At 59.8% G+C, this 57671-nt stretch carries 48 protein-coding genes, 2 tRNA genes and 3 rRNA genes (2 of these 53 cut by a window edge); 16 read left to right on the plus strand and 37 right to left on the minus strand.

What is annotated here, in order from left to right; translation table 11 throughout:
- The 9 genes from BLT89_RS12575 to BLT89_RS12615 all read right to left on the minus strand — a co-directional run.
- Positions 1-917: the 5' portion of a flavohemoglobin expression-modulating QEGLA motif protein gene (locus BLT89_RS12575; RefSeq protein ID WP_090195921.1), read on the minus strand. The gene continues 379 nt to the left of window position 1, outside the view; only the first 917 of its 1296 coding nucleotides appear in the window; it begins with the start codon at positions 915-917; the stop codon falls past the left edge of the window.
- Positions 918-924: 7 nt separating this feature from the next.
- On the minus strand, positions 925-1476 hold the full coding sequence (locus BLT89_RS12580; RefSeq protein ID WP_090195924.1) for a hypothetical protein: 552 nt from the start codon (positions 1474-1476) through the stop codon (positions 925-927).
- A gap of 43 nt (positions 1477-1519) precedes the next feature.
- Entirely contained in the window at positions 1520-2233 is a 714-nt protein-coding gene (locus tag BLT89_RS12585) for a TetR/AcrR family transcriptional regulator (protein WP_090195926.1), read from the minus strand.
- 72 nt (positions 2234-2305) lie between these two features.
- On the minus strand, positions 2306-2746 hold the full coding sequence (panD, locus tag BLT89_RS12590) for an aspartate 1-decarboxylase (protein ID WP_408003046.1): 441 nt from the start codon (positions 2744-2746) through the stop codon (positions 2306-2308).
- Positions 2747-2788: 42 nt separating this feature from the next.
- Positions 2789-4291: a lysine--tRNA ligase gene (lysS, locus tag BLT89_RS12595; protein ID WP_090195932.1), complete on the minus strand. Its 1503-nt coding sequence runs from the start codon at positions 4289-4291 to the stop codon at positions 2789-2791.
- Between the two features lie 123 nt (positions 4292-4414).
- Positions 4415-5510, minus strand: a protein-coding gene (prfB, locus tag BLT89_RS12600; protein WP_157718866.1) for a peptide chain release factor 2 whose coding sequence is annotated in 2 segments (ribosomal slippage) — positions 4415-5437 and positions 5439-5510 — 1095 coding nt in all. Because the reading frame shifts where the segments join, the coding sequence is not laid out codon by codon here.
- Positions 5511-5661: 151 nt separating this feature from the next.
- Positions 5662-6069 (minus strand): hypothetical protein, encoded by a 408-nt coding sequence (locus BLT89_RS12605; protein ID WP_157718867.1) that lies wholly within the window; start codon positions 6067-6069, stop codon positions 5662-5664.
- Positions 6070-6235: 166 nt separating this feature from the next.
- Positions 6236-7948: a single-stranded-DNA-specific exonuclease RecJ gene (gene recJ, locus BLT89_RS12610; RefSeq protein WP_090195937.1), complete on the minus strand. Its 1713-nt coding sequence runs from the start codon at positions 7946-7948 to the stop codon at positions 6236-6238.
- A gap of 119 nt (positions 7949-8067) precedes the next feature.
- Entirely contained in the window at positions 8068-8610 is a 543-nt protein-coding gene (locus BLT89_RS12615; protein WP_090195941.1) for a YaeQ family protein, read from the minus strand.
- A 96-nt stretch (positions 8611-8706) separates the two neighbouring features.
- Here BLT89_RS12615 and BLT89_RS12620 point away from each other — a divergent pair, with 96 nt between their 5' ends.
- Entirely contained in the window at positions 8707-9906 is a 1200-nt protein-coding gene (locus tag BLT89_RS12620; RefSeq protein ID WP_090195944.1) for a CaiB/BaiF CoA transferase family protein, read from the plus strand.
- A 155-nt stretch (positions 9907-10061) separates the two neighbouring features.
- Here the strand turns inward: BLT89_RS12620 and BLT89_RS12625 are convergent, their stop codons facing one another.
- The 3 genes from BLT89_RS12625 to BLT89_RS12635 form a co-directional block, all read right to left on the minus strand.
- Positions 10062-11876 (minus strand): DUF1302 domain-containing protein, encoded by a 1815-nt coding sequence (locus BLT89_RS12625; protein ID WP_090195947.1) that lies wholly within the window; start codon positions 11874-11876, stop codon positions 10062-10064.
- Between the two features lie 9 nt (positions 11877-11885).
- Entirely contained in the window at positions 11886-13235 is a 1350-nt protein-coding gene (locus BLT89_RS12630) for a DUF1329 domain-containing protein (RefSeq protein WP_197673509.1), read from the minus strand.
- Positions 13236-13505: 270 nt separating this feature from the next.
- A complete protein-coding gene (locus tag BLT89_RS12635) occupies positions 13506-14768 on the minus strand; it encodes a serine hydrolase domain-containing protein (RefSeq protein WP_231975016.1) in 1263 nt (420 codons plus the stop codon).
- Between the two features lie 259 nt (positions 14769-15027).
- Between BLT89_RS12635 and BLT89_RS12640 the strand changes: the two genes are divergently transcribed.
- Genes BLT89_RS12640 through BLT89_RS12650 form a run of 3 tightly spaced genes read left to right on the plus strand, consistent with a single transcriptional unit; the run spans position 15028 to position 16565 of the window.
- Positions 15028-15471 carry a thiol-disulfide oxidoreductase DCC family protein gene (locus BLT89_RS12640; protein WP_090195953.1) on the plus strand — a complete coding sequence of 148 codons (444 nt, stop codon included), beginning with the start codon at positions 15028-15030 and terminating at the stop codon, positions 15469-15471.
- Positions 15468-15995 carry a chalcone isomerase family protein gene (locus tag BLT89_RS12645; protein WP_090195956.1) on the plus strand — a complete coding sequence of 176 codons (528 nt, stop codon included), beginning with the start codon at positions 15468-15470 and terminating at the stop codon, positions 15993-15995. Before BLT89_RS12640 ends, BLT89_RS12645 begins: the two co-directional genes overlap by 4 nt.
- A 45-nt stretch (positions 15996-16040) precedes the next feature.
- The gene (locus tag BLT89_RS12650) at positions 16041-16565 is read left to right on the plus strand and encodes a DUF3833 domain-containing protein (protein ID WP_090195958.1); all 525 of its coding nucleotides are present in this window, start codon (positions 16041-16043) and stop codon (positions 16563-16565) included.
- A gap of 19 nt (positions 16566-16584) precedes the next feature.
- On the opposite strand, the gene BLT89_RS12655 is transcribed toward BLT89_RS12650, so the two are convergent.
- The 4 genes from BLT89_RS12655 to BLT89_RS12670 all read right to left on the minus strand — a co-directional run bounded on the left by BLT89_RS12655 (position 16585) and on the right by BLT89_RS12670 (position 20795).
- Positions 16585-17946 (minus strand): alpha/beta fold hydrolase, encoded by a 1362-nt coding sequence (locus BLT89_RS12655; protein WP_090195961.1) that lies wholly within the window; start codon positions 17944-17946, stop codon positions 16585-16587.
- A gap of 68 nt (positions 17947-18014) precedes the next feature.
- Positions 18015-18467 carry a ribosomal protein S18-alanine N-acetyltransferase gene (gene rimI, locus BLT89_RS12660; protein WP_090195964.1) on the minus strand — a complete coding sequence of 151 codons (453 nt, stop codon included), beginning with the start codon at positions 18465-18467 and terminating at the stop codon, positions 18015-18017.
- The gene (locus tag BLT89_RS12665) at positions 18460-19248 is read right to left on the minus strand and encodes an energy transducer TonB (RefSeq protein ID WP_090195967.1); all 789 of its coding nucleotides are present in this window, start codon (positions 19246-19248) and stop codon (positions 18460-18462) included. Before BLT89_RS12665 ends, rimI begins: the two co-directional genes overlap by 8 nt.
- On the minus strand, positions 19245-20795 hold the full coding sequence (locus BLT89_RS12670) for a 2-isopropylmalate synthase (protein ID WP_090195970.1): 1551 nt from the start codon (positions 20793-20795) through the stop codon (positions 19245-19247). The genes BLT89_RS12665 and BLT89_RS12670 overlap by 4 nt, the downstream gene beginning before the upstream one ends.
- Before the next feature lie 203 nt (positions 20796-20998).
- Here BLT89_RS12670 and mksB point away from each other — a divergent pair, with 203 nt between their 5' ends.
- The 3 genes from mksB (at position 20999) to mksF (ending at position 25774) form a co-directional block, all read left to right on the plus strand.
- Positions 20999-22234: an Mks condensin complex protein MksB gene (gene mksB, locus BLT89_RS12675; protein ID WP_090198999.1), complete on the plus strand. Its 1236-nt coding sequence runs from the start codon at positions 20999-21001 to the stop codon at positions 22232-22234.
- Between the two features lie 76 nt (positions 22235-22310).
- A complete protein-coding gene (gene mksE / locus BLT89_RS12680; RefSeq protein WP_090199001.1) occupies positions 22311-22958 on the plus strand; it encodes an Mks condensin complex protein MksE in 648 nt (215 codons plus the stop codon).
- Positions 22955-25774: an Mks condensin complex protein MksF gene (gene mksF / locus BLT89_RS12685; protein WP_090195976.1), complete on the plus strand. Its 2820-nt coding sequence runs from the start codon at positions 22955-22957 to the stop codon at positions 25772-25774. Before mksE ends, mksF begins: the two co-directional genes overlap by 4 nt.
- A 53-nt stretch (positions 25775-25827) precedes the next feature.
- Here the strand turns inward: mksF and BLT89_RS12690 are convergent, their stop codons facing one another.
- From BLT89_RS12690 to BLT89_RS12740, 11 genes are all read right to left on the minus strand, one after another.
- Positions 25828-26454 (minus strand): paraquat-inducible protein A, encoded by a 627-nt coding sequence (locus BLT89_RS12690; RefSeq protein WP_090195978.1) that lies wholly within the window; start codon positions 26452-26454, stop codon positions 25828-25830.
- Positions 26441-27106, minus strand: coding sequence for a paraquat-inducible protein A (locus BLT89_RS12695; RefSeq protein ID WP_090195981.1), 666 nt, complete (start codon positions 27104-27106; stop codon positions 26441-26443). Before BLT89_RS12695 ends, BLT89_RS12690 begins: the two co-directional genes overlap by 14 nt.
- Before the next feature lie 118 nt (positions 27107-27224).
- Positions 27225-27340, minus strand: a 5S ribosomal RNA gene (gene rrf, locus BLT89_RS12700).
- Positions 27341-27485: 145 nt separating this feature from the next.
- Positions 27486-30378: ribosomal RNA gene (locus tag BLT89_RS12705) — 23S ribosomal RNA — on the minus strand.
- A gap of 250 nt (positions 30379-30628) precedes the next feature.
- Positions 30629-30704, minus strand: a tRNA-Ala gene (locus tag BLT89_RS12710).
- 30 nt (positions 30705-30734) lie between these two features.
- Positions 30735-30811 (minus strand) — tRNA-Ile (locus tag BLT89_RS12715).
- Positions 30812-30906: 95 nt separating this feature from the next.
- Positions 30907-32443, minus strand: a 16S ribosomal RNA gene (locus BLT89_RS12720).
- Together the 16S, 23S and 5S rRNA genes with 2 tRNA genes alongside form the textbook arrangement of a ribosomal RNA operon.
- Before the next feature lie 437 nt (positions 32444-32880).
- A complete protein-coding gene (gene pssA / locus BLT89_RS12725) occupies positions 32881-33720 on the minus strand; it encodes a CDP-diacylglycerol--serine O-phosphatidyltransferase (RefSeq protein ID WP_090195983.1) in 840 nt (279 codons plus the stop codon).
- A gap of 154 nt (positions 33721-33874) precedes the next feature.
- The gene (gene ilvC, locus BLT89_RS12730) at positions 33875-34891 is read right to left on the minus strand and encodes a ketol-acid reductoisomerase (RefSeq protein WP_090195985.1); all 1017 of its coding nucleotides are present in this window, start codon (positions 34889-34891) and stop codon (positions 33875-33877) included.
- A 41-nt stretch (positions 34892-34932) separates the two neighbouring features.
- Positions 34933-35424, minus strand: a complete 492-nt coding sequence (gene ilvN / locus BLT89_RS12735) for an acetolactate synthase small subunit (protein ID WP_090195988.1) — start codon at positions 35422-35424, stop codon at positions 34933-34935.
- 2 nt (positions 35425-35426) lie between these two features.
- Positions 35427-37151, minus strand: coding sequence for an acetolactate synthase 3 large subunit (locus BLT89_RS12740; protein WP_090195991.1), 1725 nt, complete (start codon positions 37149-37151; stop codon positions 35427-35429).
- 502 nt (positions 37152-37653) lie between these two features.
- Here BLT89_RS12740 and BLT89_RS12745 point away from each other — a divergent pair.
- Both BLT89_RS12745 and BLT89_RS12750 read left to right on the plus strand, forming a co-directional pair.
- Positions 37654-39558, plus strand: a complete 1905-nt coding sequence (locus tag BLT89_RS12745; RefSeq protein ID WP_090195995.1) for a pyrroloquinoline quinone-dependent dehydrogenase — start codon at positions 37654-37656, stop codon at positions 39556-39558.
- 188 nt (positions 39559-39746) lie between these two features.
- Positions 39747-40196: a DUF4124 domain-containing protein gene (locus tag BLT89_RS12750; RefSeq protein ID WP_090195998.1), complete on the plus strand. Its 450-nt coding sequence runs from the start codon at positions 39747-39749 to the stop codon at positions 40194-40196.
- A gap of 12 nt (positions 40197-40208) precedes the next feature.
- Here BLT89_RS12750 and BLT89_RS12755 read toward each other — a convergent pair whose 3' ends face one another.
- The 3 genes from BLT89_RS12755 to mrcB are packed head-to-tail and all read right to left on the minus strand — an operon-like array spanning position 40209 to position 43587.
- Entirely contained in the window at positions 40209-40541 is a 333-nt protein-coding gene (locus BLT89_RS12755) for a YqcC family protein (protein WP_090196000.1), read from the minus strand.
- Positions 40541-41233, minus strand: a complete 693-nt coding sequence (locus tag BLT89_RS12760; protein WP_090196002.1) for a tetratricopeptide repeat protein — start codon at positions 41231-41233, stop codon at positions 40541-40543. Before BLT89_RS12760 ends, BLT89_RS12755 begins: the two co-directional genes overlap by 1 nt.
- 17 nt (positions 41234-41250) lie before the next feature.
- On the minus strand, positions 41251-43587 hold the full coding sequence (gene mrcB, locus BLT89_RS12765; protein ID WP_090196005.1) for a penicillin-binding protein 1B: 2337 nt from the start codon (positions 43585-43587) through the stop codon (positions 41251-41253).
- A gap of 115 nt (positions 43588-43702) precedes the next feature.
- Between mrcB and BLT89_RS12770 the strand changes: the two genes are divergently transcribed.
- From BLT89_RS12770 to BLT89_RS12785, 4 genes are all read left to right on the plus strand, one after another.
- Complete coding sequence (locus tag BLT89_RS12770) at positions 43703-45265, plus strand: bifunctional aminoglycoside phosphotransferase/ATP-binding protein (RefSeq protein WP_090196008.1); 1563 nt, start codon at positions 43703-43705, stop codon at positions 45263-45265.
- Between the two features lie 191 nt (positions 45266-45456).
- The gene (locus BLT89_RS12775) at positions 45457-46209 is read left to right on the plus strand and encodes a class I SAM-dependent methyltransferase (RefSeq protein WP_090196010.1); all 753 of its coding nucleotides are present in this window, start codon (positions 45457-45459) and stop codon (positions 46207-46209) included.
- Positions 46210-46244: 35 nt separating this feature from the next.
- Positions 46245-46520: a TfoX/Sxy family protein gene (locus BLT89_RS12780; protein ID WP_090196013.1), complete on the plus strand. Its 276-nt coding sequence runs from the start codon at positions 46245-46247 to the stop codon at positions 46518-46520.
- Positions 46521-46624: 104 nt separating this feature from the next.
- On the plus strand, positions 46625-47425 hold the full coding sequence (locus tag BLT89_RS12785; RefSeq protein ID WP_090196015.1) for a Crp/Fnr family transcriptional regulator: 801 nt from the start codon (positions 46625-46627) through the stop codon (positions 47423-47425).
- A 45-nt stretch (positions 47426-47470) separates the two neighbouring features.
- On the opposite strand, the gene BLT89_RS12790 is transcribed toward BLT89_RS12785, so the two are convergent.
- Genes BLT89_RS12790 through BLT89_RS18005 form a run of 6 tightly spaced genes read right to left on the minus strand, consistent with a single transcriptional unit; the run spans position 47471 to position 52988 of the window.
- The gene (locus BLT89_RS12790) at positions 47471-48361 is read right to left on the minus strand and encodes a ChaN family lipoprotein (RefSeq protein ID WP_090196018.1); all 891 of its coding nucleotides are present in this window, start codon (positions 48359-48361) and stop codon (positions 47471-47473) included.
- A 10-nt stretch (positions 48362-48371) separates the two neighbouring features.
- Complete coding sequence (locus BLT89_RS12795; RefSeq protein ID WP_090196021.1) at positions 48372-49139, minus strand: heme ABC transporter ATP-binding protein; 768 nt, start codon at positions 49137-49139, stop codon at positions 48372-48374.
- Positions 49139-50122, minus strand: coding sequence for a FecCD family ABC transporter permease (locus BLT89_RS12800; RefSeq protein ID WP_172829171.1), 984 nt, complete (start codon positions 50120-50122; stop codon positions 49139-49141). Before BLT89_RS12800 ends, BLT89_RS12795 begins: the two co-directional genes overlap by 1 nt.
- A gap of 50 nt (positions 50123-50172) precedes the next feature.
- The gene (locus tag BLT89_RS12805; protein WP_090199004.1) at positions 50173-51087 is read right to left on the minus strand and encodes a heme/hemin ABC transporter substrate-binding protein; all 915 of its coding nucleotides are present in this window, start codon (positions 51085-51087) and stop codon (positions 50173-50175) included.
- 10 nt (positions 51088-51097) lie between these two features.
- The gene (locus tag BLT89_RS12810; protein ID WP_090196026.1) at positions 51098-52168 is read right to left on the minus strand and encodes a hemin-degrading factor; all 1071 of its coding nucleotides are present in this window, start codon (positions 52166-52168) and stop codon (positions 51098-51100) included.
- A 16-nt stretch (positions 52169-52184) separates the two neighbouring features.
- Complete coding sequence (locus BLT89_RS18005; protein WP_157718868.1) at positions 52185-52988, minus strand: energy transducer TonB; 804 nt, start codon at positions 52986-52988, stop codon at positions 52185-52187.
- Positions 52989-53224: 236 nt separating this feature from the next.
- Here BLT89_RS18005 and BLT89_RS12820 point away from each other — a divergent pair, with 236 nt between their 5' ends.
- Both BLT89_RS12820 and BLT89_RS12825 read left to right on the plus strand, forming a co-directional pair.
- Positions 53225-55453, plus strand: a complete 2229-nt coding sequence (locus BLT89_RS12820) for a TonB-dependent hemoglobin/transferrin/lactoferrin family receptor (RefSeq protein ID WP_090196031.1) — start codon at positions 53225-53227, stop codon at positions 55451-55453.
- Between the two features lie 55 nt (positions 55454-55508).
- Positions 55509-55832 (plus strand): Rieske (2Fe-2S) protein, encoded by a 324-nt coding sequence (locus BLT89_RS12825; RefSeq protein ID WP_090196034.1) that lies wholly within the window; start codon positions 55509-55511, stop codon positions 55830-55832.
- A gap of 96 nt (positions 55833-55928) precedes the next feature.
- Here the strand turns inward: BLT89_RS12825 and BLT89_RS12830 are convergent, their stop codons facing one another.
- A complete protein-coding gene (locus tag BLT89_RS12830; protein ID WP_090196037.1) occupies positions 55929-56810 on the minus strand; it encodes an acyl-CoA dehydrogenase middle domain-containing protein in 882 nt (293 codons plus the stop codon).
- 380 nt (positions 56811-57190) lie between these two features.
- Between BLT89_RS12830 and BLT89_RS12835 the strand changes: the two genes are divergently transcribed.
- A protein-coding gene (locus BLT89_RS12835) for a SulP family inorganic anion transporter (RefSeq protein WP_090196039.1) crosses the window boundary here: on the plus strand, positions 57191-57671 show its 5' end (the start). It continues 1040 nt past the right edge of the window; 481 of the gene's 1521 nt are visible here — the first part of the coding sequence; it begins with the start codon at positions 57191-57193; the stop codon falls past the right edge of the window.

A 57671-nucleotide genomic window follows, 5' to 3' on the forward strand; every position in this document is an offset into this window, starting at 1 on the left:
AAATCGCTGACCTGGATGAAGTCGGCGCCCTCTTCGGCCATATGGATGGCGCGGGTGCGGTTGGTCAGCTTGCGCAGGCGGGTCGGATAGGAGGCAAAGGCGATCACCTCCATGAGGATCGCCAGGCCTTCCTGGGTCACGGTCGAGGATGGCGGGCCCTTGGCCAGAAAGGTGCAGATCGGCTGATTCAGGCCATTCAGCGTGGTGGCCACATGCACCATGCCCTCATGCACTTCCAGCGCCTTGACGTCGCGTGCGTTGAACATCGCATCGCTGCGGATCTTGATGTAATCGGCACCGGCTGCGGCATCGGCCAGAATGCCATCGGACTCGAACACGCGGATGGTCGTCTCATCCTCGCCAAACACCTTGTTCAGGCGCCCCTGCAACAGCTTTACGGCATCCTTGGCAGTCAGATCCTTGACTTCGTCCTGCAGGTCGCCGCGATTGTCGATGTTGTTCAGGTAGTCGGAAAACATCAGCCCGAGGTCGGCCAGGGTCGGGTCACCGGCATGGAAGGCATCCGAGGCGGCGCCGTACAGATCCTGGGAAATCAGGCCGAAATCTTCGGTACCGCGCGCTTCAAGCATGCGCACCACCATGCGGTATTCCTTGCACATGCGGCGCATGATCTGCCCGACCGGATTGAACTGGCCGAGTTGCCGGGTGATATCGCGCTCGATGTTCTGGAATTCGAGTTTTTTCTGGCCCGCATCAAAGGGCAGCGGCCGCGTCTCGTAGTAGGCACGATCCACCTTGGGCAATGCCTTGCCTTTGGCCTTGAGGAACGCTTTGCCGATATCGTCATCCCACTTGATGGCATCCAGCACGCGAATCGGTGTCTGCGCCTGCACGATGCGATCCGACAGGGCGCGGATGGTCTGCGGGTATTCGTCCTGCGGGTTAAGCGTAGTCATGCGGTTCTCACTGGTTGCTGCGCTGGAAACGCCCAGCTTCGACGAATGCATCGGAATTGGCCGGATCATTGAGGAACGCCAGCACCTGGGCTGTAGTGGCGGTGATCAGCGCACTCTCCTCACCGGCCACCTCGACAACCTGGCCCGGCAAGCGGCCGGCCTTTACCTGCTCAACGAACAACTCGTCATCCAGGCTGTACAGGATCAGTTCGTTTCTGCTGGAAATCTCGAAGCCGCCCAGCGCAAAGTTGGCGCCGAAGCGCTTGGGCAACGGCATGGAAAAATACCAGCGATGGCCACTGCGGTTGATGCTGAAGGTATATTCCTCGGCGCCTTCCAGATTGTCCGGGCTACCCGTCATCAAGCGCGCGTTGAAACTGCTGGCACTGGCACGGCTGATATCGAGAAACATCTGCTCACCCCACTCGTTGGTGCGCGACCATTCCCCGAGCAGCGCCATGGGCGGTTGTTCATTGGCCGGCAGCGGCTCGCGAAACACCACCAGGCAGCCGCCAAGCAGAAGAAAAGACAGGACCATCATCACGCGCAATGCTTTCACTTCCAGCTCCTTGCTGCTGCCTATGACTGACCGGCGCTGACTTCTACAAACCGGTCACCAGGTAAAGATAGCGTCTGAGAATGCCGCGCGTCTCGTCGACATCAATATTCTCCAGCCCGGCCAGCAAGCCCTGATATTCCATGCGCAGAATGATCGAGGTAAACAGCTGCGCGTCTTCTTCGGGTTGGCGGGAGCCGAGCACCTCGAAAAAGTGTGCGACACCGGTGGAAAGGATTCGCTGGTGGGCCTTGGCCAGCTCGCGCAAGGCCGGGTTGTTCAGGGCTTCCAGGCGCAACGCCTGCTCGGCCAGCAAGCTGTCGCGGTTGCCCACCAGCTGGTTGCGCACATGCAACAGGGAGCGCTCGACAATCTGTTCGACAATCGCCTGTCGCGTTTGCCTGTCGCCCTGCAGACCGGCAGCCATGCGTTGCAGGTCAGCCTCGGACTCGGCCCACATGCGTGCCAGCGAGGCAGCACCGCGCTCGACAAACTGGGCAAAGGTGTCGGTTATCAGGTCGTTGATGTCTTTGAAGTAGTAGGTGGTGGCCGATAATGGCACCCCGGCCTCCGCAGCAACCGCGCGATGACGCACGGCACGCACACCATCGCGCACGATAAGGCGCATGGCGGCATCGAGTATGGCTTGACGGCGCTGCTCGCTGCCCTTGCGGCTGGCCTTGCGGCCCTGGTACTGGACGCTTTCGACCAGCGCGCTGGCGGCTCCGGAAGCTCCTTCTGCAACAGGTCTATTGCTCAAAGCGGCTGAATCCTCTCGTACGCATTTCAGGCCTTGCGGCCTGTTCCAGCAAGAATATCCATCCTGTCCTGTCTACTGCCAGACAACTTGATCCAGTTCAGCCTGGCCTGCCTGCTCGCTGCGGCTGTCGGCAATCCGGTTGTGTTCATCCACAAATACCACCAGCGGCTGCCAGACACGGGCCTGTTCATCGCTCATCCAGCTGAAAGTGGCAATGATCACCAGATCGCCGGTACTGGCCTTGTGTGCAGCCGCCCCGTTGATGCAGATCACCCCGGAGCCCGGCTGGCCGCGCAGGGCGTAGGTACTGAAACGCTCGCCATTGGTCACGTTCCAGATTTCAACTTCCTGATTGGGCAGGATGTCGGCGGCCTCAAGCAGGTCTGCGTCAATTGTCACACTGCCTTCGTAATGCAGATCTGCGCCGGTGACGGTAGCGCGGTGAATCTTGCTGCGGAACATGCTGCGATACATCGATTTCTTCTCCAGACGGCCGGGGCCGGTCACAAGCACAGGTGGATTCCCCGGATCCGCCGGGGCGGGCTGACGAAACCTTCAGACTTCCGGACGCATGTGCGGAAACAGGATCACATCGCGGATTGACGGCGAATTGGTCAGCAGCATCACCAGCCGGTCGATACCGATACCTTCACCGGCGGTGGGCGGCATGCCGTACTCCAGCGCGCGGACGAAATCGGCATCGTAGTGCATGGCCTCGTCGTCGCCGGCGTCCTTGTCCGCCACCTGGGCCATAAAGCGCTCGGCCTGATCTTCCGCGTCATTCAGCTCGGAATAGGCGTTGGCGATCTCGCGGCCGCCGATGAACAGCTCGAAACGGTCAGTGACACTCGGGTTCTGGTCATTGCGCCGCGCCAGTGGCGACACCTCGAACGGATACTGGGTGATGAAGTGCGGCTGCTCCAGCTTGTGCTCGACCAGCTCTTCGAAAATCATCACCTGCAATTTGCCCAGCCCTTCAAAACCGAGCACCTTGGCCCCGGCCTGTTTGGCGATGGCACGCGCCTTGTCGATGTCGTTGAGGTCGTCTGCGCTCAGCTCGGGGTTGTACTTGAGGATCGAGTCGAACACCGACAGCCGCACGAACGGCTCGCCGAAATGGAACAGCTTGTCGCCGTAAGGCACGTCGGTAGTACCGAGCACCAGCTGCGCCAGTTCGCGGAACAGCTCTTCGGTGAGGTCCATGTTGTCTTCGTAGTCGGCATAGGCCTGGTAAAACTCGAGCATGGTGAACTCGGGGTTGTGCCGGGTCGACACGCCTTCGTTGCGGAAGTTGCGGTTGATCTCGAAGACCTTCTCGAAGCCGCCCACCACCAGACGCTTGAGGTACAGCTCGGGGGCGATGCGCAGGTACATCGGCAGATCCAGCGCATTGTGGTGGGTCTCGAACGGCGTGGCTGCGGCACCGCCGGGAATCGCCTGCAGCATCGGCGTTTCCACTTCAAGGAAGTCGCGCTGCATGAGGAACTGGCGGATATGCGCAATCACCTGGGAACGCACGCGGAAGGTCTCGCGCACTTCCTCGTTGACGATCAGGTCGACATAGCGCTGGCGGTAACGCTGCTCGGTATCGGTCAGGCCATGGTGCTTGTCCGGCAGCGGACGCAGGGCCTTGGTCAGCAGGCGCACATTGCTCATATCCACATACAGGTCACCCTTGCCGGAACGCGCCAGCGTACCTTCGGCAGCGATGATGTCGCCCAGGTCAAAGTGCTTGATGGCTTCCAGCGTGGCGGCCGGCAGGCTCTTGCGATTGACATACAGCTGGATGCGTCCGCTCATGTCCTGCAGCACCATGAACGCACCACGGTTGAGCATGATGCGCCCGGCGACCTTGACCGGAGTCGCTGCGGCTTCCAGTTCTTCCTTGCTCTTGCCGTCACAGGCTTGCTGCAGGTCGGCGCAGTAGCTGTCGCGGCGGAAGTCATTGGGGAAGGCATTGCCCTGCTCACGCACGGCAGCCAGCTTTTCCTTGCGCTGGGCAATCAGCTTGTTTTCTTCCTGCTGCAGCTCGTGGTGGTCGAGTTGTTGGTCGCTCATGTTCTTCATTCCATCTCTGTTTATCCCCTCCCCCCGCCGGGGAGAGAGTTAGGGTGAGGGGGACAAATTGCGGACTTGACGCCCTCTCCCCAGCCCTCTCCCCAGGGGGAGAGGGAGTCAAAGTTACAGTCCTTGTTTGAGGCTGGCCTCGAGGTATTCGTCTATATCGCCATCCAGTACCTTGTCGCAGTCACTGCGTTCGATATTGGTACGCAGATCCTTGATCCGCGAGGCATCCAGCACGTAAGAACGGATCTGGTGGCCCCAGCCGATATCCGACTTGCTGTCTTCCAGCTCTTGCGAGGCGGCGTTGCGCTTCTGCACTTCCTGCTCGTACAGACGCGCACGCAACATCTTCATCGCGGTGTCCTTGTTGGCGTGCTGGGAACGCTCGTTCTGACAGCAGACCACGGTATTGCTCGGCACGTGGGTAATCCGCACCGCGGAATCGGTGGTGTTGACGTGCTGGCCACCGGCGCCGGAGGAGCGGTAGGTATCGATGCGCAGATCGGACGGGTTGATCTCGATCTCGATGTTGTCATCGATTTCCGGCGAGACGAACACCGCGGTAAACGAGGTGTGCCGACGGTTGCCGGAGTCGAACGGGCTCTTGCGCACCAGCCGGTGCACGCCGATCTCGGTGCGCAGCCAGCCAAAGGCGTACTCGCCCTTGATATGCACGGTGGCGCCCTTGATTCCGGCTACTTCACCGGCGGACAGCTCCATGATGGTGGCTTCGAAGCCGCGCTTGTCGGCCCAGCGCAGGTACATGCGCAGCAGCATGTTGGCCCAGTCCTGGGCCTCGGTGCCGCCGGAGCCGGCCTGGATATCCAGATAGGCGTTGTTCGGATCCATCTCGTTGCTGAACATGCGACGGAATTCGAGCTTTTCGAGAATGCCGGTCAGCCGTTCCAGTTCGCTGGAGATATCGGCGACAGCGCCCTCGTCATCCTCTTCGACCGCCATTTCCAGCAACTCGCCGGAGTCGGTCAGGCCTGCGGCCATGTCATCCAGGGTTTCAACGATTTGCGCCAGCTGGGCGCGTTCACGCCCCAGATTCTGCGCATATTCCGGGTCGTTCCAGACGTTGGGGTCTTCGAGCTCGCGGTTTACTTCGACCAGCCGATCATGCTTTTGATCGTAGTCAAAGATACCCCCGAATAGTCTGGGTCCGCTCGGACAGGTCCTTGATAAGGTTCAGAATCGGGTTGATTTCCATGGCTGGCAGCACTCACGGGTAATAGCGGCGGAGAAAGCCCGCGAGTATACCCGAGTCAACCGCCGCCGGCAGCTGTCCGGGCAGCGGCAACTGCCTGGTGCCGTTTTGTCACCCTTGCTGGCGCGGGACTATTGGCCGTCCACAGCTCAAATTAATTGATCTCTGCACAAAAAATCTGCATCGAGCGGTCCGCCGGGGTGGTGCTCAGCACCAGCGCATAACCGCCGGCACGCAATTGCTCGAGGGTCGCCGGTATGCTTTTCGAAAGGCGCCAGCCACCATCCACGCGCAGGGTTTGAGTGGTCTGGTTGAGCGCATAGGCCGGTTGTTTTCCCAGCGCCGAGCAACTGCCGGGATAGATGTAGGTCAGCAGGTTCAACGGCCGGCTCACTCCCATCGGTACGCCACCGATAAACATGCTCAGATCGGTTTGCTCGCCCCGGGTCACCAAAGCTGCCTGCCCGAGGTTGCCGGCGTTCTCACGGGTTGGCTGCAAGGACAGTTGCAGCACATTCTGCCCGTCCTCTCCGGCACTGCCGGCACAACCTGCCAGCAGCATGACCAGCCCGCTCAATAGCGCCCTACCGCTTCGGCTGCTCCGGTATTGATCCGTCCCTTCTTGCATACGCCATAGCCTCCTGAAGCCCTGAGTCCTTACCGGGTAAAACTTAGCACTTGCAAGGAAAATCCGGGCAAATTGTATGCAGACACTTTGCCAGCCCTGCTCAGGCCGCTGCAATATGGCTGATCAGCAACTGCACACTTTCGCGGCCGCGAAACTCGTTCACATCCAGCTTGTAGGCCAGTTCAACCTGCTTCACATTCGGGTTCGGCCAAAGCTCGCGGTCGATATTGAAGGCAATGGCATCGAGGGTTTGTGTAGCGCATTCGGTGCGCAGCAGCAGCTTCAGGTGCTTCTCGCCGACCAGGCGCTGCTGGATGATTTCGAAGCGGCCCTCGAACAGCGGCTCGGGAAAGTGCTGCCCCCAGGGACCGGCCTGACGCAGCGCCTGAGCCAGCGCCAGATTGAACTCCCCGGCCGCCAGCTGGCCATCGGACAACAGCCGGCCGGTCAGGTCCTCGGCGCACAGCTGACGGCTTACTTCGGCGGCAAAGGCTGCAGCAAAGGCCGTAAAGTTTTCCTGCGGCAGCGACAGGCCTGCCGCCATCGCATGCCCGCCAAACTTGCTGATCAGCCCCGGATTGGCCGCCGCCACCGCATCCAGCGCATCGCGGATATGCAGCCCCTCCACCGAGCGCGCCGAACCCTTGAGCAAACCGCCACCGGCGTCGGCAAAGGCGATCGCCGGACGGTGATAGCGTTCCTTCAGGCGCGCCGCCAGGATGCCGATCACGCCCTGATGCCAGTCCGGTTCAAACAGGCACAGGCCGAACGGCAGATCATCCAGCGCCAGGTCCTGGAGCCTGGCCAGCGCCTCGCGCTGCATGCCCTGCTCGATGGCCTTGCGGTCCTGATTCAGCTGATCGAGCTGACTGGCCATATCGCGCGCCAGCACCGGGTCTTCGCAGATCAGGCATTCGATGCCCAGACTCATGTCGTCCAGCCGTCCGGCGGCATTCAGCCGCGGGCCGAGGATAAAGCCCAGATCGGTCGAACTGATCCGCTGCGCCTCGCGGCCGGCCACTTCCAGCACCGCCTTGAGCCCGGCGCGGGCACGCCCGGCACGAATCCGCGCCAGCCCCTGATGCACCAGAATGCGATTGTTGGCATCCAGCGGCACCACATCGGCCACCGTGCCCAGCGCCACCAGATCGAGCAGCTCGGCCAGATTCGGCTCCGGCCGCTGCGCAGTGAACCAACCCAGTTCGCGCAGCCGCGCGCGCAGTGCCAGCAGTACATAGAAGATCACCCCGACACCGGCCAGCGCCTTGCTCGGAAAGGTGCAACCCGGCTGGTTCGGATTGACGATGGCCGCCGCTGCCGGCAATTCGGCGCCGGGCAGGTGGTGATCGGTGACCAGCACCGGCAATCCGGCCGCATTGGCCGCTGCCACGCCGTCGACGCTGGAGATGCCGTTGTCCACGGTAATCAGCAAATCCGGCTGGCGTTGCAAGGCCACCGCGACGATTTCCGGGGTCAGGCCGTAGCCGTATTCAAAGCGGTTAGGCACCAGGTAATCCACATGGGCCGCACCGAGCATGCGCAAACCGAGCAGGCCAACGGAGCTGGCAGTAGCACCATCGGCATCGAAATCACCGACAATCAGGATGCGTTGCTGCTGCTCCATGGCGACAACCAGCAGATCCACTGCAGCGGCAATCCCCTTGAGCTGCTGATAGGGCAGCAGCCGCGCCAGGCCTTTATCCAGCTCCGTTGCCGACTGCACACCACGCGCGGCATACAGCCGGGTCAGCAGCGGCGGCAGATCGCCGAGGTCAGGCAAGTTAGTGGGTAGCGGGCGGGCTTCGATGCGCATTACGACGAGTATCCTTATTCGTTGAAACAACGATGCAGGGTGGGCGTAGGTTGGCTTCAGCCCACCGCGGCATTGTTCAATGGTGGGCTGAAGCCCAGCCTACAGCAGCCGGTTAACACTCAATCGCGACTGCCGGCCAGCCACTGCATGGGGATTTCATGCTGGCCGCGCTCGTCGGTGACGAACAGTTCGCCGTCACTGATCATCACGCTCCAGTTCAGCGCCCGTGGTAAATCAGTGGACAGCTCGTCCAGCGCAACCTGATCAAAGGCCAGCACATTGAGGTTTTTCAGGCTGCGCACGCCATCCAGCACCCGCGTCTGCCATACGCGCAGATTGCCGTAGGCGAGCAGGGTGAATTTCTCCGTGCGCCGCGAGCACCATGTCATGCGCTCGGCATCCGGCTGGCCGACCTCGATCCAGTGCAGTACGCGCCCGTCCAGACTCTTTTCCCACAGCGCCGGCTCATCGACATCCGACAACCCGCGGCCAAAGGCCAGCTGCTCGTTATAGAACAGCGCGTAAGCCAGCAGACGCACGGCCAGGCGCTCCTCGGTTTCCGACGGGTGCCGGGCCACGGTGAAGCGCAGGTTTTCATAGACGCTGCGGTCCATATCCGTGAGGTTGAGCTCGATTTTGTAGGTGGTCGATGGCTGGGCCATGGGGACTTCTTGATCGCGGGAATGGAGCGCAAGTCTACCCGATAGGGGTGGCACAGGTTAGAGTCACGGCCATCGACCGATGGATGGACCACCCCGATGAACCTGCCCGACAAACCCCTCGCCGGACTCAAAGTGATTGAACTTGGCACCCTGATTGCCGGCCCGTTTGCCGCGCGCATCTGCGCCGAATTCGGTGCCCAGGTGATCAAGGTCGAATCGCCGGATGGCGGCGATCCGTTGCGCAAGTGGCGCAAGCTGTACGAGGGCACCTCGCTGTGGTGGTTCGTGCAGGCGCGCAACAAGCAGTCGATCACCCTCAACCTCAAGCACGCAGAGGGTCTTGAGGTGCTGAAAATGCTGCTGGCGGAAGCCGACATCCTGATCGAGAACTTCCGCCCCGGCGTGCTGGAAAAACTCGGCCTGGGCTGGGACGTGCTGCACGCGCTGAACCCGAAGCTGGTGATGGTACGTCTGTCCGGCTTCGGCCAGAGCGGGCCGATGCAGGATCAGCCAGGCTTTGGTGCGGTGGGCGAATCGATGGGCGGACTGCGTTACATCACCGGTTTTGAGGACCGTCCACCGGTGCGCACCGGCATCTCGATCGGCGATTCGATTGCCGCGCTATGGGGCGTGATCGGCGCGCTGATGGCGCTGCGCCATCGCGAGGTCAACGGTGGCCAGGGTCAGGTGGTCGATGTGGCGCTGTATGAGGCGGTGTTTGCCATGATGGAGTCGATGGTGCCGGAGTTCGATGTATTCGGTTTTATTCGCGAGCGCAGCGGCAACATCATGCCCGGCATCACCCCCTCCTCCATCCATACCTGCGCCGACGGCAAGCACATCCAGATCGGCGCCAATGGCGATGCGATCTTCCAGCGCTTTATGCGTGCCATTGATCGCTCTGACTTGGCCGATGACCCGAGCCTGACCGATAACGCCGGCCGCGACCGGCGCCGTGATGAACTCTACGGCGTGATTGAACGCTGGGTGGCCAACCTGCCGCTGGCGCAAGTCGAGGCAATCCTGAAGCAGGCAGAGGTGCCGGCCAGCCGGATTTACAGCGCCGAAGACATGTTCAAGGACCCGCAATTCCTTGCCCGCGAGATGTTCCTGCAAGCCAGATTACCCGACGGCAAGCCGTTCAGGATGCCCGGCATAGTGCCCAAGCTGTCGGACACGCCGGGCGCGGTTGAGTGGACCGGTCCGGCGCTGGGCGAGCACAACCAGCAGGTATTAAGCGCGCTTGGATACAGTCCCGAGCAGATTGCCAAAATGAAAAGCAGCGGCGCCATTTAAGCCCGCAGCCGCATAAACAACGCAGTCGTCAGCTCCAACTGCGGACTATGTGACTGCTACGTATTGGCAATAACTCGTAGGGTGGGCTTCAGCCCACCGCTACCCGGCCTGCGGGCTGTGAGTTGGTGGACTGAAGCCCACCCTGCAAAGCAGGGTCAGAACGACAAACCAGCAGCAATCAGATAGGCATCCCGGTCCCGTATCCCGTCGTAATCCGTATCAGCCCTGAACCAGGTCCGCCCGACATCAAGGAAAAACCGGCGCTGGAAAATCGTGCGCAAGGTCGCGCCAAACACCTGCCGACCTTCGACCTGAGTGGCATCCACCGAATATCCCTCGACATCATGACTCCAGGCAAAGCGCGGCTGGAATTCCAGTCCATAGCCCGGTAGCGGCTGGGTAAAGGTGAATAGCGCACGGTAGCCCCAGGAAAATTCAGTGGCAAAACCATCGGTCTTGCAGCCATTGGCATTCACCGTGACCTGTTCGCACACACCATTGGGACCGGTTGCCGCACCCCAATGGCTATTGCGGCCGATGCGCTCCTCATCGGTACCGGGCAGATCCGCCCACTGCCAGGCGGTTTCAACGACCAATGTCGCTTCATTCATGTTGATATCCCGGGAGATATCCATGTTGGCACCGAGCAACAGCTGGGTCCGATCCACCAGCAGGCCGTCCAGCACCGCACCCGGAGGTAGCTCGCGCATTCTCTCGGCATAGATACCCTTGTCCTGCAGGGCAAGCGCACCGGCCAGCATCTCGGGGATATTGCGCTGCACCTCAAGCCCTTCCACGTAGTTGATTTCGGCACTGAAGGCTGTCTCCCCCTCACCGGTGGCGGCAGAAATGCCGTACATCTTGATGTCCTCCTGATATTCCAGCGGAATATAGAAACCGAATGGAGGCAAGCAAGGTAAGCCCGATACCGGGGGAGCACAATTGCGCATGGTGGCAACCGGAATGGTCGCATCGTAATTGACGAAGTAGAGGCCGAATTCGGTATCCAGTGGCTCAACGAAATAGCGACTGGACAGCCCATACTGGCCGGAGCCATCCGGCTTGTTCTGATTGCTCAGCGTCGCCACAGTCGCATTCCGCAGAGCCGGAGTATTCAACTGCTCATAATCTGTGTAGTTGAGTGCCGAGGTGCCCAACAGACAGCTGCTATCGAGCATCAGATCGGTGCTGACAAATGAACCGCATGGTGGAAAACGTGAAGATTCCCAGTCGAGGGCATAAAAAGCCTCAAGGCTGACGCCGTTGTCGGTAATCAGGTTGGTGTAGATGCGGTTTACCGGCACCAGGGCGTCATCCTGACGCAATCCGGCACGGCCCAGTGCAGAAAAATTGAGCGGATTGAAACCGTTGATGCCGATAAACAGCAGGCTCTCGCCCCAGTTGATTGACTGCTTGCCCAGGCGCGCACTCAGGCGATTTTCACCAATATCCCAGTTACCGTAGACGTACATATCCAGCAGTTCATAACCGGAAAACTGGTTGTAATCATAGAAGTCACTGTCGTCCATCTTGGCGTTTGGCTGATAGTTATTGGGGATATGGCCATGCGGAACATTCTTGTTCTCCCCGGCATAGTCATACCAGGAACGCATCTTGCCGTAGACCCCGTACTTGTCCTGGTAGCGCAGCTCCAGATCGGTGGTATAGACCAGCGGGGCGCTGACCAGGTCACCTTTCTGATAGTTCAGGTTACCGTCATCGCCGGTAGATACGGCGCCGTGGGCGCCCGGGTATTCGGGTGCGTTATTGAAACCGACCAGTTGCTTGTCGGCATCGCGGGCACGAAAGGCTGCCGCTACCACCAGACTGTTGTTCCATACGCCGACGATGTCGTCGTTCACCACAAACGGCAACGCCTGAACCTGTATTGCCTGCAGGACAGCAGTCAGCCCGGCAAGCAGCATTGCCAGATTCAGGCGGACGCGGGAGGAGGTCTTGTTGTTATGCATGCTTGCTCCCTAGCGCGTGCCGAGACGGCGCAAATTGACCGGCAGGAAGTCATTGATCTCGCCGATCCGGCCCCACTCGCGCGGACGCTTGCTTTCGTTGTCCAGGTCGCTGGCCAGGTAGGCGTGCGCCTTCAGATCGTAATGCACCATGGCCCGGTACCAGGGCACTTGTACATCGTAGAACTGCATCGCAGGGTGATCACCAAAGCGCCAAAGTTGCCCGTCGCTGTCGTAATCAAGCTCCATCGATACCTGCCAGGTATCTTCATCCAGATAGAAAATCCGCCGCGGGTAACGATGGTGTTCGCCCGGGCGCAAAGTCGCCTCGATCACCCACACCCGGTGCAACTCGTAACGCAGCAAATCCGGATTGAGGTGGCCGGGCTTGAGGATATCGGTGTACTTGAGACTCTTCGAACTGAGCTTGTAGCTGTTGTAGGGAATGTACATTTCGCGCTTGCCCAGCAGCTTCCAGTCGTACAGATCCGGCGCCCCGTTCCAGCCATCGTACTGATCGGAAGTACGCAAGCCCTGGGTACGCCTGTCGATATTGTCGTAAGCCAGACTCGGCTCACGCACGACGCGGCGCACCACTGTCTTGTAACTCCAGGTCTGGCGACTTTTCGCCACCGGGTTGATCGGTTCCCAGACCAGCGTCAATTGCCCTTCGATACTCGCCGGAGACAGGTAAAGAGCATAGAAGTTGGCCAGCCGGTTGGGCCGCGACTCCTTCATATAGCCCTTCTGGTCAAAGGCAATCGCATCGATCACCCGCACAGTGAAATAGCGCCCCTTGCGGTCAACCGGAAACCAGCTGTACTCACGTATCACTGAACCGCCCTTCCAGCGCAGAACGTGATTCCACATCATCTGCAGCGGGTCCCGGGTAATCGGGAAAGGTACCGAGGTCTTGCCCACGTCCAGCAGACTGTAGCCTTCGGTACGCGCAATGGGCGCCTGGATCTTTATCTCCTCTACCACCTTGGCGGGCCAACTGGCACTGCGCCGGGTCGGGTAGACATTCATCAGGTAGGTTTCCGGAAACTCCTTGAACAGCGCGCGATGGCCATCCGTCAGCTGCTCGGCATACTGATCGGCATTCTCTGCAGTGATGGTGAACAGCACCGGGTCGGCAGCATAGGGATCGACATAACCGACCTTTTCATCCATCGGCTGCGCTGGCAGCCCGCCGGTCCAGGCCGGGATGCTGCCATCGGCATTGCCGGCACGCTCGGCACCCACCGGCGTCAGATCACCATCCAGCCGGGCAACCTGGTCGGCACTCAACCCGGCCAGCGACAACGAGGAATAAAGGAATGTGCAACCCAGCAGGACAGCCAGCATCGAAGGATGGTTCATGGGAGGTATTCCCTGGAGGGCAACCGAGGTGCCGCAGAAGGTGCGCTGAAATAAGTCGTCACATTAATGTAGTTGATTACACATTTTAAGCAACGCGGATTCCGGACCTTTCACCTGTCCGGCCACCCTGTGCGGACAAAGAAATGCACGCAAAGCCGCGCCCGGCAACAACTGCTGACCGCCGATCGACGTCAGCTTGAATACGGACCGCTGCGGGCAAAAAACCCGCAATTTACTGGCCGTACCGGGCAAGCAGGACACCAGCGCCCTTCAGGGAGTATCCATCAGCAACTTGGCCACAGCCGCATAGGCTGGCAGCGAAGTCGGATCGATAACCGCGTTGGCCGCCACCGGGAAGGAGGCGAAGCGCGCAATCACCATCTCGGCCCTGGGATCGACGTAAATGGTTTGTCCATGAATGCCGCGCGCAGCAAACACCCCGTGCGCGTTGTGCGATACCCACCACATGTCGCGGTAGCTCCAGTTCGGCAGGGTCTGGTAACCGGCCTTGGCGAAGTCCGCCTGACTGGCGCCCTTGCGGATATCCGCCACTACAGCTTCGGGAATGATCTGCTGACCATTGAAGCGGCCGTTCAGACGCATGGTCTCGCCAAAGCGCGCCATGTCACGCAGGCCGGCGTTGAAACCACCACCGGCAAATCCGGTGCCGACTTCGTCGAGTATCAGATAAGCACTCTGCTCGGCCCCCAGCTTGTTCCAGATGCGCGTCTGCAGCAGTTCGGCAACCGACTGGCCGGTGGCCCGCTGTACGATCCAGGCCAGCACATCACTGTTCACCGTCTTGTAGGCGAACGCCTGGCCATGCTGGCCTTCGGGCTGGACCTTTTGCAGAAAGGCATACAGCGAAGTGGCGCCGTCATAGCCCTGCGGGCGCGGCAGAATATGCCCCGAGCGGGCGTACTCCCAGATTTCCGCCTTGGGGTCGGCATAGTTCTCCGAATAGCGGATGCCTGTAGTCATATCCAGGATCTGGCGCACCGTGGCATTGCCGAAACCGCTGTCTTTCAGCTCCGGCACGTAGTGGCTGACACTGGCCTGGGGATCGAGCACTCCCTCGTCCACCAGCATCGCCCCGAGCGTGCCGACAAACGACTTGGTCACCGACATCGCCATGTGTTGTCCCTGCGCATCCAGCGCACCGAAGTAGCGCTCATACACCAGCTTGCCGCGGTGCAGGATGACAATGCCATCGGTGTAGTTGGCCGCCAGTGACTGCTCCCAGGTCATCGGCTGATCACTACCAAGCGGCAGGAAAGTCAGGCTGTCGATGTCCTTGCGCTCGGCTCTGAGCAAGGGCGCTACCGGCCCCTCGCCTCGCGCCACATTCGCCGTCGGCAATATTTCCCGCGCATGGGAAAAGGCCCAGCGCAATTGCGGGAACTGCAGGTAGTTACTGAAGTTCACCACTTTGTCGGGTGCCGGTGGAAAGCCCTGCATCAGGCCCAGCACAACCGGATCACTGGCATGGGCATCCGGGAATGCGGGTAGCGCCATGGCAGTCGGAGCGGACATTGCAAGCAGGCAGGCAGTGAGCAGAACAGATTTTTTGCTGGTCGGATTCGCCATAAGGTGTGATTTCCCGATCGGATGAAGTCTCAAGCAGACACTTAAGCACATGGCACCGACCTGCGCAGGCAATCACTTCAGCCATTGGCTGGTACCGGCATTCGCGATGGCATCCGACAAGGATCGAAACAGTTGTTCAGGGATAAACACCTTGCAATATCATTACTAGACTATATTCTTGTACATGTCTTGTATAGGTATTCAAATGAACAGTGTCGAACTTCCGGTAACCCTTTTTGTAGATGGTTCCTGCCCCCTTTGCGCCAGGGAAGTCCGCCTGCTCAAACGACACGCGCCTCCTGAACGCCTGCAACTAATTGACATCAGCGCTGCCGGTTTCACCCCCGAGCAACAAGGCCCCGACCTGTACCAACTGCAAAATTGCCTGCACGCCCGCACCACCAGCGGTGAATGGCACACCGGCATAGACGCCACCCTGTATAGCTGGCGGGCCGCCGGCCTCGGCCTCTGGGTCGCGCCGCTGGCCATCAGACCTTTGCGTCCTTTGTGGCGTGCTCTTTACTCGCTATTTGTCTGGCTCAAGCCACATCTGGCCTGGTTACCCCACCCTGAAGGCAAGGTGCGCTGCAGCAAGCAGTGCATGGGGGGCGAAGAATATTCACCGCCACCGGCAAGGCATCCCCGATGAGCACATGGCGCAACATAGCCGGTAGCCTGCTGATGCTGCTGTGCCTGGGCAGCATGGTTGTTCAGGCCAGCTGGCGGACAGAGGTTCCGGACGCCCGGGTGATCGGTCAGGGAGAACTGAGCCTGTTCGGTTTTCGTATCTACAGCGCACGGCTGCTTGGCCCGGCTGCACAGTTCGACCCGGAAAAACCTTACGCCCTGGAGCTGACCTATCACCGCGCCATCAGCCGTGACGACCTGGTAGAAGTCAGCCTTGAACAGATCACTCGCCAGACGGGCATAAACGCCAGCCCCGAACAACTTCGACAATGGCAGAGCGAAATGTACAAAGCTTTTGTCGATGTGGATTCCGGGCAGCAGATTACCGGCGTATTCCTGCCGGGGCAGGGCTGCCGGTTCTATGTTGGTGAGCGCTTGCAGCACGCCATAGCCGACCCGCTGTTTGCCCGGGCGTTCTTCGCCATCTGGCTCGGAACGGATACCAGTGAACCGGAATTGCGCGAGCAGCTGCTCGGCATTCGCTAGTCACTCACTGCGCTGCCAGGTCACAAGCCATCCAGGATACCTGCCATGAAAACCCTGCTTACCCTGATCCTTTGCAGCCTGCTGATGGCCTGCAGCCATGCCCAGGTCGAGGACTATCGCGATCAGCAACCAGCACTGGACCTGCGTGAATATTTCACTGGCCGCACCGACGCCTGGGGCATGTTCCAGGATCGTTCGGGCAAAGTGATCAAGCGTTTCCATGTGCTGATTGAAGGGCGAATGGAAGGAGCCCAACTGGTACTCGACGAGCACTTTACCTACAGCGACGGCAGTACCCGGCAACGCATCTGGAGACTGCGTGAAATCAGCCCCGGGCAGTGGCGTGGCAGCGCCGGTGATGTGCTCGGCGAGGCCATCGGCGAAGTAGCAGGCAACGCCCTGCGCTGGCGCTACGATCTGCTGCTACCGGTAGACGGCAGTGTCTACCAGGTACATTTCGACGACTGGATGTACCTGCTGGACGCGCAGACCCTGATCAATCGTTCCTTCATGAGCAAACTCGGCGTGGAGCTGGGCCAGGTAACCCTGTTCTTTCGCAAGCAGGACTGAGCGATGCTGAAAAGCAAAACTAGGGCTTGACCTTGACCGGCTGGTTACCACCACGCCTTGGTGCAGCCTTGGTGGGACTGGCTTTTTTTTGCGCCTGCGCCGCTGCAGGCAGTTTTTTCGCCGCACCCGGTTTGGCCGCAGTTGCCGGCCTTACGGTTTTGGGCTGAACCTTGGCGCTGGAAGTTTTACCGACAGCACTCTTGCGTCTGGTAGCTGTGACGCTCGCCTTTGAACGATCTGCCAGCCAGTCAGCCGAACTTTTCCAGACATGCTCGCGTGCCTTGCTGCCGAGAATCACGCCCATGTGACCACCCGGAGCAACCTCGAAAGACTTGTCGGCAGAGGACACCAGACCGATGATCGCCTTGGCTGTCGAGGGCGATACCAGCGCATCCGTCTTGCCGGCAAACACGTACAGTGGTGCCTGGATATTGGCAAAGCGAGAGATCTTGTTGCCCAGCCGGATTTCGCCCTTGGCCAGTTTGTTGCCCACCGTCACCCGCACCAGCATGTCCTGAACGACGCCGGCCGGGTAAGCCAGCATGTTGTTCAGGTAGTCGGCTGTGGTCGAGTGATTGACCACGAACTCGCGATCCCACAGGCGCATCAGCAGGTCCCAATAGGTGGTCACACTGCCGACCGGGTCGGTCATTTTGAACATGACCGTGGTCATCCAGCCGGGTACATGCATCTTTTGCGGATCGACGTTGAGCAAGCGGAAGTCGCTGACCTTGCGCATCATCTTCGCCGGGGTATTGATCACTCGCCCCATGCTGGCAATCACACCGCTGCCCTGACGGGTGTCAATCGGGCTGGCAACCGTCACTATGTTGGCAATCCTTGCGTCGCGTTTGAGTCCGGCCTGCATCAGGCTGAGCAACCCGCCCATACACCAGCCCATCAACGAAACCTGTTTCGCGTCACTGTGTTCAAGCACCGCCTGAATCGCTTCGTTCATCATGCGATCGGCATAGTCCTGCAGGCGCAAGCTGGCATGTGCGCGGGTCGGCGTGCCCCAGTCGATCATGTATACCTTGAAGCCACGCGCCGCCATGTAGCGCACCAGACTGCGGTTCGGCATCAGATCGAAGGTATCGGCAATCACGCCCAGTGGCGGTACCAGCAACAGCGGAATCTGATGGCTTTCCAGACTGATCGGCAAACTGCTGCCGTCGGCAAAATCTATCTTCCCATCGGTACGCAGATCGTAGTGGCGCACCTTCATCAGGTCGCCGACATGCACGTACTCGAACCAGGTCAACCCTGACTTGACCAGTTCGCCACGACGAAACAGCCAGTCAAAACCATTCACCGCCGAGGCGGCAAAACGTTCATTGAGCAGCAATCCATTGTGCAGCAGTTGCTGTAGCAGTTTGTTCACGTTGAACTCCTGATGTGTTCGCAGAGCCCGGGCCGATGACTACAGTGTAGCCGGCACAAAGCCGTGTCTCAGTCGAGCAGGGTGCAGGCCATTACCAGCGCATCTTCGCGGCCACCGACTGCCGGGTAATAATCGCGGCGCCGGCCGATTTCATTGAAACCATAGCGCTCGTAGAGCCTGTAGGCTGAACTGTTACTGGCGCGCACTTCAAGAAAGCACTCGCCGGCTCCCAGTTCGCCGGCTCGCCGCATCAGGTGTTCCAGCAGCCGCAAGCCGAGACCGCGGCCCTGGCTCTCCGGCTTGACGGTGATATTGAGCAGATGGGCTTCATCAAGGATCAGCTGGATCACGCCATGGCCGACCTGCTGACTGCCTTCGAACATCAGCCAGCAATCGTAGGACTGCAGCCCGTCGAGAAAAATCCCGCGGGTCCAGGGATGACTGTAGGCGGCATATTCGACTTTCAGAACCTGCTCGATATCCTCCGCCGTCATCTTCCGGAAGGAAAGCGCATCAGACATCGACAGGCTTCCAGCGCTGCATCAGCCGGCGCATCGCCTGCCAGAGCGGCGCCTTGCGGTGCGGCTCCTCCATGAGCAACTCAAGCCCCGGAACAGCCCAGGCCGGACCGACGCCCTCGACCTGCAACTCACGGTTGTACATGTCGGCTTCCACCTCGCCGGCATGCCGCAGCGCCGGCAAGCCTACCAGCCACAGACAGGCACAACCCTGCCCGCCTTCAATCTGCGCCGCAAGAAAGCCTTGCAGGAACTCCCGCGCGGCCGCCGGGCCCTGATCCAGATTGCCACCGGCCAGCAAGGGCCAGCGCACCGGCTCACCCAACAATTGCGGGCTGTCGGGCAAACCGGCAGCGCGCAGCAAATCCTTGAGCAAAAGATACGCCGGATCGCGACTCTGGAAGGCCTCGCCGGTCGGCAACTCGATCAACAGCAGACAGGCACCGGCGCGATACAACTGCAGGCTGAAACGCGGCACAGCAACTGGTGGCACCCGCGTGGCCACTGCCGCAGGCGCTTCAACCGGCACTTGCGCTGCTGCTTTCTCCGCCTGGCCGGCAGGTTCCAGACCGGCACGCACCTGCTGTATTGCACTGGCCGGCGGGACAGCAGCCACAGTTGCCGCTGCTTCGGCACGGGGACTCGCAACCGTCAGCGCGGCTTGCCCGACCACCTGCACAATGGCCGGGCGTGAAGCGGCGGCAAACGGCAACACCTGTGCCGGCAGCCAGCTATCAACCTGCATGGCACTCAGGTAGGCGCGTCGGCGTAGCTCGCTGGTCAAACGCTGGCTACCTGCGGGTGCGCCTTGTTGCCGCCCGCCTGCATCAGGTTCAGGGCATTGATATAGGCCTTGGCCGAAGCCACCAGAATATCGGTGTCGGCACCGTTGCCATTGACGATGCGCCCGCCCTTCTCCAGCCGTACAGTTACCTCGCCCTGGGAATCAGTACCTTCAGTGATAGCATTCACCGAATACAGCTGCAGGCTCGCAGCCGAACCGGCAATCGATTCGATGGCCTTGAAACTGGCGTCCACCGGACCGGAACCCTGCGCTCTGGCGCTGTGCTCGTGACCTGCCACGTTGAGCACGATGCGCGCTTCCGGCACTTCGCCGGTCTTGCTCGCGACTTCCAGGCAGACCAGCTTGTAGTGCTCCGGCGCTTCCTCGGCCAGGGTGTCGGTAACCAGCGCCTGCAGATCTTCGTCAAAAATTTCATGTTTCTTGTCGGCCAGTTCCTTGAAGCGGGTAAATGCCGCGTTCAATTCGGCATCACTGGCCAGCTGGATACCCAATTCTTCCAGACGCGCACGGAATGCCGCCCGCCCGGAGTGCTTGCCCATGACCATCTTGTTGGCATTCCAGCCGACCGACTCGGCGGACATGATTTCGTAGGTTTCGCGATGTTTGAGCACGCCGTCCTGGTGAATGCCGGACTCGTGGGCAAACGCGTTGGCACCGACAATCGCCTTGTTCGGCTGTACCGGAAAGCCGGTAATTCCCGAAACCAGCCGCGAGGCGCTGAGAATGTGCGTGGTATCGATATTGGTGTGTACGCCGAGCAGGTCCTGACGGGTCTTGATCGCCATGACGATCTCCTCCAGCGCGGCGTTGCCGGCACGCTCGCCGAGACCGTTGATGGTGCATTCCACCTGCCGCGCACCGGTCACCACCGCCGCCAGTGAATTGGCCACAGCCAGCCCAAGGTCGTTATGGCAGTGCACCGAGAACACCGCTTTGTGTGCGTTGGGGATGCGCTCCAGCAGCAGGCGTATGGTCTCGGCGTACTGGTGGGGAATGGCATAGCCGACGGTATCGGGGATATTGATGGTGCGCGCACCGGCATCAATCGCCGCTTCGATAATGCGGCAGAGAAAATCGATTTCCGAGCGTCCGGCGTCCTCGCAGGAGAATTCAACATCGGCGCACAGGTTGCGCGCGTGCTTGACCGCGTGCACCGCCTGGGTGATCACGTCATCGGGCTGCATGCGCAGCTTGTACTGCATGTGGATCGGGCTGGTGGCGATAAAAGTGTGAATACGCCCGGAGTTGGCCCCGCGCAGCGCTTCGGCGGCGCGTTCAATATCGGCATCTACCGCCCGCGACAGGCTGCACACGGTACTGTCCTTGATACTGTCGGCAATCGCCTTGACCGCGTCGAAATCTCCGGGACTGGCGATGGCAAAGCCGGCCTCGATCACATCGACACGCATGCGCTCCAGCGCCTTGGCAATGCGCAGCTTCTCTTCCTTGGTCATGGACGCGCCGGGGCTTTGCTCACCGTCACGCAGGGTGGTATCGAAGATAATGACGCGATCGTTGCTGCTCATGTACGGACTCCTTGCTGCCCGCCGCCGGGAGCGGCGAGCCTGAAATGTCGGCAAACGCCCAACGGCGCCTGTCTGATGATGAATTGTGGCGTGAATCGCTTCCGGCTGAAAGTCCAACAGGCCATTTCGTCTACTGGCCGGTCATTTGCGGCCCATTCCGGTACAATTACCGGCTTTCTTTGCGCCTGCCACAAGACCTTTCGATGATCGAACCCAAGCGCGTATTGCGTGCCCTCGCCGAACACTGGAGCTTGCTCGAACCGCTTTGCGAGCATTTTGACCAGGGCACCCTGAGCCTTATCGAGTTACGCAAGCAGCTGGCCCTGCAACTGGGGGATGGCAGCCCGACCGACGTCACTGCCCTGCTCGACCAGTGGATCCGTCTGGACATTCTGGTGCCGGTGGCGAAAAGCCCCAACCGTTTCGAGCTGAATGCGCAGATCCACGACTTTCTCGCCTACCTGCGCCGCGAGCACCGTCTGGGCCTGTGCCTGGAAATCGAGGCCTACCTGCGGCATCTGGAACGCCTGGCCGGGCATATCCTGGATGCCTTCGAGGTGCGTGACGCCCACGATCTGGCACGCCAGTTGCGCCTGCTGGATATGCGCGTGCGCGATGTCCTGAAGAAACTCGCCAATGACGAGCAGGCGCTGGTCGCGGTGGCCGAGCGGGCCAAGACCAGCGAGCGGCAAATTCCTCTGCGCCAACGTTATGCAGAGGTGCTGGCGACCTGGGATGAATACGTCGAACCGATGATCCAGCTGGTAGCCGCCGATGGCGCCTTCGAGCAGGGCGTACACCGCGTAGAGCAGGTGCTGCTACAGCTGCTCGGCGAGCAGCAGCGCCTCGGCCAACTGGTGGATGATGACTTACTGCTGCGCACCCATGCGCGCATTCTGGAGATGCAGGGTACTGCCCAGTTGACCCTGCGCCGCGCCCGCGAACTACTGCTGCCGCTGCGCGAGGAAGCGCGCCGGCATAACGCCGTGACCCGCGGTGCCGCCATGGCCCTGGCCGCGATCCGCCGCAAGGGCCTGGATGCGGTGCCGCAGGCCGCATTGCCACTGTTCAGCCGGCCGCAAAGCAACTTTCTCGGCAGTGCCAGTCAGGTCGAGGCCTATGTCTACGCCCTGGCGCGCTTCGAAGCCAAACCCAGCCGCTTCCCCAAGGCCAGCGGCAAACGCAGCAACGAACCCGGCCGCGCACCGCGCAGCGCCCGGGAAATGCTCGAACGCTGCGAACAGGCCCTGCCGCTGCCGGACCTGATGCTCTGGCTGCTGCAACAGGAACCCGATGGGGCTACTGATGAGCTGCTCTACTGGTTCTCCCGCCTGAGTCGCGACAGCCGCTTCCGGCGTGAACGACTGCAGCGCCGTGACTACCTGACCCGCGAGCATCAACTCAGCCTGAGCTCCTATGCCCTGGCGGGCCAGCCATGAAGCCCGACCTCTTCGCCGTACTGCCTTCTGCCGTGCATGGCAGAAGGCAGTACGCAGCCTGCAACCGAGTACACGCATGAATATCGACTTGAAAGAACTCAGCCAGCTGTCAGCCATCTTTCGCGAGCTGTTCAAGGGTTATCACCTCAGCCGCCGCGATGCCGAACTGTACAGCCAGCTGAACAACCTGCAGGACCAGTACCGTGCGCTGTTCAAGGCGCTCGGCTATGAACTGGTGTGCGATAGTCGCGGCTACTACTACTTCGTCCCCGAACAGATGGGCGCCCAGGTAAACAAGACCGCCCAACGCCTGGCGCTGTTCACCTTCATCCTCATCGAACACCTCGCCGACCAGGGCCGCGATCCGCTGGCAGTGCTCGATGGTGGCAGCCTCGGCCGTGATGAACTACCGCCACTGCTAGAGAAATACCGTGAACTGCTACTGCAGGCGGAAGTCAGCAACCTCGACGAACTGGAAGACAAAATCCTGCGGCGCCTGACCCAGCTCGGCTTCGCCGCCGAGGACAACGGCAGCCTGCGTTTCCTCGCGCCGATGCACCGCTTTCTGGATGTCTGCCTCAGCGTACAACAGGATCGTGATCTGGCCGCCAGCCTGCACAGTGCCGAACCGCTACCGGCGCCACAATTGATGGACGAGGATGACGACGAACTGGCACTGGCCCGCGCCATTGCCGAAGAACAGGCACTGGAGGCCAGAATATGAGCCAGACCCGTTACGGCATCCGCCGCTTTGCCCTGCTCAACACTGCCGGATACAGCCTCGGCCTTTTTCCGCTGGAGCACCCCTTGTCGGTGTACGGCGCCAACAATCTGGGCAAGAGTGCCTCGATCAACGCCCTGCAATTCCCGATCCTCGCGCGCATGTCCGACATGAGCTTCGGCAAATACAGCCTGGAACAGTCACGCCGTTTCTATTTTGCCAGCGACACCAGCTACATCCTCGTCGAAGTCACCCTGCCCCACGGTTCCCACGTGATCGGTGTTGTCGGACGCGGGCCCGGCGGCGGCTTCGGCCATCAGTTCTTTGCCTATCAGGGCGAACTGGACCTGGCCCATTACCAGCACAATGGCAGCTGTGTACGCCAGCGCGAACTGTTCGCCAACCTCGATCAGGCCGGTATCCATGCCTGGGAGCTGAAACCGGAAGAGCTGCGCAGGCTGCTGGTCGGCGGGCACACCAGTATCCCGCTGGACCTGACCCTGATCCCGCTGCGCTCCACCAGTGAACAGAGCCTGAAGACTTTCCGTGCACTGTTCATCAACCTGCTGCACATGCGCGAAATCACCGCGGCCAAACTGAAACAGTTGTTCCTTGATGCCTTCGAGCACAGCCTGCGCTCGGGCAGCGTCGATTACATCGCTGCCACCGAGGAGGCCTTCCGCGATGTACGACGCATGGAGCAGGATTATCAGGCGCTGGTCGGCGCCGGTCCGCTGATCGAGGCGCTGGCCGCCGGCGTCAGCCAGCGCGACCTGCTGCGCGGTAAACTGCATCGTCTGTCACCGCTGCTGGATAACCTGCTGGGCAGCTGGCAGGACTACGCCGGTGCACGCCGTGACGAACTGCTGGCGCAGCACGAGCACTACCGAGCCGAGCAGGACGGCCTGCAACAGGAGCAGCGTGTCGGCACCCATGAGCTGATGCGTCTGGAGCGGGAGCTGAGCGAACTGCAGCGCTGGCTCGCAGAACTGGCGGCGCTGAAGAACCGCTTCGCCCTGGTCAACGACGTGCAGATTCTCGAGCAGCAATTGCTGGTCGCCAAGGACGCCCATGACGAACTGGCCGGTGCTCTGGCACAGGCCCGGCAGTTCTCCAGCGAAGACCTTGACGAACGTCTGCGCGAGCTGGAGAAACGCCTCAAGTCAGTCAGGCAGCAGCTCGACCACGCCGACAACAATAGCTATGCGCGCTTGCGAGAAGAGTTCTCGCAAGCGGATGTCGATCGCCTGATGCGCCTGTTCAATGGCCAGCTGTTCAGCCTGCCGCTGGGTGAGAAAGGCCTGCAGCTGGATGACAGCGGCGCCTGGGTAAAAGCCGTTGAACACATCCTGCACGGTTTCAAGGGCGAGCACTTCGAATTGTCCGGGCTGAGCATCGACCTCAGCCATATAGAGCCACCGGCGCTGCAGGCGCTAGCCGACCGCGCCGCCCTGCGCGACCAGCGCGATCGTCTGGAGCGCGAGCTCAAGCAACTGAAGGTGCAACAGGCCGTGGCCGCCGACCGCACGGCCAGCAAGGCACAGAGCGAGCAGCTGTATCAGGCCGTGCTGGACGCGCAAAAGGCTCTCGAGGACTTCCGCCGCTGCCAAACCTTGAGCCGCGAAGAAGCCCGCAAACTGGAGCAACTGGAACAACTGGAAGCCGCGCAAGACCAGCTGCAGCGCGCCAGTGACGCTTTTGCCGAGCGGGTACAGCAGATTTCCGCCCGCGTACAACTGGTCAGCCGGCAGCTGGCCGATCTGGAAGCCAAACAGCGCACTCTGGATGACGCCCTGCGCCGCCGCCAGCTGTTGCCCAGTGATCTGCCCTTCGGCACGCCGTGCATGGAGGCCTTCGATGATTCGCTGGAGAACCTGCTGCCACTGCTGAATGACTACCAGGACAACTGGCAGGCATTGCAGCGCATCGACGGGCAAATAGAGGCGCTGTATGCCCAGGTCCGCCTTAAAGGGGTGGCCAAGTTCGACAGCGAAGACGATCTGGAACACCGCCTGCACCTGCTGATCAACGCCTACGCCCATCGTCAGGACGAAGCCCTGACCCTGACCAAGGCACGCCGCGCCGCAGTCACCGACATTGCACGGACCCTGCGCAATATCCGCAGTGATTACGACAACCTGGAACACCAGCTGGGACTGTTCAATCGCGAGATCAACCGTCGTCAGGTCTCAAACCTGGAAAGTTTCCGCATCACCCTGGCACCCAATCGTGAAGCGCTGCGGCATATCGACCAGATAATCCACAGCGCCGGCCAGTATGAACAGGGTGAAACCCTCTCGGTATTCGACCTGCAACAGGGCGGCAGCGAACAGGATGCACGCAACGAAGAAGCCAAGGAGTTTCTCGGCCGTCTGGTGGCGGCCAACAATAACCAGCTGGGATTGAAGGATCTGTTCGAGCTGGCCTTTGAAATCACCAAGGTCGGCGGTACACCCGTAACCCACACCGACATCGATGGTGCTGCCTCCAACGGCACGACCATGACCATCAAGGCGCTGACCAACATGTACCTCTTGCTGCACCTGATGGACCGCGAACAGGCCGGCCGCGTACGCCTGCCCTACTACCTCGATGAAGCGGCCGACATTGATGAGCGCAATCAGCAAGCGCTGATCGAAACCAGCCTGCAGCTGGGTTTTGTGCCCATTCTGGCTTCGGTCAAACCGCAGGTTTCGGCCCATGTGGCGATTGATCTGGAAGCCGGCAACGGCCCTGGCGGAATCTATATCGACGAAGCAGACTGGAAGTACATCCAGCGCCGCGAAACAGCTGGCCAGAAACTTGCCGAACCTGCTTGAAGCCATGACCGAGTGAAACAGGGCGCATAGGCGTCCTGTTTCAGTGCTGGCTGCTAGGTAACATCCGCCTCGGCATTATCCCAGATCAGCCGCGGGTCGAATGCCACGGCGGCGAGCATGGTCAGCACCACCACACTGCAAAACGCTACCGCACCAAAACCGGCTTCGATGGTAGCCAGGTTGCCGAACTTCACCAGCGCCACCAGGATGGTGATAACGAATATATCCAGCATCGACCAGCGGCCAATCCATTCGATAAAGCGATACATCAAAGTGCGTTGACGCGCTGACAGCGGTTGCTTGCGCTGTATCGAATAAAGCAGCAGACCAAGCCCGACCAGCTTGAAGGTCGGAACCAGAATACTGGCCACGAAAACCACGATAGCAATCGGCATCATGCCGTAGTTTATAAGCTCGATAACCCCGGACATGATGGTGTCCGGCTGGCCCTTGCCCAGTGAATAGACGGTCATTATCGGCAGTACATTGGCCGGGATATACATGAGCGCGGAGGTCAGCAGCAAGGCCCAAGTCCGTCTGAGACTGTCCGGCTTGCGGGCATGTAATTGCCCGCCGCAACGCTCGCACAACTGATCGTGCCCCTGCTCATCGCTTTCAATCTGTCGATTCAGCTGATGGCACTCCCCGCAGATATAAATGCCGGCATCAATGGTTCGCATGCGCATCCCCTCCTGCCAGCTCTTCCCATATCTGATGGGGTTCCATCGTCACTTCGAGCCAGACCTGAACCAGCAGCAAGGCAACAAAACAGAACAGGCCAACACCGAGACTGGGCTTGGCAATATCAATCAACTTGACCATCGACACCAGGATTCCCATCAGATACACCTCCAGCATGCCCCACTCCCGCATGTGATGGTAAATCCGGTACAGATACAAACCGTAGGAGCGGCCAATATCCAGACGAATGCTCAACAACACCAGAAACTGGATCAACAGTTTGAACAGCGGTATGACCATGCTGGAAAGAAACACCACCACAGCGATGGTCTGCAATACCCCGCCAGCTTCATACAAGCTGAGCACACCACTCCACACGGTATCCAGTGAGGACTGGCCGAGAACATTGATCTGCATAATGGGAAAAAAGCATGCCGGTACATATAGCAGCAAAGCTGCAACCACCAGTGCAAGGCTGCGCTTGACCACCTGGTTATTGTGACGAAACAGCTCATAACCACAACGCGGACAACTGGCACGCTCGCCCATAGCCAACTCTGGCTTGCGCATCAGCAGGTCACACTCATGACAGCCAACCAACTGCTCCAGCGGCAAATCGGCTAGCTGATTGCTACCGGCGGCGTCTGTCATGCTATCCCCTGCGTGGTGTTTGTCTGCTGTCGTTAGGTGGCGCAACGGGCCCGATTATAAACCCAACAGGCAAAAATAAACCCCCGACCAGTTACCTGATCGGGGGTTTGGTATAGGTGCTTGACGATGACCTACTCTCACATGGGGAGACCCCACACTACCATCGGCGATGCGTCGTTTCACTTCTGAGTTCGGGATGGGATCAGGTGGTTCCAACGCTCTATGGTCGTCAAGCAATTTTGCTGGGGAGTCGCTGTTTAGGTCGCTTCCCCGAATCGGGTATGTGATAGAAGCCGGTATTGCGTGTTACTTGCAAATTTTCGGCTTTGTGTCGACTTCAACCGTCTGACACGCAAACAGCAAATTGTTTGGGTGTTATATGGTCAAGCCTCACGGGCAATTAGTATTGGTTAGCTCAACGCCTCACAGCGCTTACACACCCAACCTATCAACGTCGTAGTCTTCGACGGCCCTTTAGGGAACTCAAGGTTCCAGTGAGATCTCATCTTGAGGCAAGTTTCCCGCTTAGATGCTTTCAGCGGTTATCTTTCCCGAACATAGCTACCCGGCAATGCCACTGGCGTGACAACCGGAACACCAGAGGTTCGTCCACTCCGGTCCTCTCGTACTAGGAGCAGCCCCTCTCAAATCTCAAACGTCCACGGCAGATAGGGACCGAACTGTCTCACGACGTTCTAAACCCAGCTCGCGTACCACTTTAAATGGCGAACAGCCATACCCTTGGGACCGGCTTCAGCCCCAGGATGTGATGAGCCGACATCGAGGTGCCAAACACCGCCGTCGATATGAACTCTTGGGCGGTATCAGCCTGTTATCCCCGGAGTACCTTTTATCCGTTGAGCGATGGCCCTTCCATACAGAACCACCGGATCACTAAGACCTACTTTCGTACCTGCTCGACGTGTCTGTCTCGCAGTCAAGCGCGCTTTTGCCTTTATACTCTACGACCGATTTCCGACCGGTCTGAGCGCACCTTCGTACTCCTCCGTTACTCTTTAGGAGGAGACCGCCCCAGTCAAACTGCCCACCATACACTGTCCTCGATCCGGATAACGGACCAGAGTTAGAACCTCAAAGTTGCCAGGGTGGTATTTCAAGGTTGGCTCCACGCGAACTGGCGTCCACGCTTCAAAGCCTCCCACCTATCCTACACAAACAAATTCAAAGTCCAGTGCAAAGCTACAGTAAAGGTTCACGGGGTCTTTCCGTCTAGCCGCGGATACACTGCATCTTCACAGCGATTTCAATTTCACTGAGTCTCGGGTGGAGACAGCGCCGCCATCGTTACGCCATTCGTGCAGGTCGGAACTTACCCGACAAGGAATTTCGCTACCTTAGGACCGTTATAGTTACGGCCGCCGTTTACCGGGGCTTCGATCAAGAGCTTCGCTTGCGCTAACCCCATCAATTAACCTTCCGGCACCGGGCAGGCGTCACACCCTATACGTCCACTTTCGTGTTTGCAGAGTGCTGTGTTTTTAATAAACAGTCGCAGCGGCCTGGTATCTTCGACCAGCGGGGGCTTACGTAGTAAATACTTCACCCTCACCGGCGCACCTTCTCCCGAAGTTACGGTGCCATTTTGCCTAGTTCCTTCACCCGAGTTCTCTCAAGCGCCTTGGTATTCTCTACCCAACCACCTGTGTCGGTTTGGGGTACGGTTCCTAGTTACCTGAAGCTTAGAAGCTTTTCTTGGAAGCATGGCATCAACCACTTCATCATCTAAAAGACGACTCGTCATCAGTTCTCGGCCTTGAAATCCCGGATTTACCTAAGATCCCAGCCTACTACCTTAAACACGGACAACCAACGCCGTGCTGGCCTAGCCTTCTCCGTCCCTCCATCGCAGTAACTAGAAGTACAGGAATATTAACCTGTTTCCCATCGATTACGCTTTTCAGCCTCACCTTAGGGACCGACTAACCCTGCGTCGATTAACGTTGCGCAGGAAACCTTGGTCTTTCGGCGTGGGTGTTTTTCACACCCATTGTCGTTACTCATGTCAGCATTCGCACTTCTGATACCTCCAGCCAGCTTCTCAACTGACCTTCACAGGCTTACAGAACGCTCCTCTACCGCATCACTTACGTGATACCCGTAGCTTCGGTGTATGGTTTGAGCCCCGTTACATCTTCCGCGCAGGCCGACTCGACTAGTGAGCTATTACGCTTTCTTTAAAGGGTGGCTGCTTCTAAGCCAACCTCCTAGCTGTCTAAGCCTTCCCACATCGTTTCCCACTTAACCATAACTTTGGGACCTTAGCTGACGGTCTGGGTTGTTTCCCTTTTCACGACGGACGTTAGCACCCGCCGTGTGTCTCCCATGCTCGGCACTTGCTGGTATTCGGAGTTTGCATCGGTTTGGTAAGTCGGGATGACCCCCTAGCCGAAACAGTGCTCTACCCCCAGCAGTGATACATGAGGCGCTACCTAAATAGCTTTCGAGGAGAACCAGCTATCTCCGGGCTTGATTAGCCTTTCACTCCGATCCACAGGTCATCCGCTAACTTTTCAACGGTAGTCGGTTCGGTCCTCCAGTTAGTGTTACCCAACCTTCAACCTGCCCATGGATAGATCGCCCGGTTTCGGGTCTATACCCAGCGACTAAAGCGCCCTATTAAGACTCGCTTTCGCTACGCCTCCCCTATTCGGTTAAGCTCGCCACTGAATATAAGTCGCTGACCCATTATACAAAAGGTACGCAGTCACAGAACAAAGTCTGCTCCCACTGCTTGTACGCATACGGTTTCAGGATCTATTTCACTCCCCTCTCCGGGGTTCTTTTCGCCTTTCCCTCACGGTACTAGTTCACTATCGGTCAGTCAGTAGTATTTAGCCTTGGAGGATGGTCCCCCCATATTCAGACAAAGTTTCTCGTGCTCCGTCCTACTCGATTTCACTTCTAAGACTTTTTCGCGTACAGGGCTATCACCCACTATGGCCGCACTTTCCAGAGCGTTCCGCTAAAATCAAAGAAGCTTAAGGGCTAGTCCCCGTTCGCTCGCCACTACTAAGGGAATCTCGGTTGATTTCTTTTCCTCAGGGTACTTAGATGTTTCAGTTCCCCTGGTTCGCCTCTTGTACCTATGTATTCAGTACAAGATAACCATCTTGTGATGGCTGGGTTCCCCCATTCAGACACCTCCGGATCAAAGTCTGTTTGCCGACTCCCCGAAGCTTTTCGCAGGCTACCACGTCTTTCATCGCCTCTGACTGCCAAGGCATCCACCGTATGCGCTTCTTCACTTGACCATATAACCCCAAGCAATCTGGTTACTGTCTCAAACGTGAAGACGACATTCGCCGAAAATTTGCAATATTAGAGAACACGCAAATTTTACCTTGACGCAAACAATCACCAGTGAAAGAGATTGCTTGGTCTTTTTACTTCTATCACATACCCAAATTTTTAAAGAACAGTCTGGCGCAAAGACCAGAACTCAACACCCCAACCCTTCCAGGTAGATGCTCAGTTCTGAGCTTTCAGCGATTGCAGAGTAAATGGTGGAGCCAAGCGGGATCGAACCGCTGACCTCCTGCGTGCAAGGCAGGCGCTCTCCCAGCTGAGCTATGGCCCCATCTAATGACCGGCCACATCCCATGACAATTGGTGGGTCTGGGCAGATTCGAACTGCCGACCTCACCCTTATCAGGGGTGCGCTCTAACCAACTGAGCTACAGACCCAATCGTCTTACTCTCGGGCTGTATTACCCAATCGCTTTTCGCAAGTGAATCAAGCAATTCGTGTGGGTACTTATGAAGAAGCCGATGTCTTCGATTAAGGAGGTGATCCAGCCGCAGGTTCCCCTACGGCTACCTTGTTACGACTTCACCCCAGTCATGAATCACTCCGTGGTAACCGTCCCCCTTGCGGTTAGACTAGCTACTTCTGGAGCAACCCACTCCCATGGTGTGACGGGCGGTGTGTACAAGGCCCGGGAACGTATTCACCGTGACATTCTGATTCACGATTACTAGCGATTCCGACTTCACGGAGTCGAGTTGCAGACTCCGATCCGGACTACGATCGGTTTTGTGGGATTAGCTCCACCTCGCGGCTTGGCAACCCTCTGTACCGACCATTGTAGCACGTGTGTAGCCCAGGCCGTAAGGGCCATGATGACTTGACGTCATCCCCACCTTCCTCCGGTTTGTCACCGGCAGTCCCCTTAGAGTGCCCACCATTACGTGCTGGTAACTAAGGGCAAGGGTTGCGCTCGTTACGGGACTTAACCCAACATCTCACGACACGAGCTGACGACAGCCATGCAGCACCTGTGTCAGAGTTCCCGAAGGCACCAATCCATCTCTGGAAAGTTCTCTGCATGTCAAGGCCTGGTAAGGTTCTTCGCGTTGCTTCGAATTAAACCACATGCTCCACCGCTTGTGCGGGCCCCCGTCAATTCATTTGAGTTTTAACCTTGCGGCCGTACTCCCCAGGCGGTCAACTTAATGCGTTAGCTGCGCCACTAAGTTCTCAAGGAACCCAACGGCTAGTTGACATCGTTTACGGCGTGGACTACCAGGGTATCTAATCCTGTTTGCTCCCCACGCTTTCGCACCTCAGTGTCAGTATCAGTCCAGGTGGTCGCCTTCGCCACTGGTGTTCCTTCCTATATCTACGCATTTCACCGCTACACAGGAAATTCCACCACCCTCTACCGTACTCTAGCCATGCAGTTTTGGATGCAGTTCCCAGGTTGAGCCCGGGGATTTCACATTCAACTTACATAACCACCTACGCGCGCTTTACGCCCAGTAATTCCGATTAACGCTTGCACCCTCTGTATTACCGCGGCTGCTGGCACAGAGTTAGCCGGTGCTTATTCTGTCGGTAACGTCAAAGTAGCAACGTATTAAGCTACTACCCTTCCTCCCAACTTAAAGTGCTTTACAATCCGAAGACCTTCTTCACACACGCGGCATGGCTGGATCAGGCTTGCGCCCATTGTCCAATATTCCCCACTGCTGCCTCCCGTAGGAGTCTGGACCGTGTCTCAGTTCCAGTGTGACTGATCATCCTCTCAGACCAGTTACGGATCGTCGCCTTGGTGAGCCATTACCTCACCAACTAGCTAATCCGACCTAGGCTCATCTGATAGCGTGAGGTCCGAAGATCCCCCACTTTCTCCCGTAGGACGTATGCGGTATTAGCGTCCGTTTCCGAACGTTATCCCCCACTACCAGGCAGATTCCTAGGCTTTACTCACCCGTCCGCCGCTCTCAAAGGAAGCAAGCTCCCTTCTACCGCTCGACTTGCATGTGTTAGGCCTGCCGCCAGCGTTCAATCTGAGCCATGATCAAACTCTTCAGTTCAATACTGATCGGGTTTTGAGAAAACCCTAAACTTGGCTCAGCAATCGCAAATAAAACTATGATTTCTCGCAGTGATACTTGTGTTGCTGACAATCATTCGACGATCAGTCTTACCCCACAAGCACCCACACGAATTGCTTGATTCAAATTGTTAAAGAGCGTTTGGAGGAGACCTTCGCCTCAACCAAGGCCGCGCATTCTACAGCAGCCTCTACATCCGTCAAGCACATTTCGAAGAAATTTTCGTTTCATCTCAACCGCTTGCAACTCCCGACTACTTGCCAAGGGCCGGTAGCGGGAGGCGAATTCTACAGGAGTGGAAGAGACTGTCAACACCGAAAATCAGTGTTTATCAGAACTATTTACAGCAGCCCCCACTTCAGCTGGAAACTTATTCCGGACCCGCTTGCTTCAGAGGGGATTGCTCCCTCGGTCATTCACAGCTGACGCTTATTACGCTTGCGCAAACGCAGCAGATATTGCACAGGCCCAGAGGCCGCATAAGCCAGAAACGCCAGCAACAGGATCCGCGCCGGATCACTGAAAACCACCGCGAAGCCAAGCACAATGGCAAGAATCGCAACGAATGGCACCCGCCCCTTCAAATCAAGCTTCTTGAAACTGTTGTATTTGAAGTTGCTGACCATCAACAGGCCTGCCGCCGCCACCAGCAAAGAAAAAAACATCACCACCAGAATCGGCAGATCATCCCCCGCCAGCCCTTTTTCGGGTAGTGTCGATACAGCCCAAACCATTCCGGCAACCACACCGGCAGCGGCAGGACTGGCCAACCCTGTAAAGAAGCGGCTATCGGCGATACCTATCTGGGTATTGAAGCGCGCCAATCGCAATGCTGCACAGGCGACGTAGATGAAAGAGATCGCCAGACCGACATTGCCCAGCCCTGAAAGCGCCCAGGTGTACGCCAACATTGCCGGCGCAACACCGAAAGCCACCATGTCGGACAAGGAGTCGTATTCTGCGCCGAATGCGCTCTGCGTATTGGTCATCCGCGCCACTCGACCATCCAGACTATCCAGCACCATAGCCACAAATACGGTTATCGCGGCCACTTCAAACTTTCCATTAACCGCACTGATAATCGAAAAAAATCCTGCAAAAAGGTTGGCCGTGGTGAACAGGTTCGGCAGCAGGTACACCCCGCGATGGCGCACCTTCTGGCCATCCGCGTCTTGCCCCTCCTCTACATGCTCATCAAATGGCAACATCCTCTCGGCATCTGAGGCTTTTGCGGACTCTTCGGGACGTTCGTTCATGAACAGCACCTTGCTACGGATTGGGAAAAATTCGGTTTACACAACTGCGCCGGGATTTATCTATCCAGCACCAGCAATACAGCTTTATACCAGAAGCAGACTACAGACATAAAAAACGCGGCCTTGGCCGCGTTTTCTCATACCTGCAAGAAACTCAGTTCTTGGCCTTGTCGACGATCTTGTTCGCCGAAATCCACGGCATCATCGAGCGCAGCTTCTCACCTACCACTTCGATACCGTGCGCCGCATTGTTACGACGGTAGGCAGTCATCGAAGGATAGTTTGACGCTCCTTCCAGAATGAACATCTTGGCGTACTCGCCATCCTGGATACGCTTGAGGGCGTTACGCATGGCCTGACGCGACTCGGCGTTGATCACCTCAGGACCGGTGACGTACTCACCGTATTCGGCATTATTGGAAATCGAGTAGTTCATGTTGGCGATACCGCCTTCGTACATGAGATCCACGATCAGTTTCAGCTCGTGCAGGCACTCGAAGTAAGCCATTTCAGGCGCATAACCAGCCTCGACCAGCGTTTCGAAGCCGGCCTTGACCAGCTCGACGCAACCACCGCAAAGTACGGCCTGCTCGCCGAACAGGTCGGTCTCGGTTTCATCCTTGAAGGTGGTTTCGATGATGCCGGTGCGGCCACCGCCAACACCAGAGGCGTAGGACAAAGCCAGATTCTTGGCATTGCCGGAAGCATCCTGGAAGATCGCGACCAGATCAGGAATGCCGCCGCCCTTGACGAACTCGGAGCGCACGGTATGGCCGGGGGCCTTGGGGGCGATCATGATTACGTCGAGGTCAGCACGGGGCACAACCTGATTGTAGTGAATGGCAAAACCGTGGGCGAAAGCCAGGGTGGCACCCTTCTTCAGGTTCGGCTCGACTTCGTCACGGTACAGACGACTCTGGAACTCATCCGGCGTCAGGATCATCACCACATCAGCAGCAGCAACAGCCTCGGGAACACTCTTCACGGTCAGGCCATGGGCTTGCGCCTTGGCGACTGTGGCCGAGCCCGGACGCAGACCGACCGTCACATCCACACCCGAATCCTTCAGGTTGCACGCGTGAGCATGGCCCTGCGAGCCGTAACCGATGATTGCGACTTTCTTGCCGCGGATGATCGAAAGATCACAGTCTTTGTCGTAATACACTTTCATGGATATTCCCCTATTTGACCGCCAGGCCAGTTGTAGATGGTTTAAATGCTCAATACCTTGTCGCCACGGGCAATGCCGGTGACACCGCTGCGGACCGTCTCCAGAATCGAGGCAGTACCAATCGCCTCAAGAAAGCTGTCCAGCTTGTCTGTCGTACCTGTTAACTGAATGGTGTAAACGCTGGTGCTGACATCAACCACCTGTCCGCGAAAGATATCCGTGGTGCGCTTGATCTCGGCGCGCTGGGCGCCGGTCGCCTTGACCTTCACCAGCATCAACTCACGCTCGATGTGGGCGCTTTCAGACAGATCCACCAGCTTGACCACTTCGATCAGCTTGTTCAGGTTTTTGGTGATCTGTTCGATTACCTCATCCTGCCCGACGGTGGTCAGGGTCAGACGCGACAAAGTCGCGTCTTCGGTCGGCGCCACCGTCAAACTCTCGATGTTGTAGTTACGCTGTGAAAACAGACCGACCACGCGGGACAGTGCGCCCGGTTCATTTTCCAGCAAAAGCGAAATTATGTGTCGCATGCTCAGGTCCGCTCCGTTTTGCTCAGCCACATGTCACGCATTGCACCGTCTTTGATCTGCATCGGGTAAACGTGCTCACTGGTATCCACCGCAATATCGAGGAACACCAGACGATCCTTCATGGCAAAAGCCTCTTCCATCTTCGGCTTGAGATCTTTCAGCTCGGTAATGCGCATGCCGACATGCCCATAGGCTTCCGCCAGCTTGACGAAGTCCGGCAACGATTCCATATAGGAGTGCGAATAGCGGCTGCTGTACTGCATGTCCTGCCACTGGCGAACCATGCCCAGGGCACCGTTGTTCAGGTTGACGATTTTCACCGGCAAGTCGTACTGCAAGCAGGTAGACAGCTCCTGAATGTTCATCTGGATACTGCCCTCACCGGTAACGCAGGCCACATCGGCATCCGGGAAGTTGAGCTTGATACCCATCGCCGCCGGAAAGCCGAAGCCCATGGTGCCGAGACCACCGGAGTTGATCCAGCGATTCGGTTTGTCGAAGGGGTAGTACTGCGCAGCAAACATCTGGTGCTGGCCCACGTCGGAAGTCACGAACGCATCACCGCGGGTCACTTCGCTCAGGGTTTCGATCACGGTTTGCGGCTTGATGATCGAGCCATCACCCATGTCGTACGGGAACATCTTGCGGCCCGCGCGCCATTCCTCGATCTGTTTCCACCAACTGGCCAGCGCGTCTTTGTTCGCCGGCTCACCAATGTCTTTGACCGCCGCAACCATCTCGGTAAGCACACTTTCTACCGGCCCGACGATCGGAATATCGGCCTTGATGGTTTTCGAGATTGAGGCAGGGTCGATATCGATATGGATGATCTTGGCATTCGGGCAGAACTTGCCCGCACCGTTGATCACCCGGTCATCGAAACGCGCACCGACGGCCAGAATCACATCAGCATGGTGCATGGCCAGGTTAGCGGTGTAGCTACCGTGCATACCCAGCATGCCAAGGAACTGGCGATCCGTACCCGGAAAAGCGCCCAGCCCCATCAGGGTATTGGTGACCGGCAGGTTGAGTAATTTGCCCAGCTCGGTCAGCGGCGCCGAAGCACCACCGAGGATCACCCCGCCACCGGCGTAGATGACCGGCCGCTTGGCCGCCAGCAGGACTTCGGCCGCCTTGCGGATTTGCCCGGAGTGTCCACGCAGGGCCGGGCTGTAAGAGCGCAGCTTGGCTTTTTTCGGGTAGCTGTACTCGAACTTCTGGGTCGGATCACCCATATCCTTCGGAATATCAACCACTACCGGACCAGGGCGGCCGGACTCAGCCAGATAGAAGGCTTTCTTGATGACCTCGGGAATTTCCGACGGATGCTTGATGATGAAGCTGTGCTTCACGATCGGCCGGGAAATACCGACCATGTCGGTTTCCTGAAACGCATCAGTTCCGACCAGAGCGCTGGGCACCTGACCGGAAATAACCACCATCGGAATCGAGTCCATATAAGCAGTAGCAATACCGGTTACGGCATTGGTGGCGCCCGGCCCCGAAGTCACCAGCACTACGCCGGCCTTGCCGGTAGCGCGGGCATAGCCGTCCGCCATATGAGTGGCAGCCTGCTCATGACGCACCAGAATGTGCGAAATAGCCGGTTCCTTGAACAGCGCATCGTAAATATGCAGAAGGGCACCGCCCGGGTACCCATAGATGTACTTAACGCCTTCGTCGCGCAATGAGCGAACGACCATTTCAGCGCCGGATAAAAGCTCCACGTTGTGCACCTCTAAAATCGCCAGAATACCGTCCGCACCGAACGGCTATCGAATAGGTTGACTGCCAGACAGCAAGCATGGACGACGGATGGTCGCCGACTACGTCAGCTACTGAAAAAGCAAGTACTGGGAGTACTCCAAAGTGTTGCGGAGGACTCCCACCCAGCGCGAGGTAACGCGTTGCGGGTGAAACGGATCGGTGCGGGTAGGCACCTGCAAGTAGCTAAAGCACTTTGAAGAACCAAAGCTATCGAACCATTAATTGTTCCGATTCAGGCAGTTGAAGTCAAGTTCTTGTGCTACCGATATCCACCTTTCACTTGGCGCAAAGCTGCTCCGCTGCGAGCTTTGCGCCTCCTGCCAGTCTGTCCCGAGCGCAGAAAAACCGAATCCGGATTTAGGCCGAAAACCATTACACTCGGCAGAAACCCGGAATATTCCCGACAACAAAGCTAAAGTGGCCTGAAAAACAGCCCTGACAGCTCAAAACAAGCAGAACACCATGCGACGAATAATCAATGCCTTCGTGAACCCCCTACTGACTTGCAGCACACTGTTTGTGGCATTCCAGGTCCACGCGCTGGCGATGCCCGATCCGCTGGCGGGCCAGCACTTCAGCCCGGCAACGCAGATCACCAGGGACAATCTGGAAAAGCTTGCGCCCGCCTGGATCCATCAGAGCGGGGATCTGGCCAGCGATCCGCAATCCCTGCGTAACAGCGCCGGACAATCCACGCCCATCCTGCTGCCAGAGGAGGCCGGTGAATCACTGGTCTACTGCACCCCGTTCAACCGGGTGATTGCCCTGGACCCGGCGACCGGAAAAGTCCGCTGGGAATCTGATCCGAAGATCAATCGGGACAACACCCGGCCATTCCGTTGCCGCGGCGTCAGCTATTGGAGCGTGCCCGACAGCAGCGAAGTAAAGAGCTGCCGCCAACGCATCTATTCCCTGACTGCCGATCGCCGGCTGATCGCACTGGATGCCCACACGGGATCCCGCTGTGAGGATTTCGGCAACGGCGGAGAAGTCGCGCTGGCCGAACACGGCCTGTTCAAGCCCGACGAAGTGGCCAGCAGTTCACCCCCGGCCATTGCCAATGGTGTCGTGGTGGTCGGCTCGTCAGTGATCGACTTCGCACTCGCCGAAGCGCCGCGTGGCGTGGTCGCGGCCTATGACGCCATCAACGGAAAACAGCTGTGGAAATTCAACCCCCTCGAGGGCATAGCCCACACGGGCGGGGCGAATGTCTGGGCCCCCATCGCCATTGATGCACAGCGTGACCTGGTCTTTCTGCCGACCAGTGCGCCATCGCCCGACTACTACGGTGTACTAAGACCGGGCGACAACCGGAATGCCAATTCAGTGGTCGCGCTGCAACTATCCACCGGCAAGCAGGTCTGGGCTTTTCAGCACTCCCATCATGACTTGTGGGACTTCGACACCCCTGCCCAGCCGATTCTTTTCGACTGGCAAGGCGCGGACGGCCCCGTTCCGGCACTGGCCCAGGTCACCAAACAAGGCTTTGTCTTTGTTCTTGACCGGACTAGCGGGAAACCCTTGCTGCCGGTTGCGGAGCGTCCGGTTGCAGCCAGCACCATTCCGGGTGAAATCACCGCGCCCACCCAACCGTTCCCGATCAAGCCGCCACCACTGATGCCGATTTCACTGAGCCCGGACGATGCATGGGGGCTTACTTTCTGGGACCGGCAGAAATGTCATGAAAAAATTGCCGGACTGAACAACCACGGACTGTTTACGCCGCCTTCGGAGCAACCCACGCTGATGTTTCCCGGCAGCATGGGCGGTGCCAACTGGGGTGGTGGCGCCTATCTGGCAGCACAGAATCTGCTGATGGTGAACGTGAACGTTCTGCCGTTCGTTGGACAACTGCTGAAAAACGCCGAAACCACCGCCACCCGCGATCATCCGACCGCGGGACAAACCATGCACGTGACCATGAAAGGCACGCCTTACACCGTAGCCATTGGCGCACTGATGTCGCCGCTGGGCATTCCCTGCAATCCGCCTCCCTGGGGTCGCCTGGTCGCGGTTGATCTGGCAAAGGGTGAAATTGTCTGGAGCGTTGCCCTGGGTTCAGTGCATGAAATGGGCCCGGTAACCGCCCCGTTCCGCATTGAATGGGGAACACCCAATATTGGTGGCGGACTGGTCACTGCCAGCGGTCTGATGTTCATCGGCGCCACCATGGATCGTACCTTCCACGCCTTTGACTCTACGGATGGCCGCGAACTCTGGCGTTATAAACTGCCGGTGGATGCCACTGCCACCCCGATGAGCTATGTCTATCAGGGCCGTCAGTACATCGTCATCAACGCCGGCGGCCATGCCATGTTCAGCCGGCCTGCAGGTGATTACCTGTATGCCTTTGCCTTGCCCGAATAAAACTTTTACTGAAGGCCGGTCTCTGCTGCAAAGCAATTGCCGGCCTGAAATGCCCGGATAGCGCTCGAGAAAAGCGCACTGGTTTAGATTTTTCGCAGATTTAAATGCAATAACGCCAGAGCCTGATGAAGTTCAACAGCTTTTGGTTATAGTAATCCCGTATACAGCAGCTACCTCAAGGAACCCGCATGCGCCGCATCATCCTTCTTGCCAGCTTTTCGCTTGCCCTGTCCAGCCAGCTCATGGCCAGCCCGATTTACCAATGGGTGGATGCCAACGGGCAATCTCACTTCGGCGCCCAACCGCCACAGGGCGTCCAGGCAACCCTGGTAGATACCGGAACCGGCAACGGCACGGGCAAAATCGGCTTACCGCCGCCTTCTGACCTACCCAAGCTGAAGGACGAAAGAGACGCCGATGCGCAGAAAAAGATTGATGCGGAAGTCAAACAGAAAGTCGCCAAGCAGCAAGCCGAACTGAAACAGTATTGCGACTCGCTGCGCACCAATCTCGCCCAGCTCGAAAACAATCCGCGACTGAACGTCGAGGAGAACGGTCAACCACGTCGTTTAACCGAGCCCGAGCGGCAGGCAAAAATTGCCGATGCGCAGAAACAGATCAAGGAAAACTGCAATTGATGCGCAGCTGAGCTACTCGCTGGCGCCGGAGATCAGCCGATCAAAAGCGCCCAGCAACTGCAACAACCCGGCGACCTGCCCCGGTCGATCTGCGTAGACCATTTCAGCCATCTGCTGAATACCCGACACCGCCGGCAAAGGATGCCCCTGCTCGATGATGTGTTTCATGCGCGGCAAAAATATCCACTGCAACCACTGATCGAAATCCAGGGTATCCACGCAGAACGGTTCCTGACTGGCCAGATCTTCCTGTGCCGGCGACTCCGCCGACCACCAGCCAAGCACATGCAGCTCGCGCTCGATCAACAGCAGGTGATCCGCCAGTTGCGGTACGCGTGTATCCATCAGAGTGTAACTCTGGCCCGCTCACGCGCCTGCGCAGCACCCTGCGGATCACCCTGCTGCTCGCGTGCCCGGGCAATTAACTCCCACAGACTGGCCTGCAACTGCGGGCGTCCACCCGCATAGGTCAGGCCACGTCGGGCCAGTTGTTCGGCCTGGGCCGGGTCGCCCTGGGCAAGACGAACCTCCGCCAGCCGGTACAACACCTGCGGCTCGCGCGGGGCTATTCGTTGTGCACGCTCAAGGCTCGATGCCGCACCATTCAGATCACCACTGCCCTGCTGTTGCTGGGCGGTAGTCAGCAAAGCCAGCACCGGCCCATCCAGCTGCTCGTCAGCACTCAGATTGCCCCCGGACGGAATGCCGGAAACCGGCGCTGACGACGGCACAACCGGCATCCCGTAACCGCCAACCGGCAGCGGCTCACTGCCCGACATCACCGGTTGAGCTGTAACCGCTGAACCGGAGGGCGCCGGAAACGTCTGGATCGGCGCCGAACTGCTGCCACCCGGAACCATAACCACCACGCCGGAATCCTGCTCGACAGCCTGCCCGTCCGGTATCGAACTGCTGGCGCCCCCGGCAGACAGCGGGCCACCGGCATCAACCACAGGAATTGCTCCGCGCTGTGCACTGGCACAGCCTCCCAGCAGCACGACACAAACGGCCAATGCGCAAACCCGATTCTTATTCACATGCAATCCTCATAAGGTCACTCAACCCAGCCACGCACCCAGTCCATCACGGACTCTACGGGAGCGGTCAGGCCACAGGGTGTGCCGGCTGCCGGCTGGCTGCCCCGAATATAGGGCATCTGCACAGCATTGGTACAACTCGGATCCGAGCCCTGACCGGTTGTGCCATCAATCCATGCCTGGGTCACATTATCCGGCAGCGGCATATCCAGCGACACCGGCTCAGCCTTGCGCATGAAACTGGTCCAGACCTGCAAGGCTCCGGTGGCCCCGGTCAGCGGGGTTTTGCCATTGTCGTCACGGCCCAGCCAGACCACTGCGAGCAGGTCCTGGCTAAACCCGGCAAACCAGCTGTCGCGCGAGTCGTTGCTGGTACCGGTCTTGCCTGCCACGATCAGCGAAGCCGGCAACTGGTTATAAACCGAACGCCCGGTACCTTCGCGCATCACTCGCTGCATGGCATTTTGCAACAGATAAATGGCACCCGGATCAAAGCGCTGCTGGATCTGGATCGGATAGCGTTTGAGCGGCTCGCCATCGGCAGTCAACACACTGCGAATAGCCCGCAACGGCGTATTGAATCCGCCATTGGCGATGGTCTGGTACATCCCGGCCACCTGTAACGGGCTCAGCCCGCCGGCACCCAGCAGCATCGACGGATAGGCAGGCCAGTCCTGCTCGACACCCAGACGCCCCAGCGAGTTGAGCACTTTGGGCACGCCCAGTTCGAGGCCCAATTTGGCAGTCGACAGGTTGTAGGAATTCGCCAGCCCCTGATAAAGAAAGATATCCCCATGGGCCTTGCGGTCATAATTTTGCGGCTTCCAGACCTGACCATCCTGGCCTTTGACGGAAAACGGCTCATCGAGCAGATGGCTGGTCAAGGTGTACTGGCTCGGGCGCTCCAGAGCGGTCAGGTAGACCGCCGGCTTGATCAGCGAGCCTATCGGCCGCACCGCGTCCACTGCACGGTTGAAGCCGGCAAAGCGCGGATTCCGGCTGCCAATCAGCGCCTGCACTTCGCCCGTTTCCGGATTGGTCACCACCATGGCCGCTTCGACTGCGTCGACACCCTTGCGCGAGCCCAGGCGCTTCAGCGTCTCGGTCAATGCCGACTCCGCCTCGGTCTGGCGGATCGGATCGAAACTGGTAAAGATGCGCAAGCCTTCTTCGGTGAGGTCCTGTTCCTGATAATCCTCGCGCAACTGGCGCTTGATCAGATCCATGAAGGCCGGATAGGAGGTATTGGCCAAGGTACCGCGCTGGGTCACGCCGAGCGGCTTCTTCTTCGCTGCCTCAGCCTCGTCAGGAGTGATGATCTGCTGCTCGGCGAGCAAATCCAGCACCAGATTGCGCCGCGCCAGTGCCCTTTCCGGATAGCGGCGCGGGTTGTAATACGAAGGCCCCTTGACCATGCCTACCAGCAAGGCAACCTGATCCAGCTTCAGCTCCGAGAGCGGCTGACTGAAATAGTACTGGCTGGCCAGACCAAAGCCGTGAATGGCGCGCTGGCCGTCCTGCCCGAGAAAGACTTCATTGAGGTAGGCTTCGAGAATTTCCTGCTTGCTGTAATGCAGTTCCAGCAACAAGGCCATCAGTGCTTCGGTTGCCTTGCGCGTCAGACTGCGCTCGTTGCTCAGGTAGAAGTTCTTGACCAACTGTTGCGTCAAGGTACTGCCGCCCTGGCGCACTCCGCCGGCAGCGGCATTGACCCACAGTGCCCGGGCGATCGATTTGGGCGATACCCCCAGGTGTTTGTAGAAATCCCGATCCTCGACCGCCACCAGCGTTTCCAGCAGATAGATCGGTGCCTGATCCAGCTGGATCAGTACGCGATCCTCATTGTGCGCAGGGTACAGGCCGCCCATCAGCAGGGGTTCAAGCCTGGCAACGGCGAGTTTGCCGCCATTGGCGCGGCTCAACTCAGCCACATAATTGCCGGAGAAGCGTACGCGGACCCGTTGTGCCGGTTCCGCCCCTTCATAGAACATGAAGCCGCGCGTGCCCAGCTCGATGTTATTGCCGGCAACCGAAACCGTACCCGGACTGCTGACCGAGGTAACACGCCGGTAACCCAGAGCCTCCAGTTCGGTCAGAAAATCCTGCTTGTCCAGTTTCAGTCCGGCAAACAACTCCAGCGGCCGCGCATACACCTTGGCCGGCACCGTCCAGCGCTTGCCGGAAAACTTCTCCTGCACCACGGCATCGAAATACACCATCAACCCGGCCAGCAACACGCTGCCAACCAGGGCGAGTTTGAACAGCCAGCCCAGCCAGCCGCGCGAAGCGGCAGGCTTGCGCCTGGAGCGGGCACGGGGCGAGCGCGACGGGTTTGGGGAGCGGGATCTGGTCATGGCGGCGCATTATACGCACTTTGCCGCATGCCAGCAGGCAAGGCCGTGCGGTTTGCAGCGCCGGCAACAATCGCCATAATGCTGACCTCAAAGAGCCTCGACGCAAGGATTTACCGTGAGCCAGTCCCTGATAGCCGCATTGCAGAACCCGGCCCTCTATCCGCACCCGGTAGACCGCTTTCAACTGATCGAAACCCATATCTCCTGGGTTCTGCTCACCGGACCCTACGCCTACAAGATCAAGAAGCCGGTGAATTTCGGTTTTCTTGATTTCACTTCGTTGCAAGCGCGCCAGCACTTCTGTAATGAAGAGCTGCATCTCAACCAGCGCCTGACCCATGGCCTCTACCTGCAGGTATTGCCAATCACCGGCAGCGCCGAAGCGCCACAGCTGGACGGCAGCGGCCCGGTTATCGAATACGCCCTGCAAATGGCCCAGTTCCCGCAAAGCCAGCTGCTGACCAATGTGCTGGCACGTGGCGAGTTGCTGCCCGAACATATCGACGACCTGGCGCGGCAGATCGCCAACTTTCACCTGCATACACCCAGAGTGCCGGCAGACAATCCGCTGGGCAGCGCTGCAGCGGTCATGGCTCCGGTACGGCAAAACTTCGAGCAGGCCCGCAGCATGCTCGATCAGGACACCGACCTGCAGCAACTGGCAGCGCTGGAAGACTGGGCCGAAATCACCTTTGCCCGCCTGCAACCCCTGCTCGAGCAACGCAAGGCCGAAGGATTCATTCGCGAATGCCACGGCGACATTCATCTGGGCAACGCCACGCTACTGGAGGGCAAGGTCGCCCTGTTCGACTGCATCGAGTTCAATGAACCGTTCCGCCTGATCGACATCGTCTGCGATGCCGCCTTTCTCGCCATGGATCTGGAAGACCGCGGTTTGCACGCACTGTCGCGGCGTTTCATCTGCCTGTGGCTGGAACACACCGGTGACTATGCCGGCCTGGAACTGCTGAACTTCTACAAGGCCTACCGGGCCATGGTGCGGGCCAAGGTCTGCCTGTTCAGCCTGGCGCATCAGGCTAGCGATGAAGAACGTCAGGCCACCCTGCGCCAGTACCGCAGCTATGCCAATCTGGCGGAAAGCTACAGCACTATACCCAGCCCGTTTCTGGCGATAACCCACGGGGTCTCGGCGGTGGGCAAAAGCCATGTCGCCATGCGTCTGGTAGAAGATCTCGGCGCCATTCGGTTGCGCTCGGATGTCGAGCGCAAGCGCCTGTTTGGCGAGCAGCAGGACAGCACGCCGGGCCAGCTGGGTACCGGCATCTATAGTGCCGACTCCAGCGCCATCACCTACCAGCGCCTGCACCGGCTGGCCGCCAGCATCCTGCATAGCGGCCTGCCGGTGGTGATTGATGCCACCTACCTCAAGCAGGAGCAGCGCGAGGCCGCCAGACTCACGGCCGAAGCGGCCGCCGTGCCAATGCTGATTATCGATTGCCATGCACCACAAGCAGTGATTGCCCGGTGGCTGGCCCAGCGCACTGCGCAAGGCAGTGACCCCTCCGATGCCACCATGGAGGTGATCGAGGCACAACAGGCCAGCCGCGAAGCGCTGACTGCAGACGAGCTGCTTTATAGCGGCAAAATTGATACCAGCGACCAGGCCAGCATCGACAGCCTGACCGCGCGTATCGAGCAGCATCTGCACGGGCAATAAACCGGCATTGCCGATGGTTACGGCGCTGCAGAAACAACTTCTATACTCCCCCGTGGATACCTCCGCGGGATGCCGGGCATGATTCGTACCGAAGATCGTCAAGCAAGCGCCGCCGGCTCGCCGGCTGGCGGGTTCGTCACAGCGCCTTACCGAGCCCGCAAGGCGCTCACCCAGAGCCGGTCTGGGCGCACATGAGCGATGTAACCCGGCTGTTCGGCGAGCGCGCCAGCGGCTATGCCAGCTTCCGCCCACAATACCCCTCTGCACTCTTCGACTGGCTTGCTGCCAGGAGCCCGCAACAACAACGCGCGCTGGACATCGCCTGCGGCAATGGCCAGGCCAGCCAGCCACTGGCAGCACGCTTCGAACAGGTACTGGCCTGCGACAGCAGCGAGCAACAACTGGGAGAAATCAACTGCGCCAGCGCGCTGCAGTTGTTTGCCGCCGATGCCCGTCATCTGCCGCTGCAGTCCGCCAGTCTGGACCTGATCACCGTGGCCCAGGCGCTGCACTGGTTTGCCGACCCGGCGTTCTTTGCCGAAGCCCGCCGCTGCCTGAGAGCCGATGGGCTGTTCTGTGCCTGGTGCTATGGACTGATGCAGATCAATCCGGCAGTCGATGCACTGGTCAGGGAACTGCATGGCGAGCTGCTCGCTGGTTACTGGCCAGCCGGTCGGGCTTGTGTCGATAACGGCTATCGCGACATTCACCCGGATTTTCCGCGAATCCGGGTACCGGACTTTGCCATCCAACTACACTGGAGCTTCGAACACCTGCTCGGTTACCTGAGAACCTGGTCCGCCGTGCAGCGCTGGGAGCAGCAACACCAACAGGATCCGGTGAGTATGTTTCAGCCTGCCCTGGCCAGCGCATGGGGCGATATCCGCCAGCAACTTCTGGTGCGCTGGCCACTACACTTCGTTGCAGGCTATCCGGGCCTTTGATGGCGGTACATGCATAAACAGCTCAAGGGGGCCCGATGCACGATGAATTGCAGGACCTGAAAAATCTCGGCAAAACTTCCGCCCAATGGCTACACGCGGTGGGCATTCACAACGCCTCCGACTTGCGCCGGCATGGCGCCGTATCGGCTTATCAGGCCGTCAAGGCGCGGGGCTTCAGTGCCTCCAAGGTGCTGCTGTATGCCATTGAAGGCGCCTTGCTGAATGTCCACTGGAACCAGCTTTCTCCAGGCATCAAGGCGGAACTCAATCAGCAACTCGATGGAGTTTCGCCGAACAGCAACAAGCGCTAGCTCACAACCCGCACCGACAAGGATTTACGAAGTGTCTGGTGGCGCTTATTGTTAGCCACACTGTTGTGCCAGACACCTGTCAGCCCGTTCAAGGAAATAACCCAATGTATCTACTCGGTGAGCAACCGGCTTACGCCGACAAGCTGATCTCTCGCCTGCAGGCCATGCCGACTGCGCTGCTTGCCGGCCTTGAGCCGTCCGGTGAACCGCTGGTCATCGAGGACAGTGATGACTTCGGCAAATCCCTGCCCGGCAACCAGCTGTATCTGATTGAACAAGGACTGATAAACGGGCTGATAGATGGCCGCCCGCTGTTCTATATGCAGGAGGGCGATCTGCTCGGGCTGCGGCAGGGAGTGGAGCTGCCCAGCTGCCGTTATTCCAGCGAAGAACCGGTCACGCTGATTCCCTATACCCGTGGTGAAGTGTTCAAGCACATCTATGCCAGTGAAGAGCGCCAGGAGCTGTTCGTGCAGTACCTGGTCGGCCATACCGCCCTGCTGTCGAACGCCCTGGCCCAGCTGAAGCCGAGCAATATCAATCCGGCCACCGGCTTCCAGAGCTTTGCTACCGGCGAGGAGCTGATCCAGCAAGGCGATGATGCCGAGCACGTGTTTGTCATCATCGAAGGCCATGCCGAAGCCTTTGTTGACGGGCACAAGGTCGGTGACGTGGTGAAGGACGAAATATTTGGCGCGATGGCCGTGTTCACCCGCGAACAGCGCAGTGCCACCGTGATTGCCAGCGAGCCGTGCACGGTCATGGTGATTCCCAAGGAGCAGTTCCTCGGCCTGATGCAAAGCAATACGCGCATCGCCCACAGCCTGATTGAAGGCATGGCCAAGCGCATCAACCTGCTGAACAAGGAAGTTACCCAGCTGCGCCAGCAACTACCGAAAGACTGAACATCCTGCTCTGCAGAAAACCCGGCCCGGTGCCGGGTTTTTTATTCACTTGCGTAAAGCAGCACAGTGGTCCTCTTCCGGTTGCGCGGCAGTAAACCAGACGAAATCCGCCTGCGCAGCAGTGACCTGGCTACCCGCCTCGGCCAGTGTCAGCACCAGCGCGCCATCGGAAGCGTCCAGATCCTGCAGGTGCAATGGCACTCCCAGATCGCGGCGCACATGAAATGCACCGGCAAACAGCAGGGCCGGCTGCGGTGCCTCGCTTAAGCGCTCGGCCATACGCCGGTCACGTTGCTGCTGGATGGCCAGCATGGAGGGCAACTGACTTTCAGGTAACAGCCCGCAGTGCGACTGGCGAATTTGCGCCAGCAAAACTTCTTGCACCTCAGTTGTAGTCGAGTGCGTACCGCTTAACGCCGGCGGTTTGGCATAAATTTTCATGATTTCACTGCGATCGAGATTGGCCGACTGCAGCGGCCATGGCTGCTGCACGGCATAGCTGACAATCGCGCCATACACGCCCCAGTCCCAATTCGGCTGCCAGTTCAGCGCCTGGTACAGATCCGCCGGTGGCTGGCCGCTGAGGTAATCAGTCCGCACCGCGTCTACGGCACTTTGCTGATCGGGATTGAGCATCTCCAGCAGCAGGCTGCCTTGCGGTCGTTGCGCCGTGAGGGCACGCAACAGCCATAGTTGCAAGGCGTGGTGATCCGGATTGTCATGCTGCTCGCCAACCAGTACCCGCGGGGCGGCCGCCAGTTGCTCGAGCAGCTGTTGCGGGGTCACTTGCCGACCGCTGCGCAGATCGACGATGCGCCCCAGATCCGCATGCTCGCGCGCCTCCGGTGCCTGCCAGGCTGGCAGCAACGGAAGCTCGACAGGCTGTGACTGGCATGCCGCCAACAGGCCAAGCAGCCCGAGTAAAATTATTCGCATACAGACCTCCCTAGCGCGCAATGATCAGCGGATGACCCAGTTCCGGATGGTTTTGCACCAGCACCCGCAGGCCGAACACCGCCTCGAGCAAAGCCGGCTGCAATACTTCCTGCGGACTGGCCAGAGCCTGGGCGCGGCCATTGGCCAGCAGCAGCAGCCGGTCGCAGTAACGCGCCGCCAGATTCAGATCATGCAGCACCACCAGCACTGCGCAGCCGGAGGCGGCCACCGTGCGGATGGCCTGCAGGATGGTGTGCTGGTGCAGCGGATCGAGCATCGAGGTCGGCTCATCCAGCAGCAAAACCTGACCAGGCTGTCCCGGCCATAACTGCGCCAGCACCCGCGCCAGATGCACGCGCTGCCGTTCACCACCGGACAGCTGCAGATAATTGCGCCCGGCCAGATGTGCTGCGTCTGCCGCCTGCAACGCCGCTGCGACGATTTGCCCATCGACCCGGGCGCCACTGGCATGCGGCAGACGCCCCATGGCCACCACCGCCTCGACTGCGAAGGCAAAATTCAGCGTCGAACTTTGCGGCAACACCGCCAGGCGCTGTGCCCGCGCCGGACCCTCCCAGTCGGCCAAGGCCCGACCGTCCAGACTGACCTTGCCGGCATCGGGCAGCAATTCGCCACACAGTGCCGCCAGCAGGGTGCTTTTCCCCGCCCCATTGGACCCCAGCACACCCAGCACTTCGCCGGGCTGCAGCTGCAGATCGATTTCGGACAGCACCATGCTCTGGCCACGTTTGAGCGTGAGTTTTTCAGCCCGCAGCATCAACCACGCCCCCGCAACAACAGATAAAGAAAGAACGGCGCGCCGAGCAGCGCCGTGACAATGCCGATCGGCAACTCCGCCGGGGCCAGCAGCAGGCGTGCCAGCAGATCGCTGAACAGCAGCAGGCTGGCCCCGGCGAGCAACGAGGCCGGTAACAGGATGCGGTGATCCGGCCCGACCAGCAGGCGCACCAGGTGCGGTACCACCAGCCCGATAAAGCCGATCATCCCGGCCGCGGCCACCGCCGCGCCGACCCCCAGCGCCGTGCACAAGACCAGCTCGCGCTTGAGCCGTTCGACCTCGAAACCCAGATGGCGCGCCTCCGATTCACCCAGCAGCAGCGCATTCAGCGCCCGCGCCCGGCGCGGCAACCACAGTGCCACCGCAGTCGCCACCAGCAGCAGCGGCCACAGGCGTGCATAGCTGGCACCGTTCAGACTGCCGAGGTTCCAGAAAGTCAGGCTGCGCAGGGTCGCGTCATCGGCCAGATAGGTGAGCAAGCCGATCACCGCGCCGGACAGCGCGGTCAGCGCCAGCCCCGCCAGCAGCATGGTGGCCACGCTGGTCTGGCCGTCGCGGCGGCCGAGGCGAAATACCATGCTGGTCACCAGCAGGCCGCCGGCAAAGGCGCTGATCGATAACAGATAGGGCGCAAAAGCCGGTGGCACCGCCGTCGAGTTAGCCCCCAGCACAATGGCGAATGCCGCCCCCAACGCCGCACCACTGGACACCCCGACCAGCCCCGGATCGGCCAGCGGATTGCGAAACAGCCCCTGCATGCTCACCCCGGTGAGTGCCAGCACCGCACCCACCGCCAGCCCCAGCAGGGTACGTGGCAGGCGAATCTGGCCGATGATCAGTTCCGCGCGCTCAAGGCCTTCGCCCGCCAGCGGCACACCGAGCAGGCGCAATCCGCCGCGCAGGGTCTCACTCAGCGGCAGACTGACCGGCCCCAGGGCCAGCGACAGCCAGACCGCCAGCAGCAACAACAAAGCCAGTGCTACCAGCAGCAGGCGGGGATGGACGACAGGCTTCATGGCTGATTCGACGCTTCGGCAACGATGGGCGGGCTTGCAGGATAAAAGGCTGCCGCGAGTACCGCCAGCTGATCCGGCAAACGCGGCCCCAGACCACCGGTGAGCAGCGTCGGATCGACCAGCAATACACGCCCCTCGCGCACGGCACGGGTACCGGCCAGAGCCGGATTCTGCTGCAACAGCGCTTCGCGCGCGGATTCGCCCTGCAGGCTGCGGTCGGCAATCAGCAACACTTCGGGATCCAGCGCCACCAGCGACTCCACCGACAGCGCCTTGTAGCTTTGATGATCGACCAGATTGCGCCCGCCGGACTGGCTGATCAGCCAGTCACCCAGCGTGCCCTGCCCGGCAGCCAGCGGACTGGCACCGGCGTGTCCGAGCAGCAACAGCACGCCGGGGGCGCTCTGTTGCTGCGCCGCTCTGGCGATCCAGGCTTGCTGATCCTGCAGACGCTGAGCGAAGGCCTGCGCTGCCTGCCGGCCTTTTTGCGGCTGGCCGAGCAATTCCCCCAGACGCTGCAGGTTGCCTTGCAGCACCGCCAGCTCGACGGTGGCCGGCAGCACCTCGACCTGCACTCCGGCAGCGCGCAGCTGCGCCAGCACCGGCAACGGACCCATTTCCTCGGTGCCGAGCAGCAGATCCGGCGCCAGCGCCAGAATGCCTTCAGCCGCCAGTTGCCGCTGGTAGCCGATCACCGGCAGTGCTTGCAATGACGGCAGATGCCGGCTGGTGCTGTCCACCGCCACCAGACGCTCCTCGCCACCCAGCGCCACCACCCATTCACTGAGGGCACCACCGGCACTCACCCAGCGGGCCGGCGGCGCTTCAGCAAAGGCCGGTGCCGCCAGTTGCAACAGCGCACTGGCGAGCAGCCAGCGCACTGCCCGCTGCCTTCTCGAGGCCGTTCGCATCAGCGCCACCTCAGTCTTCCAGAGCTGGGAAGGATTCGGCCAGCGCACGCCAGCTGCGCAGTTCCGGAATCCCCGGCTTGCGTGCGCCGAACAGCTGCACTATCAGCTCGCCCTGCGCATCGAAGGCTTCCCAGCTGGTGACCATGCCGTCGCTGCTGGGTTTGCGCACCCGCCACAGCTGGGCGATGGCCGGGGTCTTCAGGTGCAGGTTGAATTCGCTATCCAGTACGTTGAACCAGCTGTCCAGCCAGCGCAGGTTATTCACCGTGCCGCTATGGATCTGGATGCAGTGCCGATTGCCGACAAACACCATGATCGGCACTTCGCCGGCAGCTGCCTGTTCGAGCAACTGCGGCAGCATTTCGGGGGCCAGCGGTTCGGCCCACTGGCGCCCAGCCAGACGCAGAGCCTGGGTTCTGCTACAGCCATGTTTGCGCAACAGGGCGAAGAAGTGATGGGTATCCTTGAGCTCGGCCCAGGCATTGCGCAACGATTCGGCATCAATCAACCCATCGTCCTTGACCGCTTCGGCTACCGGCAGCGGTTGCAGATTGAGCACTGCGTTCTGTTCGGCCGCGCGGAAGTTATCGCGCAAGGCAGACCAGGCCGGCAGAGGGCTGTCTGCCGTGAGGAACACCTTGTGCACGGCGCTGCCCTGCTGGTCGAAGATCTGCACGCTGCGCTGGGTGCCGCGCGGCGTTTCTTCCTCGACAGCAAAGACGCTGTCCCAGCCAGTCATGAACAGCCGCAGATCGATATCCGCGGAAACCACCATACCCATCTGCCCGCTGGGCATCACCGTCAGCTCGCGGTAATGGCCTTTGCGCTCATGTACACAGTGCTCGTTGCGCGTCAGCGCCATCACGTAACCCAGCGGCTCCAGCGCGGCCAGCAGGGCGCGCCAGTCCGGGCGCAAGCGCAGACAGTCCACGCCTAACCGGCTGGCCGTCAGTTCGGCTTCGCTGACACCCAGGCGCTGCGCCGCATCGCGGGCACGCAACCCCTTATGTTGTGTACGCAACTGCTGCCAGTTCTGGTAAAGCGCCGGCGCGCCTGCGGTTATCGGCTGTTGGCTATGCATCTTTGCTGCTCCTTGGTTAACGACTCGCCATCAGGGCGAATTCGACGGGGATCTGAACGCGACTGGGGACACCCCGGCCGTTGATGACTTCCGGGTGAAAGCGCCACTCGGCCACTGCCTCCAGCGCTGCACGATCGAGGCTGGGAAAGCCGGACGAGCGCAACAGACGGATTTCACGCTGCGCTCCACGGGCATCCAGACGCACTTCCAGCAACACCACGCCTTGCTGGTTGCGCCGGCGTGCCTGCGCCGGGTAACGCGGCTGCTCGGGCGGCAAACGGAAAGCCGGCTGGCGGCTGAGCACTTCCACCTCGGTCTCGGCCGCAGCTGTTGCTGTTGCTGATGCAGTTGCAGTTGCAGTTGCAGTTGCAGTTGCAGCTGCAGTTGCCGAGACGGCTGGTGCAGCAGGTGGCTGAGCGGTTTGTGCAGCGGTGTTTTCGGCCAGTGCCGTGGCCTGCGGCCCGGTCGCCTTGGGCGCGGGTTTTACGGCCCCAGCTTGCACTGGCGGCGCAGGCGGTTTCGCTTTGGCCACAGCAATAGCGGGCCTGGCTGGTTTTACTGGCTTGGCTGGCTTGGCCGGCTTGATCTGCCTGGCTGGCACTTTTACCGGTAATTTTTCCTCGATGGCGGCAAGCGGCTTGGCCGCCACCGGCAGTGCTCTGACAGGCGCCAGGGCGAGACTCACCTGGACCACGGTCGGTTGCGCTGCAGCTTTCACCGTCGGCATTGCTGCCGACGTGGCATCACGTCCGAACAGCAACATGCCGACGGCCAGATGCAGCACAACAGACAAGCTCAGGAACAGAGGGAATCGCGGCACAATCAGGCTCCACAAATGTTGAATCTATTTGATAATGATTTGCATTTACATGTCAACGTGATTAACGTCTGCTCCCGACACCAACCCCGGTCAGCGCCTGGCGACAGGGCAAACATGCCGGATTGATCAGGGCTGCACAGCCGCTCAGGCACCCCGATCAATCCGGCTCGTACGTTCTGCTGCAGAAAAATCTGCCGCGCTGGCCAATACCACCGTAGTCCCCGAGGAGACCTTGCATGACCCCACCCTTTGCGCGCCGCCCCTGGCTGGCCCTGCTGCTGCTTTCGCCATCGCTGGCCCTGGCCGCCGACATCGACAAGGACAGCGAAACCGCGACCGCCACCCAGTTCGACACCGTGACCGTCACTGCTACCCGCAGCGATAGCCGGATTGGCGATGTGCCGGCCACGGTGTCAGTCATCGATGAGCGCGAGATCGATCAGAACAACGTCAACAACATCCAGGATCTGGTGCGCTACCAGCCGGGCGTTTCAGTCAGCGGTACCGGCAGTCGTTTCGGGCTCTCCGGCTTCAATATCCGCGGCATAGACGGCAACCGCGTACTGACCCAGGTAGATGGTGTCAGCGTGCCCCAGGGTTATAGCTTCAGCCCGTTCCAGGATGTCCGGCGTGATTACATCGACCTGGACACGATCAAACAGGCCGAGATCATCCGTGGTCCGGCTTCATCGCTGTACGGCAGTGACGCCATTGGCGGCGTGGTCAGTTTCCTGACCAAGGATGCCGCCGACTATCTGGATGACGGCGATGACGCCGCCGCCCGACTGAAGACCGGTTACGACGGCAGTGATGACAGCTGGCTGACCAGCGGCACCTTCGCCGGCCGCCAGGACAATCTCGATGCCTTGCTGCACATAGGCCAGGTTCAGGGCCACGCGACCGACACCGACAGCAACACCGGCGGCACCGGAAAGTATCGCGGCGAGGCCGATCCGCTGGATTACGACACCCAGAACATGCTGGCCAAACTGGGCTGGGACTACAGCCCCGGCAATCGTTTGCAACTGAGCTACGAGTACTATCGCGACCACGCCGACGGCAACCAGCTCAGCGGCCTGACCGATCCCACCGCCATATTTCCCGGGATCGTGGACGCCCGGAGCAAGGACAAGATTGAACGCGATCGCATCAGCCTGGACCACTGGTTGAGCCTCGAGCAGGCCTGGGTCGACAATTTGCACTGGCAACTTACTCACCAGGACAGCGATAACCGTCAGGAAACCGATCAGATCCGCGAAACCCTGGCGGGCATCGAACGCTATCGCTACCGCGATTCCCAGTACAACGAGAAGCTGTGGAACCTCAGTGCGCAACTGGATAAAGCCTTCAACGTCGCCGACACCGGGCATCTGCTGATCTGGGGTTTTGACGCCAAGCGCATCGAGAGCAGCAACAAGCGCGATGGTTACGAAGTCCGCCTGGATACCGGCGCTGCGGTGCCGTCGCCGGAAGCCTTCCCGGTCAGCGACTATCCTGATCCGACCACCGACACCTACGGCCTGTTCGTGCAGGACAGCATCGAGATCGGTCGCCTGACCCTGTCCCCCGGCCTGCGTTACGACCACTACAAGCAAGATCCCGACGTCACCGTGAATTACCTCAACGGCAACCCGCTGGTAACCGATCCGTCAGGGGCCAGCGACCACCACCTGTCACCCAAACTCGGTGCCAACTACGAGCTGAGCAACACCGAAAGCATTTATGGCCAGTACGCCGCCGGCTTCCGCGCGCCCAGCCCGGTCTATATGTTTGGTGAGTTCTCCAACCCGGCGCTGGGCTACCGGCAGATCGGCAACCCGGACCTCGACCCGGAAACCAGCAACAGCTTCGAGGCCGGCCTGCGTGGTGAGCATCAGATCGGCAGCTATGGCGTGGCGCTGTTCTACAACCGCTACGATGACTTCATCGAACAGGTTATTACTCCGGCACCGGGGTATTACATCGGCCAGTTCCAGTGGATCAACGTGGATCGGGCGACCATTCGCGGTGCCGAAGCCAATGGCGAGCTGTTCCTCGACGAGTTCGGCCTGCCTTCCGGCACCAGCGCCAGGGCCAGCATTGCCTACGCACGCGGCAAGAACGAGGAAAACGGCCAGCCACTAAACAGTGTTGATCCACTGAAATCCGTGTTGGGTCTGGTCTATGACGCGCCTTCCGGGCAATACGGTGGCGCCCTCAACTGGACCCTGGTACAAGCCAAGCACCGCGTCGACGATACCCAGACCGCCGACCAGTACGCTACGCCCGGTTACGGCATCCTCGATCTCAACGGCTGGGTACAGCTCACCGAAGAAGTCTCGCTCAACGCCGGTCTGTACAACCTGACCGACAAGCAGTACTGGCAATGGGGCGACGTACAGGGTCTGACCAGCAGCAACGTCAACCTGGAGCGCTACACCCAGCCGGGGCGTTATGCCGCGGTCAATCTGATCTGGGAAATCTGACTGGCACTCCTCGACCACGGGCGGGGATAATCCCGTGCGTAGCCGAGGAATCCCGATGCAACTGCTTTGTCCCAGTACTTATCTCGCCGAAGGCCAGAGCCGCGGCTTTGCCCTCGCTGAACTGCGTCTGCTGGCCGTACGCCAGCAGGGCCGGGTCTATCTCTACGAAAACCGCTGCCCGCACCGGGGCGTACCGCTGGAATGGGTGGCCGACCAGTTTCTCGACCACAGCGGCAGCCTGCTGCAGTGCTCGACCCACGGCGCACTGTTTCTGATCGACAACGGCGAATGCGTGGCCGGACCCTGCGCCGGACAATCCCTGCGCGCCCTGCCCTGCCAGGAAGATGCCCAAGGCATCTGGCTGCTCGAACATCCGTAAGGTGGGCATAGGGTGGCCGTAGGGTGGGCTTCAGCCCACCATTTAGACTCGAGTTTGGTTACGGTGGGCTGAAGCCCACCCTACAACACTGTCACCCTACAAACCGAGGGTTGCCAGCGCCTTGTCCAGCCGTCTGGCCCTTGCCGTAGAGGCAATGGCCAACAAATTGCGGTCCCGCTGCCAGAGGGCTGCCCAGTGTTCCGGTCCCGCGGCAAAAGCCTGGTCAAGTTCCGCCTGTAACGCCTGCTGCTGGGCAAACAGGCCGGCCAGCAGCACATGGGTTACTGCAGCCGAGGGGTCACTGCGGGCCACTTCGGCGCAACCGGCCAGCAGGGCCAGCAGGCGCAGTTGCAGCGCCTGCGACCAGTCACTCTCCCGCCCGATGCCGTACTGCCAGGCGGTCAACGCCGCCAGCACATGCACGTCCTCGATACTGCGGAAGGGTTTCACGTAGTCATCCCAGCCATCGCCGGCCAGCCGCTGGCAATTGACCTCGTGCAGGTGCAAGCGGGCATGGCCGATATCCGGCATCAGCGGCAGTGCCGGCAAATTCTCCACACGCATTCCGGGCGCGCCCTGGTGCACCACCACCAGTGCCAGACGCGGCGGCTGCTCGGTCGCTTCCTCGCGCGCGGCCACCAGCAGCCAGTCGGCAGCATCGCCGGCGGTGACGAAATCCTTGCGCCCGCTGAGCAGCAGGCCGCTGAGCCGCGTGCTCATATCTGCCGGTCGCGTGCTCTTGTTCTCGGTCACACAGAGCGCGCCCAGGCTCGCCGGCGCCGACGGCCAGAGCACCCGCAGCGCCGCCTGATAGCCCGCCAGAAATGCCAGCCCCGGGGTTGCCGCACGACGACCGCCTGTTACCGCCAATTCGAAAGTCCCGACATTCGGACAAGCCTGCAATAGCGCAGCAAACCAGTCATCGAGGGGCGCGGCAGGCAAGCGCGGTGTATTTTCCAGCAGTTGGGTCCAGCTCATGTCGAATGTCCTCCACGGTAATCATGCCGGCGTTTGCCAGATAGCTCGGGCACAGGGCCAGTCAGCCGAATTCGAACTCGCCCGCCAAGTATATGCCCCTGCACAAGTGTTCTGCGGCAATCGGGACAATTGGCCGGACGAGACAACAATCCACCCCGACTGTCCATTGCAACTGGCCGTTTCAGCCGCTAGCGGTGATAATTGCCGTCCGCCGAACCCTGCTGCTTGCACTTTTTCCGATTGATCGGCTGCAACAGCTGCCTTCGCTTCACCTGCACAACCCGTATACAGCGCCGTAGCGCATTACTTGCCTGGCGCCTCATCTGCTTTTTTGACTACCGCGCGTGCCCACGCTTGCCGGCACGCCCAGGAGCTTTTGCATGACTGGCCTCACCCCCGCCGACCTGAGAACCAACATTCTCAGCGGCATTACCGTTTCGCTGGCGCTGGTGCCGGAAGCCATCGCCTTTGCCCTGGTCGCCCAGGTCAGCCCGTTGACCGGCCTGTATGCCGCCTTCTTTATCTGCCTGATCACTGCCGTGCTGGGCGGCCGTCCCGGCATGATTTCCGGCGCCACCGGCGCGCTGGCGGTGGTGATGGTCAGTCTGGTGGTGCAGCACGGCGCCGAGTACCTGTTTGCCACTGTGGTGCTGATGGGCTGCCTGCAGTTGCTGTTTGCCGCCTTCAAACTGGGCAAGTTCATCCGCCTGGTACCGCACCCGGTAATGCTCGGCTTCGTCAACGGTCTGGCCATCGTCATCTTTCTCGCCCAGTTCGGCCATTTCCAGAGCCTCGACAGCACGGGCCAGAGTGTCTGGCTGAGTGGCAGTGCCTTGTACGTGATGCTCGGCCTGATCGCCC

The sequence above is a fragment of the Pseudomonas pohangensis genome (assembly GCF_900105995.1).
In the GTDB taxonomy this organism is placed as follows: domain Bacteria; phylum Pseudomonadota; class Gammaproteobacteria; order Pseudomonadales; family Pseudomonadaceae; genus Aquipseudomonas; species Aquipseudomonas pohangensis.

Bases quoted from the DNA above. Each gene is read 5' to 3' on its own strand.
- lysS (WP_090195932.1), bottom strand. From the start codon at position 4,291: ATGAGCGACCAACAACTCGACCACCACGAGCTGCAGCAGGAAGAAAAC.
- BLT89_RS12605 (WP_157718867.1), bottom strand. From the start codon at position 6,069: ATGCTGCTGGCAGGTTGTGCCGGCAGTGCCGGAGAGGACGGGCAGAAT.
- recJ (WP_090195937.1), bottom strand. From the start codon at position 7,948: ATGCGCATCGAAGCCCGCCCGCTACCCACTAACTTGCCTGACCTCGGC.
- BLT89_RS12615 (WP_090195941.1), bottom strand. From the start codon at position 8,610: ATGGCCCAGCCATCGACCACCTACAAAATCGAGCTCAACCTCACGGAT.
- BLT89_RS12620 (WP_090195944.1), top strand. From the start codon at position 8,707: ATGAACCTGCCCGACAAACCCCTCGCCGGACTCAAAGTGATTGAACTT.
- BLT89_RS12625 (WP_090195947.1), bottom strand. From the start codon at position 11,876: ATGCATAACAACAAGACCTCCTCCCGCGTCCGCCTGAATCTGGCAATG.
- BLT89_RS12630 (WP_197673509.1), bottom strand. From the start codon at position 13,235: ATGAACCATCCTTCGATGCTGGCTGTCCTGCTGGGTTGCACATTCCTT.
- BLT89_RS12635 (WP_231975016.1), bottom strand. From the start codon at position 14,768: ATGTCCGCTCCGACTGCCATGGCGCTACCCGCATTCCCGGATGCCCAT.
- BLT89_RS12640 (WP_090195953.1), top strand. From the start codon at position 15,028: ATGAACAGTGTCGAACTTCCGGTAACCCTTTTTGTAGATGGTTCCTGC.
- BLT89_RS12645 (WP_090195956.1), top strand. From the start codon at position 15,468: ATGAGCACATGGCGCAACATAGCCGGTAGCCTGCTGATGCTGCTGTGC.
- BLT89_RS12650 (WP_090195958.1), top strand. From the start codon at position 16,041: ATGAAAACCCTGCTTACCCTGATCCTTTGCAGCCTGCTGATGGCCTGC.
- rimI (WP_090195964.1), bottom strand. From the start codon at position 18,467: ATGTCTGATGCGCTTTCCTTCCGGAAGATGACGGCGGAGGATATCGAG.
- BLT89_RS12670 (WP_090195970.1), bottom strand. From the start codon at position 20,795: ATGAGCAGCAACGATCGCGTCATTATCTTCGATACCACCCTGCGTGAC.
- mksB (WP_090198999.1), top strand. From the start codon at position 20,999: ATGATCGAACCCAAGCGCGTATTGCGTGCCCTCGCCGAACACTGGAGC.
- mksE (WP_090199001.1), top strand. From the start codon at position 22,311: ATGAATATCGACTTGAAAGAACTCAGCCAGCTGTCAGCCATCTTTCGC.
- mksF (WP_090195976.1), top strand. From the start codon at position 22,955: ATGAGCCAGACCCGTTACGGCATCCGCCGCTTTGCCCTGCTCAACACT.
- BLT89_RS12690 (WP_090195978.1), bottom strand. From the start codon at position 26,454: ATGCGAACCATTGATGCCGGCATTTATATCTGCGGGGAGTGCCATCAG.
- BLT89_RS12695 (WP_090195981.1), bottom strand. From the start codon at position 27,106: ATGACAGACGCCGCCGGTAGCAATCAGCTAGCCGATTTGCCGCTGGAG.
- pssA (WP_090195983.1), bottom strand. From the start codon at position 33,720: ATGAACGAACGTCCCGAAGAGTCCGCAAAAGCCTCAGATGCCGAGAGG.
- ilvC (WP_090195985.1), bottom strand. From the start codon at position 34,891: ATGAAAGTGTATTACGACAAAGACTGTGATCTTTCGATCATCCGCGGC.
- ilvN (WP_090195988.1), bottom strand. From the start codon at position 35,424: ATGCGACACATAATTTCGCTTTTGCTGGAAAATGAACCGGGCGCACTG.
- BLT89_RS12745 (WP_090195995.1), top strand. From the start codon at position 37,654: ATGCGACGAATAATCAATGCCTTCGTGAACCCCCTACTGACTTGCAGC.
- BLT89_RS12750 (WP_090195998.1), top strand. From the start codon at position 39,747: ATGCGCCGCATCATCCTTCTTGCCAGCTTTTCGCTTGCCCTGTCCAGC.
- BLT89_RS12755 (WP_090196000.1), bottom strand. From the start codon at position 40,541: ATGGATACACGCGTACCGCAACTGGCGGATCACCTGCTGTTGATCGAG.
- mrcB (WP_090196005.1), bottom strand. From the start codon at position 43,587: ATGACCAGATCCCGCTCCCCAAACCCGTCGCGCTCGCCCCGTGCCCGC.
- BLT89_RS12775 (WP_090196010.1), top strand. From the start codon at position 45,457: ATGAGCGATGTAACCCGGCTGTTCGGCGAGCGCGCCAGCGGCTATGCC.
- BLT89_RS12780 (WP_090196013.1), top strand. From the start codon at position 46,245: ATGCACGATGAATTGCAGGACCTGAAAAATCTCGGCAAAACTTCCGCC.
- BLT89_RS12785 (WP_090196015.1), top strand. From the start codon at position 46,625: ATGTATCTACTCGGTGAGCAACCGGCTTACGCCGACAAGCTGATCTCT.
- BLT89_RS12790 (WP_090196018.1), bottom strand. From the start codon at position 48,361: ATGCGAATAATTTTACTCGGGCTGCTTGGCCTGTTGGCGGCATGCCAG.
- BLT89_RS12795 (WP_090196021.1), bottom strand. From the start codon at position 49,139: ATGCTGCGGGCTGAAAAACTCACGCTCAAACGTGGCCAGAGCATGGTG.
- BLT89_RS12805 (WP_090199004.1), bottom strand. From the start codon at position 51,087: ATGCGAACGGCCTCGAGAAGGCAGCGGGCAGTGCGCTGGCTGCTCGCC.
- BLT89_RS12810 (WP_090196026.1), bottom strand. From the start codon at position 52,168: ATGCATAGCCAACAGCCGATAACCGCAGGCGCGCCGGCGCTTTACCAG.
- BLT89_RS12820 (WP_090196031.1), top strand. From the start codon at position 53,225: ATGACCCCACCCTTTGCGCGCCGCCCCTGGCTGGCCCTGCTGCTGCTT.
- BLT89_RS12825 (WP_090196034.1), top strand. From the start codon at position 55,509: ATGCAACTGCTTTGTCCCAGTACTTATCTCGCCGAAGGCCAGAGCCGC.
- BLT89_RS12830 (WP_090196037.1), bottom strand. From the start codon at position 56,810: ATGAGCTGGACCCAACTGCTGGAAAATACACCGCGCTTGCCTGCCGCG.